Origin of the sequence: Microbacterium sp. NPDC087592 (genome assembly GCF_044743585.1) — a bacterium.
Lineage (GTDB): Bacteria > Actinomycetota > Actinomycetes > Actinomycetales > Microbacteriaceae > Microbacterium.
Map to the genome: position 1 here is coordinate 2586968 of NZ_JBIUWT010000001.1, position 54751 is coordinate 2641718.

General features: G+C 68.0%; 55 protein-coding genes and 2 tRNA genes (1 of these 57 only partly in view). 27 read left to right on the forward strand and 30 right to left on the reverse strand.

Features of this window, described 5'->3' with window-relative positions; genetic code table 11:
- Window positions 1-40: 40 nt before the first annotated feature.
- A complete protein-coding gene (locus ACIOTO_RS12530; RefSeq protein WP_372469224.1) occupies window positions 41-925 on the forward strand; it encodes an aminodeoxychorismate lyase in 885 nt (294 codons plus the stop codon).
- Between the two features lie 73 nt (window positions 926-998).
- Here the strand turns inward: ACIOTO_RS12530 and pstB are convergent, their stop codons facing one another.
- From pstB to ACIOTO_RS12565, 7 genes are all read right to left on the reverse strand, one after another.
- The gene (gene pstB, locus ACIOTO_RS12535) at window positions 999-1778 is read right to left on the reverse strand and encodes a phosphate ABC transporter ATP-binding protein PstB (RefSeq protein ID WP_029262782.1); all 780 of its coding nucleotides are present in this window, start codon (window positions 1776-1778) and stop codon (window positions 999-1001) included.
- Between the two features lie 29 nt (window positions 1779-1807).
- On the reverse strand, window positions 1808-2908 hold the full coding sequence (pstA, locus tag ACIOTO_RS12540) for a phosphate ABC transporter permease PstA (protein ID WP_400858029.1): 1101 nt from the start codon (window positions 2906-2908) through the stop codon (window positions 1808-1810).
- Between the two features lies 1 nt (window position 2909).
- Complete coding sequence (pstC, locus tag ACIOTO_RS12545; protein WP_051662330.1) at window positions 2910-3887, reverse strand: phosphate ABC transporter permease subunit PstC; 978 nt, start codon at window positions 3885-3887, stop codon at window positions 2910-2912.
- Between the two features lie 105 nt (window positions 3888-3992).
- A complete protein-coding gene (locus ACIOTO_RS12550) occupies window positions 3993-5093 on the reverse strand; it encodes a phosphate ABC transporter substrate-binding protein PstS (protein ID WP_262001249.1) in 1101 nt (366 codons plus the stop codon).
- Window positions 5094-5244: 151 nt separating this feature from the next.
- Window positions 5245-6234 (reverse strand): NUDIX domain-containing protein, encoded by a 990-nt coding sequence (locus ACIOTO_RS12555; RefSeq protein ID WP_372469226.1) that lies wholly within the window; start codon window positions 6232-6234, stop codon window positions 5245-5247.
- Window positions 6231-8396, reverse strand: coding sequence for an RNA degradosome polyphosphate kinase (locus ACIOTO_RS12560; RefSeq protein WP_029262777.1), 2166 nt, complete (start codon window positions 8394-8396; stop codon window positions 6231-6233). The genes ACIOTO_RS12555 and ACIOTO_RS12560 overlap by 4 nt, the downstream gene beginning before the upstream one ends.
- 51 nt (window positions 8397-8447) lie before the next feature.
- Entirely contained in the window at window positions 8448-9131 is a 684-nt protein-coding gene (locus ACIOTO_RS12565) for a response regulator transcription factor (RefSeq protein ID WP_029262776.1), read from the reverse strand.
- Between the two features lie 73 nt (window positions 9132-9204).
- Here ACIOTO_RS12565 and ACIOTO_RS12570 point away from each other — a divergent pair, with 73 nt between their 5' ends.
- The 3 genes from ACIOTO_RS12570 to ACIOTO_RS12580 all read left to right on the forward strand — a co-directional run bounded on the left by ACIOTO_RS12570 (window position 9205) and on the right by ACIOTO_RS12580 (window position 11380).
- Window positions 9205-9495, forward strand: coding sequence for a hypothetical protein (locus ACIOTO_RS12570; protein WP_400858030.1), 291 nt, complete (start codon window positions 9205-9207; stop codon window positions 9493-9495).
- Window positions 9496-9645: 150 nt separating this feature from the next.
- Window positions 9646-10248, forward strand: coding sequence for an FABP family protein (locus ACIOTO_RS12575; protein WP_029262774.1), 603 nt, complete (start codon window positions 9646-9648; stop codon window positions 10246-10248).
- 1 nt (window position 10249) lies between these two features.
- A complete protein-coding gene (locus ACIOTO_RS12580) occupies window positions 10250-11380 on the forward strand; it encodes a YgfZ/GcvT domain-containing protein (RefSeq protein ID WP_400858031.1) in 1131 nt (376 codons plus the stop codon).
- Window positions 11381-11398: 18 nt separating this feature from the next.
- Here ACIOTO_RS12580 and ACIOTO_RS12585 read toward each other — a convergent pair whose 3' ends face one another.
- Together ACIOTO_RS12585 and ACIOTO_RS12590 are read right to left on the reverse strand one after the other, a co-directional pair.
- Entirely contained in the window at window positions 11399-12916 is a 1518-nt protein-coding gene (locus ACIOTO_RS12585; RefSeq protein WP_400858032.1) for an amino acid permease, read from the reverse strand.
- Between the two features lie 143 nt (window positions 12917-13059).
- Window positions 13060-13878 (reverse strand): class I SAM-dependent methyltransferase, encoded by an 819-nt coding sequence (locus tag ACIOTO_RS12590; RefSeq protein WP_400858033.1) that lies wholly within the window; start codon window positions 13876-13878, stop codon window positions 13060-13062.
- A gap of 60 nt (window positions 13879-13938) precedes the next feature.
- Between ACIOTO_RS12590 and ACIOTO_RS12595 the strand changes: the two genes are divergently transcribed.
- Window positions 13939-14688, forward strand: coding sequence for a phosphoglyceromutase (locus tag ACIOTO_RS12595; RefSeq protein WP_021199094.1), 750 nt, complete (start codon window positions 13939-13941; stop codon window positions 14686-14688).
- Window positions 14689-14754: 66 nt separating this feature from the next.
- On the opposite strand, the gene phoU is transcribed toward ACIOTO_RS12595, so the two are convergent.
- The gene (gene phoU / locus ACIOTO_RS12600) at window positions 14755-15465 is read right to left on the reverse strand and encodes a phosphate signaling complex protein PhoU (RefSeq protein WP_029262770.1); all 711 of its coding nucleotides are present in this window, start codon (window positions 15463-15465) and stop codon (window positions 14755-14757) included.
- Window positions 15466-15681: 216 nt separating this feature from the next.
- On the opposite strand from phoU, the gene ACIOTO_RS12605 reads away from it, so the two are divergent.
- Window positions 15682-16905 (forward strand): cell wall metabolism sensor histidine kinase WalK, encoded by a 1224-nt coding sequence (locus ACIOTO_RS12605; RefSeq protein ID WP_029262769.1) that lies wholly within the window; start codon window positions 15682-15684, stop codon window positions 16903-16905.
- Window positions 16902-17585: a response regulator transcription factor gene (locus ACIOTO_RS12610; RefSeq protein WP_029262768.1), complete on the forward strand. Its 684-nt coding sequence runs from the start codon at window positions 16902-16904 to the stop codon at window positions 17583-17585. The genes ACIOTO_RS12605 and ACIOTO_RS12610 overlap by 4 nt, the downstream gene beginning before the upstream one ends.
- Before the next feature lie 59 nt (window positions 17586-17644).
- Here ACIOTO_RS12610 and ACIOTO_RS12615 read toward each other — a convergent pair whose 3' ends face one another.
- Window positions 17645-18172: a DNA modification methylase gene (locus ACIOTO_RS12615; RefSeq protein ID WP_400858034.1), complete on the reverse strand. Its 528-nt coding sequence runs from the start codon at window positions 18170-18172 to the stop codon at window positions 17645-17647.
- A gap of 135 nt (window positions 18173-18307) precedes the next feature.
- Here ACIOTO_RS12615 and ACIOTO_RS12620 point away from each other — a divergent pair, with 135 nt between their 5' ends.
- The 5 genes from ACIOTO_RS12620 (at window position 18308) to ACIOTO_RS12640 (ending at window position 23255) form a co-directional block, all read left to right on the forward strand.
- Window positions 18308-18790: a CarD family transcriptional regulator gene (locus ACIOTO_RS12620; RefSeq protein ID WP_017201416.1), complete on the forward strand. Its 483-nt coding sequence runs from the start codon at window positions 18308-18310 to the stop codon at window positions 18788-18790.
- A gap of 71 nt (window positions 18791-18861) precedes the next feature.
- The gene (gene ispD, locus ACIOTO_RS12625; RefSeq protein ID WP_400858035.1) at window positions 18862-20085 is read left to right on the forward strand and encodes a 2-C-methyl-D-erythritol 4-phosphate cytidylyltransferase; all 1224 of its coding nucleotides are present in this window, start codon (window positions 18862-18864) and stop codon (window positions 20083-20085) included.
- A gap of 102 nt (window positions 20086-20187) precedes the next feature.
- The gene (gene cysS / locus ACIOTO_RS12630) at window positions 20188-21591 is read left to right on the forward strand and encodes a cysteine--tRNA ligase (RefSeq protein ID WP_262001242.1); all 1404 of its coding nucleotides are present in this window, start codon (window positions 20188-20190) and stop codon (window positions 21589-21591) included.
- Window positions 21584-22591, forward strand: coding sequence for a 23S rRNA (guanosine(2251)-2'-O)-methyltransferase RlmB (gene rlmB / locus ACIOTO_RS12635; protein WP_029262764.1), 1008 nt, complete (start codon window positions 21584-21586; stop codon window positions 22589-22591). The genes cysS and rlmB overlap by 8 nt, the downstream gene beginning before the upstream one ends.
- Before the next feature lie 22 nt (window positions 22592-22613).
- On the forward strand, window positions 22614-23255 hold the full coding sequence (locus ACIOTO_RS12640) for an NAD(P)-dependent oxidoreductase (RefSeq protein WP_262001241.1): 642 nt from the start codon (window positions 22614-22616) through the stop codon (window positions 23253-23255).
- A gap of 109 nt (window positions 23256-23364) precedes the next feature.
- Here the strand turns inward: ACIOTO_RS12640 and ACIOTO_RS12645 are convergent, their stop codons facing one another.
- Both ACIOTO_RS12645 and ACIOTO_RS12650 read right to left on the reverse strand, forming a co-directional pair.
- Window positions 23365-24669, reverse strand: a complete 1305-nt coding sequence (locus ACIOTO_RS12645) for a DUF4032 domain-containing protein (RefSeq protein WP_262001240.1) — start codon at window positions 24667-24669, stop codon at window positions 23365-23367.
- A gap of 81 nt (window positions 24670-24750) precedes the next feature.
- Window positions 24751-25854, reverse strand: coding sequence for an ABC transporter ATP-binding protein (locus ACIOTO_RS12650; RefSeq protein ID WP_029262761.1), 1104 nt, complete (start codon window positions 25852-25854; stop codon window positions 24751-24753).
- Window positions 25855-26085: 231 nt separating this feature from the next.
- Here ACIOTO_RS12650 and ACIOTO_RS12655 point away from each other — a divergent pair, with 231 nt between their 5' ends.
- Both ACIOTO_RS12655 and ACIOTO_RS12660 read left to right on the forward strand, forming a co-directional pair.
- On the forward strand, window positions 26086-27018 hold the full coding sequence (locus ACIOTO_RS12655) for a thioredoxin domain-containing protein (protein WP_105711334.1): 933 nt from the start codon (window positions 26086-26088) through the stop codon (window positions 27016-27018).
- A 41-nt stretch (window positions 27019-27059) separates the two neighbouring features.
- Window positions 27060-27132 (forward strand) — tRNA-Thr (locus ACIOTO_RS12660).
- 34 nt (window positions 27133-27166) lie between these two features.
- Here ACIOTO_RS12660 and ACIOTO_RS12665 read toward each other — a convergent pair.
- Window positions 27167-27490 (reverse strand): hypothetical protein, encoded by a 324-nt coding sequence (locus tag ACIOTO_RS12665; protein ID WP_105711333.1) that lies wholly within the window; start codon window positions 27488-27490, stop codon window positions 27167-27169.
- Window positions 27491-27696: 206 nt separating this feature from the next.
- On the opposite strand from ACIOTO_RS12665, the gene ppk2 reads away from it, so the two are divergent.
- Both ppk2 and ACIOTO_RS12675 read left to right on the forward strand, forming a co-directional pair.
- Window positions 27697-28599 carry a polyphosphate kinase 2 gene (ppk2, locus tag ACIOTO_RS12670; protein WP_400858091.1) on the forward strand — a complete coding sequence of 301 codons (903 nt, stop codon included), beginning with the start codon at window positions 27697-27699 and terminating at the stop codon, window positions 28597-28599.
- 45 nt (window positions 28600-28644) lie between these two features.
- Complete coding sequence (locus ACIOTO_RS12675) at window positions 28645-29598, forward strand: aldo/keto reductase (RefSeq protein ID WP_400858093.1); 954 nt, start codon at window positions 28645-28647, stop codon at window positions 29596-29598.
- A gap of 4 nt (window positions 29599-29602) precedes the next feature.
- Here ACIOTO_RS12675 and ACIOTO_RS12680 read toward each other — a convergent pair whose 3' ends face one another.
- The 5 genes from ACIOTO_RS12680 to ACIOTO_RS12700 form a co-directional block, all read right to left on the reverse strand.
- Window positions 29603-30286 carry a response regulator gene (locus ACIOTO_RS12680; protein WP_400858037.1) on the reverse strand — a complete coding sequence of 228 codons (684 nt, stop codon included), beginning with the start codon at window positions 30284-30286 and terminating at the stop codon, window positions 29603-29605.
- On the reverse strand, window positions 30283-31557 hold the full coding sequence (locus ACIOTO_RS12685; protein WP_400858038.1) for a sensor histidine kinase: 1275 nt from the start codon (window positions 31555-31557) through the stop codon (window positions 30283-30285). The genes ACIOTO_RS12680 and ACIOTO_RS12685 overlap by 4 nt, the downstream gene beginning before the upstream one ends.
- 10 nt (window positions 31558-31567) lie before the next feature.
- Window positions 31568-32383 carry an ABC transporter permease gene (locus ACIOTO_RS12690; RefSeq protein WP_400858039.1) on the reverse strand — a complete coding sequence of 272 codons (816 nt, stop codon included), beginning with the start codon at window positions 32381-32383 and terminating at the stop codon, window positions 31568-31570.
- Entirely contained in the window at window positions 32380-33291 is a 912-nt protein-coding gene (locus tag ACIOTO_RS12695; RefSeq protein ID WP_029262753.1) for an ABC transporter ATP-binding protein, read from the reverse strand. Before ACIOTO_RS12695 ends, ACIOTO_RS12690 begins: the two co-directional genes overlap by 4 nt.
- A gap of 93 nt (window positions 33292-33384) precedes the next feature.
- On the reverse strand, window positions 33385-34011 hold the full coding sequence (locus ACIOTO_RS12700; protein ID WP_105711329.1) for an SOS response-associated peptidase family protein: 627 nt from the start codon (window positions 34009-34011) through the stop codon (window positions 33385-33387).
- 101 nt (window positions 34012-34112) lie between these two features.
- On the opposite strand from ACIOTO_RS12700, the gene ACIOTO_RS12705 reads away from it, so the two are divergent.
- Window positions 34113-35024 carry a DMT family transporter gene (locus ACIOTO_RS12705; RefSeq protein ID WP_029262751.1) on the forward strand — a complete coding sequence of 304 codons (912 nt, stop codon included), beginning with the start codon at window positions 34113-34115 and terminating at the stop codon, window positions 35022-35024.
- Window positions 35025-35028: 4 nt separating this feature from the next.
- On the opposite strand, the gene ACIOTO_RS12710 is transcribed toward ACIOTO_RS12705, so the two are convergent.
- Window positions 35029-35592: a nitroreductase family protein gene (locus ACIOTO_RS12710; protein ID WP_400858040.1), complete on the reverse strand. Its 564-nt coding sequence runs from the start codon at window positions 35590-35592 to the stop codon at window positions 35029-35031.
- Entirely contained in the window at window positions 35589-35993 is a 405-nt protein-coding gene (gene msrB / locus ACIOTO_RS12715) for a peptide-methionine (R)-S-oxide reductase MsrB (protein WP_029262749.1), read from the reverse strand. Before msrB ends, ACIOTO_RS12710 begins: the two co-directional genes overlap by 4 nt.
- A 71-nt stretch (window positions 35994-36064) precedes the next feature.
- Here msrB and ACIOTO_RS12720 point away from each other — a divergent pair, with 71 nt between their 5' ends.
- The 4 genes from ACIOTO_RS12720 to groL all read left to right on the forward strand — a co-directional run bounded on the left by ACIOTO_RS12720 (window position 36065) and on the right by groL (window position 39735).
- Window positions 36065-37057 carry a DUF2332 family protein gene (locus ACIOTO_RS12720; protein WP_400858041.1) on the forward strand — a complete coding sequence of 331 codons (993 nt, stop codon included), beginning with the start codon at window positions 36065-36067 and terminating at the stop codon, window positions 37055-37057.
- Between the two features lie 9 nt (window positions 37058-37066).
- Window positions 37067-37324 (forward strand): DUF3263 domain-containing protein, encoded by a 258-nt coding sequence (locus ACIOTO_RS12725; protein ID WP_091029088.1) that lies wholly within the window; start codon window positions 37067-37069, stop codon window positions 37322-37324.
- 88 nt (window positions 37325-37412) lie between these two features.
- A complete protein-coding gene (locus tag ACIOTO_RS12730) occupies window positions 37413-37991 on the forward strand; it encodes a LytR C-terminal domain-containing protein (protein WP_400858043.1) in 579 nt (192 codons plus the stop codon).
- Between the two features lie 124 nt (window positions 37992-38115).
- The gene (gene groL / locus ACIOTO_RS12735) at window positions 38116-39735 is read left to right on the forward strand and encodes a chaperonin GroEL (protein ID WP_029262745.1); all 1620 of its coding nucleotides are present in this window, start codon (window positions 38116-38118) and stop codon (window positions 39733-39735) included.
- A gap of 68 nt (window positions 39736-39803) precedes the next feature.
- Here groL and ACIOTO_RS12740 read toward each other — a convergent pair whose 3' ends face one another.
- The 3 genes from ACIOTO_RS12740 to ACIOTO_RS12750 all read right to left on the reverse strand — a co-directional run bounded on the left by ACIOTO_RS12740 (window position 39804) and on the right by ACIOTO_RS12750 (window position 42664).
- A complete protein-coding gene (locus ACIOTO_RS12740) occupies window positions 39804-40091 on the reverse strand; it encodes a WXG100 family type VII secretion target (protein WP_105711327.1) in 288 nt (95 codons plus the stop codon).
- 120 nt (window positions 40092-40211) lie between these two features.
- On the reverse strand, window positions 40212-41912 hold the full coding sequence (locus ACIOTO_RS12745) for a sensor histidine kinase (RefSeq protein WP_400858045.1): 1701 nt from the start codon (window positions 41910-41912) through the stop codon (window positions 40212-40214).
- A 59-nt stretch (window positions 41913-41971) separates the two neighbouring features.
- Window positions 41972-42664, reverse strand: coding sequence for a response regulator transcription factor (locus tag ACIOTO_RS12750; RefSeq protein ID WP_029262742.1), 693 nt, complete (start codon window positions 42662-42664; stop codon window positions 41972-41974).
- Window positions 42665-42758: 94 nt separating this feature from the next.
- Between ACIOTO_RS12750 and ACIOTO_RS12755 the strand changes: the two genes are divergently transcribed.
- On the forward strand, window positions 42759-43775 hold the full coding sequence (locus ACIOTO_RS12755; RefSeq protein ID WP_400858047.1) for a lysostaphin resistance A-like protein: 1017 nt from the start codon (window positions 42759-42761) through the stop codon (window positions 43773-43775).
- Between the two features lie 24 nt (window positions 43776-43799).
- On the opposite strand, the gene ACIOTO_RS12760 is transcribed toward ACIOTO_RS12755, so the two are convergent.
- The 3 genes from ACIOTO_RS12760 to ACIOTO_RS12770 are packed head-to-tail and all read right to left on the reverse strand — an operon-like array spanning window position 43800 to window position 47475.
- Complete coding sequence (locus tag ACIOTO_RS12760) at window positions 43800-45440, reverse strand: DNA repair helicase XPB (protein WP_029262740.1); 1641 nt, start codon at window positions 45438-45440, stop codon at window positions 43800-43802.
- 36 nt (window positions 45441-45476) lie between these two features.
- Window positions 45477-47189, reverse strand: a complete 1713-nt coding sequence (locus tag ACIOTO_RS12765) for a helicase-associated domain-containing protein (protein WP_400858048.1) — start codon at window positions 47187-47189, stop codon at window positions 45477-45479.
- Between the two features lie 10 nt (window positions 47190-47199).
- A complete protein-coding gene (locus ACIOTO_RS12770; RefSeq protein WP_105711324.1) occupies window positions 47200-47475 on the reverse strand; it encodes a multidrug ABC transporter ATPase in 276 nt (91 codons plus the stop codon).
- 118 nt (window positions 47476-47593) lie between these two features.
- Between ACIOTO_RS12770 and ACIOTO_RS12775 the strand changes: the two genes are divergently transcribed.
- Entirely contained in the window at window positions 47594-47974 is a 381-nt protein-coding gene (locus ACIOTO_RS12775) for a cold-shock protein (protein WP_029262737.1), read from the forward strand.
- Window positions 47958-48530 carry a DUF3027 domain-containing protein gene (locus ACIOTO_RS12780; RefSeq protein WP_400858049.1) on the forward strand — a complete coding sequence of 191 codons (573 nt, stop codon included), beginning with the start codon at window positions 47958-47960 and terminating at the stop codon, window positions 48528-48530. Before ACIOTO_RS12775 ends, ACIOTO_RS12780 begins: the two co-directional genes overlap by 17 nt.
- 10 nt (window positions 48531-48540) lie before the next feature.
- Here the strand turns inward: ACIOTO_RS12780 and serC are convergent, their stop codons facing one another.
- On the reverse strand, window positions 48541-49653 hold the full coding sequence (gene serC / locus ACIOTO_RS12785) for a phosphoserine transaminase (protein WP_400858051.1): 1113 nt from the start codon (window positions 49651-49653) through the stop codon (window positions 48541-48543).
- A gap of 101 nt (window positions 49654-49754) precedes the next feature.
- Between serC and ACIOTO_RS12790 the strand changes: the two genes are divergently transcribed.
- The 3 genes from ACIOTO_RS12790 (at window position 49755) to ACIOTO_RS12800 (ending at window position 52373) form a co-directional block, all read left to right on the forward strand.
- Window positions 49755-50456, forward strand: a complete 702-nt coding sequence (locus tag ACIOTO_RS12790) for a metal-dependent transcriptional regulator (protein WP_029262734.1) — start codon at window positions 49755-49757, stop codon at window positions 50454-50456.
- Between the two features lie 360 nt (window positions 50457-50816).
- A complete protein-coding gene (locus tag ACIOTO_RS12795) occupies window positions 50817-51566 on the forward strand; it encodes a M23 family metallopeptidase (protein WP_036303711.1) in 750 nt (249 codons plus the stop codon).
- A 309-nt stretch (window positions 51567-51875) separates the two neighbouring features.
- Window positions 51876-52373, forward strand: coding sequence for an HNH endonuclease (locus tag ACIOTO_RS12800; RefSeq protein WP_029262732.1), 498 nt, complete (start codon window positions 51876-51878; stop codon window positions 52371-52373).
- A 175-nt stretch (window positions 52374-52548) separates the two neighbouring features.
- Here ACIOTO_RS12800 and ACIOTO_RS12805 read toward each other — a convergent pair.
- Window positions 52549-52621, reverse strand: a tRNA-Arg gene (locus ACIOTO_RS12805).
- A gap of 42 nt (window positions 52622-52663) precedes the next feature.
- Window positions 52664-54751 carry the 3' portion of an MMPL family transporter gene (locus ACIOTO_RS12810; protein ID WP_400858053.1) on the reverse strand. The gene runs 99 nt beyond the window's last position, so only the last 2088 of its 2187 coding nucleotides appear in the window; the start codon falls outside the window, past its right edge; the stop codon is at window positions 52664-52666.

Below are 54751 nucleotides of genomic sequence, written 5' to 3' on the forward strand. Positions count from 1 at the left end.
CGATGCGGCGGTGGCTATTCCCGCCCTCTAGGCTCGGATCATGACCGGGCGTTTCGCACTCATGATCGATCCCGTGCCCGCCGAGGAGCAGCGCTCCGACTACGCCGACACGTTCACGCAGGTGGATGCCGCGGCCCCCGCGCTCAGCGTGGGAGAGCTGAGCACGCAGCGCGGTGACGGCGTGTTCGAGTCGATCGGCGTGGTCGACGGGCATGCGCAAGAGGTCGTCCCGCACCTCGAGCGGCTCGCGCACTCGGCACGCCTGTGCGACCTTCCGGTGCCGAACCTCGCGCAGTGGCGCCAGGCCATCGACCGGGCCGCGGCACAGCTCGGTGCGGGCGAATCCGTGATCAAGCTCATCCTCAGCCGCGGCGTCGAGCACGGGCCCACGCCGACGGCATGGGTGACGGCGGCGCCGGCAGCCGACTTCTCCGCCGTGCGGGAGACGGGCGTGCGCGTCGTCACCCTCGACCGCGGATACGACCTGGGCGCGGCCGAGCGGGCGCCGTGGCTGCTGCTGGGCGCCAAGACCCTCTCGTACGCCGTGAACATGGCTGCTCTTCGTGAGGCGCACCGGCGCGGGGCGGACGACGCGATCTTCCTCTCGAGCGACGGCTTCGTGTTGGAGGCGCCGACGGCTTCGCTGATCCTCCGGTTCGGCGACCGCTTCGTCACCCCCGCCCCGAACGGCGGCATCCTGCACGGCACGACCCAGCTCAGCGTGTACGACCATCTCGCGGCACAGGGTTTCGACGTCGGCTACGACCGCATCCCGGCGACGGATCTCCCGCAGGCGGATGCTGCATGGCTCGTGTCGAGCGTCCGCCTCGCTGCGGCCATCACCGCCGTCGACGATGTCTCGCTCCCGGTCGACGCGGCCCTCACGGCCGACCTGAACCGCTACCTGCTCTCCCCGCGCGACTGAGCGTCGAGGCGTCGCCGACACGCGAGAGGGTCCGAGAACCGAAGTTCCCGAACCCTCTTCCGTCAGCCTCGACTCACCCGAAGCGGCCGGAGACGTAGTCCTCGGTGGCCTGCACGGACGGGGTGGTGAAGATGCTCGTCGTGTCGTCGTACTCGATGAGCTTGCCCGGCTTGCCGGTGCCGGCGATGTTGAAGAAGGCCGTCTTGTCGGACACGCGGGACGCCTGCTGCATGTTGTGCGTGACGATGACGATCGTGAACTCGTTCTTGAGCTCGCCGATCAGCTCCTCGATCGCGTAGGTCGAGATCGGGTCGAGAGCCGAGCACGGCTCGTCCATCAACAGCACCTCGGGCGAAACGGCGATCGCGCGGGCGATGCACAGACGCTGCTGCTGCCCGCCGGACAGGCCGGATCCCGGGCGGTCGAGCCGGTCCTTGACCTCATTCCACAGGTTCGCACCGGTGAGTGACTTCTCGACCAGGGCGTCCTGGTCGCTCTTCGACATCCGGGTGTTGTTGAGCTTCACGCCCGCGAGGACGTTCTCCTTGATCGACATCGTGGGGAACGGGTTCGGCCGCTGGAACACCATGCCGACCTGACGGCGCACGAGCACAGGGTCGACGCCGGGACCGTAGAGGTCCTTGCCGTCGAGCAGCACCTCACCTTCGACGCGGGCGCCGGGGATAACCTCGTGCATGCGGTTCAGGGTGCGCAGGAACGTGGACTTGCCGCACCCCGAGGGGCCGATGAAGGCGGTCACGCTGCGCGGCTGGATGTCGAGGGAGACGCCCTCCACGGCGAGGAAGTTGCTGTAGTAGACGTTGAGGTCGTTGACTTCGATGCTCTTGGACACGTGGATTCCTGTTCTGAGTTGTCGGGCGCTCAGCGGCCGGAGACCTTCGGGGCGAACCACTTCGCGATGAGACGCGCGAGCAGGTTCAGGACCATGACGATGAGGATGAGGGTGAGGGCGGCGGCCCACGCGCGCGCGACGGCGGCGTCGGGGCTCGTGCCCTGGTTCATGTACTGGTTGTAGGCGAACACCGGCAGGGTCATCATCTGACCGTTGAAGATGTTCAGGTTCATGCTCTGGGTGAAGCCGGCGGTGAGCAGCAGCGGCGCGGTCTCGCCGATGACGCGGGAGATCGCGAGCATGACCGAGGTCATGATGCCGGCGATCGAGGTCGGCAGTACGACCTTCAGGATGGTCAGCCACTTCGGAACGCCCAGGGCGTAGGAAGCCTCGCGGAGCTCGTTCGGGACGATCCGCAGCAGTTCCTCGCTGCCGCGCACGACCACCGGTGTCATCAGCACGGCGAGGGCGAGGGCGCCCATGAAGCCCATCGAGATGCCGGGCTTGAAGATCAGGGCGAACGCGGCGTAGATGAACAGACCGGCGACGATCGACGGGATGCCGGTCATCACGTCGACGAAGAACGTGATGGCCTTGGCGATCTTGCCGCGGCCGTATTCGACGAGGTAGATGGAGGTCATCAGACCGATCGGCACCGAGATGACGGTGGCGGTCAGGGTGATGAGCACCGTGCCCCAGATGGCGTGCACGATGCCGCCACCCTCACCGACGACGTTGCGCATCGAGTAGCTGAAGAACTCGGCATCGAACCGTTCGACGCCGTTGGCCACGACCGTCCACAGCAGCGACACGAGGGGAAGCAGGGCGATCAGGAAGGCGGTGGCGACGAGCGCCGTCATCAGTCGGTCGATCGCTTTGCGACGGCTCTCCGCGATCGACGAGATCACCGTGATGATGACCATGTAGAGCAGGATGCCGACGATCGCGGTGCCGACGATGTTGAAGTCGGCGAGGCTGGACCCGGCGGCTGCGGCGGCGATCCCGAAGATCGCGGCGGAGATGGCGAAGGATGCCGCGAGCAGGGCCCACGGCGCCCACGTCGGCAGCTTGCCGGAGGTGAGCGAGGCAGCGTTGGCCGAGGCGGGGGGAGCGGAGGTGAGGGTGGTCATGTCAGTTCGCTCCCGAGAACTCGGCGCGGCGCGCGACGATCCAGCGCGCCAGCGCATTGACCGCGAAGGTCACGACGAAGAGGATGAGGCCGGTGGCGATGAGCGTGTTGACACCGGTGCCGTGCGCCTCCGGGAAGGCCAGGGCGATGTTGGCGGGGATCGGCGTCGGGTTGGTGGCGGTGAGCACCAGGAAGCTGACGACGGCCGAGGGGGAGAGCACCATGGTCACGGCCATGGTCTCGCCGAGTGCTCGTCCCAGGGCCAGCATCGCGGCGGACACCATGCCACCGCGGGCGAAGGGGAGAACCGCCATACGGACCATCTCCCAGCGAGTGGAGCCGAGGGCGAGTGCCGCTTCTTCGTGGAGCTTCGGTGTCTGCAGGAAGACTTCGCGGCAGATGGCCGTCATGATCGGGATGCACATCACCGCGAGCACGAGGGCCGCGGTGAGGATCGTCTTGCCCGTCGACGAGACCTGGCCGCCGAAGAACGGGACCCAGGAGGCGTTCGTGTTCAGCCAGGCGTAGATGGGCTGCAGCAGGGGAGCGAGCACCAGCCCGCCCCAGAGGCCGAACACCACGGACGGCACGGCGGCGAGCAGATCGATGACGTATCCGAGGAAGGCCGCGAGCCTCCGGTGCGCGTAGTGCGAGATGAACAGGGCGATGCCGATGGCGATCGGAGCGGCGATGAGCAGGGCGATGAACGAGGCCCAGAGCGTGCCGAAGACCAGCGGCCACACGTACACCCAGAAGGATTCGCCCTTGAGGATGTGGTTGTCGCTGGTGTCGAGCTGGAACGCCGGGAGGCTCTGGATGAAGAGGAAGGCGGCGACGAGCGCGAGGACGATGAGGATGATGATCCCCGCCCCGAGCGCGGTGCCGGAGAAGACCCGGTCTCCGAGTCGCTGCTTCGCCTTGATCGGTGCGGGCGGCGCTTTGGCCGGTGCCGGTGTGGGCGCCTGCGCGGTCGTGCTCATGATCTCCCTGTTTCGGGCCGGGTAGATGTGGATCGGATACTGACCGGGAGGTGCCCCCGCGCCCCGTCGGGACGCGGGGGCACCGCTGTCAGTGGATCGGCTGGATCAGCCGACCTGGATCAGGTCGATCGCGGCCAGCACCTGCTCGCGCAGGCCGTCCGAGATCGGGGCGCTGCCGGCGTTCTCCGCGGCGGCATCCTGGCCCTCGGCACTCGCGATGTAGGAGAAGTACTCCTTCACGAGCCCCGCGACGTTGCTGTCCTCGTACTGCTCGCAGCCGATGAGGTAGCTGACCAGGGCGATCGGGTAGGCGCCGTCCGCGGCGGCGGACGGGTCGACGTCGAAGACGAGGTCGGCCTCGCCGCGGCCCTCGGCCAGCGGCGAGCCCTCGACGAGCTTCGAAGCGGCCTCCGCCGAGTACGGGACGAATTCCTCGCCGACGCCCACGGCGACCTGGCCGAGGCCATCGGCCTGCGATGCGTCGAGGAACCCGATGGCTCCGTTGCCGGCCGTGATGGCCTGCTTGACGCCGGAGGTGCCCTGTGCGGCCTCGCCGCCCTGGATCGGCCACTCGTCGGAGACCTCGTAGGTCCAGACATCGGGTGCCGTCGCGCTCATGTACTTCGCGAAGGTCTCCTGCGTTCCCGAGGGGTCGGAGCGGTGCACCGGCGAGATCGCCAGGTCGGGGAGCTCGACGCCGTCGTTCAGCGCGGCGATCTCCGGCGCGTTCCAGTTGGTGATCGTGCCCGCGAAGATGCCCGCGATGGTGGCGGCATCCAGGTTCAGGGCGTCGACGCCTTCGAGGTTGAAGGCGACGGCGACGGGCGAGATGTAGAGGGGGACCTCGACGATGTCGTCCGTGGTGCAGGCGCCGAAGCCGCCGGCGGCGATCTCCTCATCGTTGAATGCGCGGTCGGAGCCGATGAAGTTGCTGCCGCCCTCGAGGAAGTTCTCACGACCGGTGCCGGAGCCCGTGGGCTCGTAGTTGACGGTCACGTCGGGGTTGGCGGTCTGGAACGCGGCGACCCAGGCCTCCTGGGCGGCGGCCTGCGAGGAGGCGCCGGTGGCGTCGATGGTGCCGGAGAGCGTGGACTCGGCAGGAGCCTCGCTCGAGCCGGTGCCGCCTTCGTTCGCGGCGCAGCCGGCGAGGGCGAGAGCGGCGACGGCGCCGATGGCGCCGATTCGTGCGATTCGGGAGATCTTCACTGTGGATCCTTCGATCTTTGATGGGTGGGGCCCGGTGCAGGGCACACAGTGACGCTAGGGGCGACGGTTAACGAGACTCTCCCGAGCAGGTGAACGGCAGGTGAACGACGGGCGACTCTCTGGGGCGCTCCCGCGAGAAATCAAGGAAGCGTCAGACCTTCGGGACGTGGGTCTCGATCGCGATGATCCCCGATCCGGGATTCGTGGCGGAGAGGTGGACGACGGAGAACGCGGCCGGCTCGAGGTCTGCGGCGCTGCTGAGATACGACCCGTGGATGGTGCCGGTGGCCAGCGCGATCTCCGAGAGCAGGCCGGGCAGCACCGGGCCGTGGCTGCACAGCACGGCCGGCTTGCCGGCGCGGATGCGGCGTCCGACGACCGAGCGCAGATCGGACTCGCCGTCCTCCCAGGCGTCCTGGCTCATCTTGTCGGTCTTCACCGGCTTGCGATCGAGTGCACGGGCGAGCGGGGTGATCGTCTCGACGCAGCGCACCGCGTCACTCGTCACGATCCGGCGCACTCCGAAGGCACGCAGCGGTCCCACGATCGACTTCGCCTGCTTTCGACCGCGCTCGGTGAGCGGCCGGGAGGCATCCGATCCGTCCCACTCCGAACGGGGCGTGGCCTTCGCATGCCGCAGCGCGATCACGGGGAAGGTGCGCAGCACTCCGTCGTCGACGAGGTTGGCGAAGAAGTCGAGGATCTCGAGGTCGACGGGGTAGCTCAGCCGCGCGCGCGCCTTCTTCACGCTGACCCACTCCAGCGCGGCGATCTCGCGGTTGGGCACGAACGTCGACTCCCGGATGGCGGAGTCCGTCGCTTCCGCTGCCCAGTAGTGCACGACCTTCTGCTTCTGGGACGCCAGGTGATACCGGCTCACACCGACCGACACCCCGAGCGAGACGCGGATGCCGGTCTCTTCGTGCACCTCCCGGACGGCGGTCTCGGCGAGCATCTCTCCGGGGTCGACCTTGCCCTTGGGCAGCGTGACGTCGCGGTACTTCGTGCGGTGGATCAGGAGGATGCGCAGCTTGCCGTCGACGAGTCGCCAGACGACGGCTCCCGCCGCGTACACGGCCTTGTCCGCCCACTTCGACCCGTTCGCGGTGTCGGGTGGGAGCTGCAGCTGCCGCCCGGTCATCGCACCGCCCGTGCGCGGCGACGCCGCTGGATCAACCCCATGGTCTTATCCTGCAGGTCGATCAGGGGCTTGCCGTCCGCGTCCTCGGCGTGGCGCTCCCAGACTCCACCGGCACCCAGGTGCCACGAGGTCGTCCCGGCATCCATCGCCAGGTCGAAGAACGTCTGCAGCTCCTTCAGATGGGCGGGGTCGGTGACCCGCACCAGCGCTTCGACGCGACGGTCGAGGTTGCGGTGCATCATGTCTGCACTGCCGATGTACACCTGCGGGTCGCCGCCGTTCTCGAACGCGAAGATCCGCGAATGCTCCAGGTAGCGGCCGAGGATGCTGCGCACGGTGATGTTGTCGCTGATGCCGTCGAGATCCGTACGCAGGCTGCAGATGCCGCGCACCCAGACGTCGACCTTCACTCCCGCAGCACTCGCGCGGTACAGCGCGTCGATGATCTCCTCATCGACCATCGAGTTGACCTTGATGCGGATGTGCGCGGGCACGCCCGCTTCGGCGTTCTTGCGTTCGGCGTCGATCTGGCGGACGAGGCCCTTCCGGAGGTGCAGAGGGGCGACCAGGAGCCTCTTGAACTTCTTCTCGATGGCATAGCCGCTGAGCTCATTGAAGAGTCGGGTCAGATCTTTGCCGACCTGCGCGTCTGCGGTGAACAGGCCGAAGTCCTCGTAGATACGGCTGGTCTTCGGGTTGTAGTTGCCGGTGCCGACGTGGGAGTAGTGCTGGAGCTTGCCGTCTTCCTCGCGGATGACGAGCGCGAGCTTGCAGTGCGTCTTCAGCCCGACGAGTCCGTAGACCACGTGCACGCCGGCCTTCTCGAGCTTGCGCGCCCAGACGATGTTGTTGGCCTCGTCGAATCGGGCTTTCACCTCGACGAGTGCCAGCACCTGCTTGCCGGCCTCCGCGGCGTCGATCAGCGCCTGCACGACCGGGCTGTCGCCCGATGTGCGGTACAGCGTCTGCTTGATGGCGAGCACGTGCGGGTCACGGGCGGCCTGTTCGAGGAACGCCTGGACGCTGGTCGTGAACGACTCGTACGGGTGGTGCACGAGCACGTCCGACTTGCGGATCGCCTTGAAGATGTCGGCGCGGTTGCTCGATCCCGCGGGCTGGAAGGCCACGGCCGTGGTGGGCAGGTGCGGCGGATACCGCAGGTCGGGTCGGTCGATGCGGGACAGGTCGAAGAGGCCGCGCAGATCGAGCGGGCCGGGGAGGCGGTAGACCTCCAGGTCGGTGATGTCGAGTTCGCGGACCAGCAGGTCCATCGTGACGTCATCCATGTCGTCGGTGATCTCCAGGCGGATCGGCGGACCGAACCGGCGACGGAGCAGCTCGGCCTCGAGCGCCTGGATCAGGTTCTCGCTCTCGTCTTCCTCGATTTCCACGTCTTCGTTGCGCGTGAGTCGGAACGCGTGGTGATCGAGCACCTCCATGCCCGGGAACAGGTCGCCCAGGTGGTTCGCGATGAGCTCCTCCAGACGCAGGAAGCGCTTGATCTCGCCGCCGCCGGGTACCTCCACGAAGCGGGGGAGCATGGGTGGCACCTTGAGGCGCGCGAACTCCTGCCGACCGGTCCGCGCGTTGCGGATGCGGATCGCGAGGTTCAGCGAGAGCCCGGAGATGTACGGGAACGGGTGCGCCGGGTCGACCGCCAGCGGCATCAGCACGGGGAAGACCTGGGCCTGGAAGTACTCGGACAGCGCGGAGCGCTCGCCGTCGGTGAGCTCCGACCAGTCGGTGATCTCCACGCCGGACTCGGCGAGGGCGGGGCGCACCAGCGAGATCCATGCGTCCGCGTGGCGCAGCTGCAGGGCGTGCGCCTCGCGGGAGATGTCCGCGAGCGCGTCGACGGGGGAGCGGCCGATGTTGGTCGGCACCGCGAGCCCGGTCATGATGCGCCGCTTGAGACCCGCCACGCGCACCATGAAGAACTCGTCGAGGTTGCTGGCGAAGATCGCCAGGAAGTTGGCCCGTTCGAGTTCGGGCAGCGACGGATCCTCGGCGAGCTCCAGCACGCGCTGGTTGAAAGCGAGCCAGCTCAGCTCGCGATCCAGGTAGCGGTGGTCCGGGAGCTGGGAGTCGGGGGACTCGATGGCGTCGAAGTCATCGTCTTCGGCGTCTCCGAGGCCGGCGTCGGCGAGTGCGGGATCGATCATGGGGTACATCTAAGCACCGCCGGGTGACGCTCGTGTGAACAGCGTCCGTCCTCACCCGGCCGCGGCGATGCTCTCGTCCTCGTTGACGTTGAAGCGATAGCCGACGTTGCGCACCGTGCCGATGATCTGCTCCTGGTCGCCGAGCTTCGCCCTGAGTCGTCGCACATGCACGTCGACGGTGCGGGTCCCGCCGAAGTAGTCGTAGCCCCACACCTCGCTGAGCAGCTGCTCCCGGGTGAAGACGCGCGAAGGATGCGTCGCGAGGAAGTGCAGCAGCTGGAACTCCTTGTAGGTGAGGTCCAGCGGTCTGCCGCGCAGCTTCGCCGAGTACGACTGCTCATCGATCGTGACTCCGGAAGCCTGTACGCGTGCGGGCTCGGCGACGTCATCTCGCCGCGCGAGTGCGAGACGCAGTCGTGCGTCGATCTCGGCAGGGCCGGCGGTGACGAGCAGGACGTCATCGATGCCCCAGTCGCCGGAGAGCGCACTCATCCCTCCCTCGGTGACCACGAGGAGCAGCGGCGCGTCCTGTCCGGTGGCGCGCAGCAGGCGGCACAACGACTTCGCCGCCACCAGGTCATGACGACCGTCGACGATCACGACGTCATACTCCGGGGCGTTGACCAGCTGCGCGGTTTCCGCCGGAATCTGGCGCGCTTTATGGCTCAGCAACTCGAGAGCGGGCAGGACCTGCTCCGAGAGCGGAGCGTTGGTCAGAACCAGGACCAGGGCCACGCGCACTCCTCACCGACGGGCGATCGACGCCGTGCCGCCATGATACCGGGAGCCGATGCGCAACAATGGTGTCATGACGGAACCAGCACTCGCACCGCGCAACGCTTTCGTCGGTGTGATCGTCGTGTGGGCGGTGGCGTTCGTCGCCACCGTCGCGATCGGCATCTTCGTGCCGGAGGAATGGCGCGTGCCCTGGATGCTGGTCGGCTTCGGCGGAGTCGTTCTGCTCTCGTTCGCCGTGCAGCTCTGGTACGGGCGCACGCAGGGTTTCATCTTCCGGGTGGCGAGCAGCGTCACGGGCGCCCTGCTGTTGATGGGCCTCATCTCGATCGGTTTCGGGTTGGCCGCACTGATCCCGTCCTGACGTCGGCCCGGCGCGGTAAGGTGGAGCACATGGACCTCATGGCGCTCGAAATCTTCTTCATCGGCCTGCTGGGCCTCGCGAGCCTCGCTATCGTCTTCGTCTCGGCAGTGGTGCTGCGCAACCTCTTCCGCGGCCAGCGCTGACGCGATCGTGATCGAACTCCCCACCGACCTTCCCGCCGACCTCGCCCCGCTCGCGTGGTTGATCGGCGTGTGGGAGGGCACGGGCGTCATCGACTATCCGGTGGGTGATGAGCGTCTGCAGGGCGAGTTCACGCACCGGGTCAGCTTCAGCCACGACGGCGGCCCGTTCCTCAACTACTCCGGCACCGCGACCTTCCTCGCGGAAGACGGCGCACCGTCGACTGCGCTTCTCGCCGAGACCGGTTTCTGGCGGCTCGCTCGCCCGGCCGCGCCGGCGGATCCGGGTCCCGCACTGCTCCCGCCCCTGGCTCCCCCCGTCGCACGCACGGTCGACGATGTCGAGGAGCTACGCGCACCCAGCGGCGGCTTCCCGATCGAGGTGTCGGTCGCTCACTCCGACGGCGCACTCGAGCTCTACATAGGCGAGATCAACGGACCGCGCGTCGACATCGGCACCGATGCCGTGGTCCGCAGTGCCGGTGCGAAGGTGCACACCGCCTCCTCCCGCATGTACGGCCTGGTCGACGGTCATCTGCTGTGGGCATGGGATGTCGCGGCCCTCGGCACCCCGCTCCGTTCGCACGCCTCGGCCCGGCTGGCCAAGGTCTGACGTGTCGGGCTTCGGCGAGCTCGACGGTGTCGTGTCCGACGGCGATCGGATCATGCACTTCGGTGATGCCTTCCGCGAGCAGCGGCGTCTCGCCGAGGGGGCGGCCCTCGCCCCACTCGGTGACCGGACGATCATCGAGGTCTCGGGCCCGGAACGGCTGACTTGGCTCGACTCGATCACTTCGCAGTCGGTGGGCCGTCTCGCTGCCGGCGAGAGCACGGAGCTGCTGGTGCTCGACCCGCAGGGGCGCGTGGAGCACGCGGCCGGCGTCCTCGACGACGGCACATCCACTTGGCTCCTTGCCGACGCCGGCGATGCCGATGCACTCGCGGGCTGGTTGACCCGCATGAAGTTCCGCACGCAAGCCACGGTCGACGTGCGATCCGACCTCGCGCTGATCGGCTACATCGACGGAGGTGCGGTGGCCCCGACGGCATCCGCCGCAGCGTTCGCGCCGAACGGCAGCCCGCTGATCTGGGCCGACCCCTGGCAGCGGATCAGCAGTGGGGGGCACCAGTACGCCGAGGTCGCCGAGCATCCGGCTGCGGATTACGCGTGGCGGGTCGCGATGCTGAGCGCGGACGCGGCGGATGCGCTCGCCGCATCGCTCGACCGCGATGCTCTCGCCGGGCTCCTCGCCGCCGAGGCGCTGCGCATCGCCGCCTGGCGTCCGCGGTGGAGCACCGAGGTCGACGAGCGCTCGCTGCCGCACGAGTCCGACTGGATCCGCAGTGCCGTGCACCTGAACAAGGGCTGCTACCGCGGACAGGAGACGGTCGCCAAGGTGCACAACCTCGGACATCCTCCGCGCCGATTGGCCGCGCTCCATCTCGACGGCAGCGACGCCGTGCTTCCTGAGCCCGGAGCAACGGTGTTCGCGGGGGATGACGAGGTCGGCCACATCACGTCGGTGGCGCGGCACCACGAAGACGGGCCGATCGCGCTCGCCATCCTCTCGCGCCGCGCACCGATCGGAGACCTCGTGGTGCGCGCGGACGGCATCGACATCGCGGCGTCCCAGCAGGTGATCGTGCCGGCGGATGCCGGTGCCACGGCCGACGTCCCGCGCCTCACTCGACTGTCTCGTCGTCCGTCTGCGCCCGATCCGCGCGACGCCCCTGCTGCGTCCTGATGCGATGGGCGTCGCGCGCTACTCGGCGTGATGTCCTTCCGTGGCGCGGAGCGCCGCGAGCTGCTGAATCCTCGGTCGGGCCACGAGCCACCCGGCGATGAGTGCGGGGATAATGACGACCAGACTGGCGACGGTCCAGGTCCCGGTCGGGTAGTCGAACGCCATGAGGACGATGACCGCCGCGAGGAAGGCGAGCGTGAGGTAGGACGTGAAGGGCGCGCCGAACAGTCGGAACGCCGGGCGCTCGAGCCGACCCTGCTTCGCGAGTCGATGCAGCTGGAGCTGGCAGAGGATGATCGTCGCCCACGCGGCGATGATCCCGAGCGCCGACATGTTCAGCACGATCTCGAAGGCATCCTCGGGTACGACCGCGTTCAGAAGCACACCCCCGAGAGCGAACAGCCCGGTGAAGACGATGCCGGCGACGGGAACGCCACGCTTGCTCATCCGGCCGGCCACCGCCGGGGCGGCCCCGGAGGCGGCGAGCGAATGGAAGACCCGGCCCGTGGAGTACAGGCCGGCGTTGAGGCCCGAGACGGCGGCGGTGATGACGACGAAGTTCATGATGCTGCCGGCCACGGCGCCGACCTCGGGCCCGCCGACGTGTGAGAAGAACGTCACGAAGGGGCTCTCGCCGGCCTGGTAGACGGTGTACGGCAGCAGGAGCGCGAGCAGCAGCACGGAGCCGACGTAGAAGACTCCGATGCGGAGGATGACCGAGTTCACGGCGCGGGGCATGAGCTTCTCGGGGTTCTCTGTCTCGCCGGCAGCGGTGCCCACAAGTTCGATCGACGCATACGCGAACACGACTCCCTGCATCACGATGACCGCGGGGAGCACTCCTTCCGGCACGAAGCCGTTGTGTTCGGCGAGCATCGTCAGCCCCGTCGCGCCTTGATCCGTCTTCCAGCCGGCAGCGAGGAACACGATCCCCAGGACGAGGAACAGCGTGAGCGCTGCGACCTTCACGATCGAGAACCAGAACTCCATCTCGCCGAACAGTCGCACGGAGACGAGGTTGAGTCCGACCACGACGATGAGCGCGATCAGAGCGAGAAGCCATTGCGGAAGCACGTCGAAGACCGACCAGTAGTGCACGTACAAGGCGACGGCCGTGGAGTCGACGATCGCCACCATGCCCCAATTGAGCAGGTAGAGCCAGCCTGCCGCGAACGCCAGTTTCTCCCCGTAGAACTCCCGCGCATACGAGATAAAGGACCCCGACGATGGCCTATGGATCACGAGCTCACCGAGAGCTCGGAGGATGAAGAATGCGAAGACACCGCACACCAGGTACGACACCGCGAGCAGGGGCCCCGCGGAGTGCAATCGTCCCCCTGCGCCCATGAAGAGCCCGGTGCCGATCGCGCCCCCGAGCGCGATCATCTGCAGGTGTCGCGGTTTCAGGGCGGTGCGATATCCCCTCTGCTCATGCGAGAAGTCCTGAACTGCGGTTGCGACGTCTCCGAGGCGCTCACGCCTGTTCTCCTGTGCCGCCGCGGGATCGTGCTCCCGTGGGGGATCGGTGATCGCCATTCACATCTCCTGTCCTCGGAGTTCCGCAGCCACTGTGCTGCCGACCTCGGCGCATGCGAACGCCAGCTAACACGTTACATGTTGCTGTGGGGCCACAGTGTGCTCACCGGAATGCCGCATGACCACATCCGGCAGCGGTTTGCTCAGGGAGCGACGGCCGCCCACGGCAGCGTGAGCTCGCCCAGCCGCCAGCGCGTCCGTCCGCCGAGCACCGGCCACCCCTGCGCGCGAAGAGCCCCCACCGCGGCGAGGAAGCGCTGTGTGGCACCGAACGTCGACAGGGGGGCGGCCCGCTCCCACTCGCGGTCGAGCTCGACCAGCAGTGCGTGGATGCGTTCCCCCGGGATGTTGCGGTGGATGAGCGCCTTCGGCAGCCGTTCCGCGACGATGCTCGGCCTCTCGAGGTCGGCGAGCCGCAGCGAGATCGTGAAGCGCAGTGGCACGGCGTGCGCATCGACATCGATCCAGCTCGAGACGCGGCCGATCTCATCGCAGGTTCCCTCGAACAGCAGGCCGCCGGGGGCTAGCCGTGACGCCATCCGGCCCCACGCGTCGGGGACATCCCCTTCGTCGTACTGGCGCAGCACGTTCATGGCGCGGATCACCGCGGCTCGTCGTCCGCCGGGGAGGGGGACCTCGAAGCCGCCTCGCGCGAACGAGACCGGCAGGTCGGCCGCGAAGGGTGTGTGCCCCGCTCGGACCTCGGCGAGCTGGGCATCGGCCGTGGCCACGCGCACCGGATCGATCTCGAGGCCGCGCACCTCGACGTCGTCGCGCACCCGGACCAGACGCGTCGCGAGTTCGAATGCCGTGACGCCGCTGGCGCCGTAGCCCAGATCGACGACCAGTGGATCGGATGCTCGGCGCAGGGCATCGCTCGCGGCGATCCAGCGGTCGTTCCGCCGCAGACGGTTCGTCCCCGTGGTGCCGCGGGTCGGCCGGCCGAGGGGAGATGACGCCATGTCTCCATCCTCCCAGCATCCGAATCGAGCGTCGGCGCCGGCCACGGATAAACTGGCGACATGACTGCGACGCGCACCCTCATCCTGCTCCGCCACGGCCGGAGCGAATGGAACGAACTGAACCTGTTCACCGGTTGGGTGGACGTCCGCCTCAACGCGCAGGGCGAGAAGGAGGCACGCCGCGGCGGCGAGCTGCTCGCCGAGTCCGGCATCCTCCCCGATGTGCTGCACACCTCGCTGCTGAGCCGTGCGATCCAGACGGCGAACATCGCGCTCGACGCCGCCGATCGTCTGTGGATCCCGGTGACCCGGTCCTGGCGGCTCAACGAGCGCCACTACGGTGCTCTGCAGGGCAAGGACAAGGCGCAGACGCTCGAGGAGTTCGGTCCCGAGCAGTTCCAGCTCTGGCGCCGCTCGTTCGACGTGCCGCCGCCCGTGCTCGACGACGAGAGCGAGTTCAGCCAGGTGAACGACGTCCGCTACGCGGGCATCGACGGCGAGGTGCCGCGCACCGAGTCGCTCAAACTCGTCATCGACCGTCTGCTTCCGTACTGGGAGAGCGCCATCGTGCCCGACCTCGAGGCCGGCAAGACCGTGCTCGTCACGGCGCACGGCAACTCGCTCCGGGGTCTCGTGAAGCACCTCGAGGGCATCAGCGACGACGACATCGCCGAGCTGAACATCCCGACCGGCATCCCGCTGGTCTACGAGCTGGACGAGAACAACGTGCCCACCGGCCCCGGTCGCTACCTCGACCCGGAGGCTGCTGCTGCCGGTGCCGCCGCCGTCGCGGCCCAGGGCAAGAAGTAAGAGCCTCCGGAAGGACGAAGCCCCCGATGCGACCGCATCGGGGGCTTCGTCCTTCCGGGGCGCGGGTCAGGCGTGCCCGAACTCTTGCTGCTCGAGTTCCTGCTGTTCGACGGCGAGGGGAATGTCCTCCTCCTCGACCGCCCAGTCGCCGGTGGCGAGGTAGACGACCTTCTTCGCGACGGCCACCGCGTGGTCGGCGAAGCGCTCGTGGTAGCGGCTGGCGAGCGTCGCGTCGACGGTGGCCGTGGCCTCACCCTTCCAGTTGTCGCTGAGCACCTTCTCGAAGACCGTGGCGTGCAGCTCGTCGACGTCGTCGTCCGCGTTGCGGATCGCGTCGGCGAAACGCAGGTCCTGGGTGCGCAGCAGCTCCGAGAGCGTACGCGCGACCTCGACATCGAGCTCGCCCATCTTCACGAAGGTGCCCTTGAGCCCCTTCGGGATGGCCCGCTCGGGGAAGCGGAGTCGGGCGAGCTGGGCGATGTGCTCGGACATGTCGCCCATGCGCTCGAGTGAGGCGCTCACGCGGAGTGCTGTGACGACGATGCGCAGGTCGCGGGCGACCGGCTGCTGGCGGGCGAGGATCTCGATGGCCTGCTCGTCGAGGGCCACGGCCAGCTCGTCGATCTTCGCGTCGTCCGCGATGACCTCTTCGGCGAGGGCCACGTCGCTGGTGGCGAAAGCCCTGGTGGCCTTGTCGATGGAGACCGTGACGAGGTCGGCGATCTCGACGAGGCGATTCTGGAGGTCCTCGAGGGACTGGTGGAAGACTTCGCGCATGTTGGGGCGCAACCTTTCATTCGGATCTCGGCTGAGTCAGCGCGAGAAGGCGGGTCGTCCGCACAGGAGCAGGTCTGTGCTCCCGCACAAGCCCGAAGCGATTGTCTGCTTCGAAGGTTAACGAACGGTGCCCAGCACGTGAATAGTACTTCTCCTGTTCCCCCCAGGGCGCGGAAACCCGCCGGACGGACGGTGAACGCACTCTACGCTTATGACATGACCTTGCCGCAGCTCGCGCTGTCTTCGCTCGCCATCGGGCTGGTGATCGGCGTCGGCCTCTCCCTGCTCGTGGTGTGGGCCTATCGGGCGCGGGCCCGGGTTCAGGAAGAGACGTCGCTGGCGATCCCTCCCGGCATCACCGATGTGCTGCACAGCATGGACGACGCGGCGGGAGTGGTCGACACGTCGGGGCTGGTGCTCGCGGCGTCGGACGCTGCGAGCAGGTTCGGGATCGAGGTCGGCTCGACGCTCGACAATCCGGAGCTGCGTCAGCTGGTACGCGGGGTCAGGACGGCCGGCGGCACGGCCACCGAATCGATGCGCATCACGCGAGGCGGACTGAGCCTCGATCCGCGACTCGTCTCGGCTCGTGCGAGCGCGATCGGCACCCGCCTGGTCCTGTTGATCATCCGCGACGTCACGGAGCAGGAGCGGCTCGATCAGATGCGTCGGGACTTCGTCGCGAACACGAGCCACGAACTGAAGACACCGGTGGGTGCGGTGAGCCTCCTCGCCGAAGCGATCGAGTCCGCGGCCGATGACCCGGCGCAGGTGCGCATCTTCGCCGCCCGGATCTCGGCGGAGGCGGGTCGGCTCGGACAGCTCACCGGACGCATCATGAGCCTCTCCCGGCTCCAGGCCGAAGACGGTCTGACCAAGGTGGGACCGGTCGCGATCGACGAGGTCATCGCCGCCTCCATCGAAGCCCATGTCGTGCAGGCCGACTCCGCGGGCGTGGAGCTCGCCAGGGGAGGCGACCGCGGCGTCTGGGTGCGCGGTGACGCACAGATCCTGATCGAGGCCGTCGGTAATCTGATCGCGAACGCCATCGTCTACTCGCCCCGCGGTTCGCGCGTGGGAGTCGGCGTCCGGGCGGAGGACGGCGTGGTCGAGATCGCCGTCTCCGACCAGGGCATCGGGATCGCCGAGGCCGATCGGGAGCGCATCTTCGAGCGTTTCTACCGGGCCGATGAGGCCCGTTCCCGGCGTACGGGAGGCACCGGACTCGGGCTCTCCATCGTCAAGCACGCCACGCAGCGCCACGGCGGGGAGGTGCGGCTGTGGTCGCGCCCCGGCCGAGGATCCACCTTCACGATCCGACTTCCTCGGATCGATGCCCCCGATCACGCCGACACGGGCAAGAAGAGCAAGAAGAAGCGTGCGCGCAAAGCGGCCAAGGCTGCGGCATCCGCGCGCGTTCGAAACGGAGAGAGAGCATGACCCGAATCCTTCTCGTCGAAGACGAGCCCGACCTCGCCGACCCGCTCGCGTACCTGCTGCGACGTGAGGGGTACGAGGTGGAGATCGCGGAGGACGGCCCCGGCGCGCTCGCGGCTTTCCGGGAGCGGGGCGCCGACATCGTGCTGCTCGACCTGATGCTGCCCGGGATGCCCGGCACCGAGGTGTGCCGGCAGATTCGCTCGACCTCGGCGGTGCCGATCATCATGCTCACGGCCAAGGACTCCGAGGTCGACATCGTGGTGGGACTCGAGCTCGGGGCGGACGACTACATCACGAAGCCCTACTCGTCCCGCGAGCTGCTCGCCCGCATGCGCGCCGTGCTGCGGCGGGTGGTGCAGGCCGACAGCGAACTCGACGAGCGTGTGCTCGACGGCGGCAGGGTCTCGCTCGACATCGACCGGCACACCGTCTCGGTCGCCGGTGAACAGATCAACATGCCCCTGAAGGAGTTCGAGCTCCTCGAGGTCCTCATGCGCAACTCGGGTCGAGTGCTCACGCGCGGCCAGCTGATCGATCGGGTCTGGGGGAGCGACTACTTCGGTGACACGAAGACGCTCGACGTGCACATCAAGCGCATCCGCTCCCGCATCGAGGAGAACCCGAGCGAACCCGTGATGCTCGTCACCGTGCGGGGTCTCGGATACCGCTTCGAGGGCTGAACACCGAAGAGGCCGGCGCCCCGTGGGGTGCCGGCCTCTTGCGTGTTCCGTGCGGAGGGTCAGTCCGCAGGCGCCGGAGCTGCCGTGTCGGTCGGCATCGGGGTCGGAGTGGGTACCGACTCCGAGGGGACCAGGTCTGCGTAGTAGGGGAGCGAGCCGTCGAGCACGGGCACCTCGGCCTTGACGCCCGTGGAGTCGCCCGACTGGAAGTGCATTTCGACGGTCGCGCCGGGCATGGTGTCGAGGCCGACGATGCGCAGCGGCTCCTCGTCGGCGCCGAGGCTCACCGTGCCACCCGCCGGAACGGTGACGGTGAACGTCTCGCTGTCCGCGAGGGCGATGGTGAGCGTGGCGCTCTCATCGGTCGGGTTGACGATGCCGGCGATGAAGTTGCCGACCGAGCCGTCGTCGGTGGCGATGACGAGGGCGTTGCGCACATCGATCGGGCCGTCGGCGTCGGAGATGTTCACTCCGTCGGAGGCCGCGTACTCGGTCTTCGTGGACTGAGGAGTGATGAATGTGCACCCGGTGGCGCCGAGCAGAACGAGAGCGCTGAGCGCAGCAGACGCAACAAGGCGCGATTTCACGGGTCCTCCTGAGGTCCGGCGGGATGTCCGCATCCATTCTATGGGTAAGTCGTGACGGGCCCGGGGCCCAGGGGGCGCGAACCTTAGCGCATCTCCCCTGTGGTATCCTTGAGGTTGCCGAAAGGACACGTTTTTATGCTTTTTGAGGTTGGCGAAACCGTCGTCTATCCCCACCATGGCGCTGCGACCATCATCGAGGTCAAGGAGCGCATCATCAAGGGTGAGGCGAAGAAATATCTGAAGCTCAACGTCACCCAGGGCGATCTCATCATCGAGGTTCCTGCTGAGAATGTCGACCTGGTCGGCGTTCGCGACGTGATCGGAAAAGAAGGTCTCGATCATGTCTTCGAGGTGCTGCGTGCACCCTTCACCGAAGAGCCCACCAACTGGTCTCGTCGGTACAAGGCGAACCTCGAGAAGCTCGCCTCCGGAGACGTCATCAAGGTGAGCGAGGTCGTCCGCGACCTGTGGCGCCGCGACCAGGACCGCGGCCTGTCCGCGGGGGAGAAGCGGATGCTGGCGAAGGCTCGTCAGATCCTCATCTCCGAGCTCGCGCTCGCGGAGAAGACCGACGAGGACAAGGCGGGCGCACTGCTCGACGAGGTCCTCGCCTCCTGAGTTCTCTGCGAAGGGGCGGATGCTTCGGCATCCGCCCCTTCGTCGTTCCCGCCACGCGGTAGCGTGAGACGGTGACTCTGCTTCCCGTTCCCGACATCGCGATCATCGTCGTCGCCGCCGGTTCCGGCACCCGGCTGGATGCGGGGGCGCCGAAGGCCCTCGTCGGAATCGACGCGCACTCGATCCTTCGCCACGCGCTCGATGGCGTCTTCACCGCGGAACCCGCTCAGGTCATCGTCGTCGCACCGGCCGGATACGAAGGTGACGCACTGGCGGAGCTGGATGCGGCGGCAGGCGATCGACGCGACCTCGGCCGTGTCGTGGTCGGTGGCACGACCAGGCAGCAGTCCGTCGCTGCAGGTCTCGCCGCGCTGTGGGGCGATGTGATGACGGTTCTCGTGCACGATGCGGCTCGCGCCCTGACTCCTCCGGCGCAGATCGATGCGGTCGCTCGGGCCGTCGTCCCGGGGGAGGGCGTCATCCCCGTACTGCCCGTTGTCGACACGCTCAAGAAGGTGGCGGGGGGCGCGGTGGTCTCGGCCGTGGACCGTTCCGAGCTGGCTGCCGCGCAGACACCGCAGGGGTTCCCCCGTGCAGAGCTCGAAGCAGCCTATGACACAGCGCTGACCGCCGGCATCGAGTACACCGACGATGCGGCTCTGTTCGCCGCCGCAGGACACCGGGTCCGGCATATCGAGGGTTCCAGCCGCGCGTTCAAGATCACTACTCCCGGTGACCTGGAACGTGCGCGGCACCTGCTGGAGGCATCGGCGCCGATGGCACGCCCGACCTCGTCGGTGGACATCCCGGGTATCCCCCGCGTCGGCATCGGCACCGACGTCCACGCCTTCGGCGGCGACGGGAACCTCTGGCTCGCCGGCCTCGAGTGGCCGGGGGAGCAGCCGCTCTCCGGGCACTCCGACGGCGATGCGGTCGCTCACGCGGTGGTCGACGCGCTCCTGGGGGCGGCGGGCCTCGGCGACATCGGCGAGCACTTCGGCACGTCCCACCCCGAGTACGCCGGCGCCCATGCCGACGTCTTCCTCGCTCGCACGCGTGAGCTGCTCGCCGAATCCGGATTCGTGATCGGCAACGTGTCCGTGCAGTTGCAGGGGAATCGGCCGCGCTTCAGCCCCCGACGTCACGAGGCGGAGGCGTTCCTGTCCGCGGTCCTGGATGCTCCGGTGTCGGTCACGGCCACGACGACCGACGGTCTCGGCTTCTCCGGACGCGGCGAGGGCATCGCGGTGACCGCGATCGCCCTGGTCGTGCCCGACGTTGCGCGCAGCACGTGACGATCGCCTGAGAAACCCCCCGATCCATCGGCAGAACGTCACAACCTCCGTGAATCGTCCACGCGGGGCGGGCGCTCAGCAGTCCCCGAGTAGGCTTGACCGGTGACCCTCCGCCTCTACGACACCCGCGCACAGCTGCTGCGCGACTTCGTGCCTCTCGACCCCGAGAACATCACGATGTACGTGTGCGGACCCACCGTGCAGTCCGGGCCCCACATCGGGCACGTCAGAGCGGCGCTGAGCTTCGATCTCCTGCGTCGCTGGCTCGAGCACCGGTACGGGCGGGTCACCTTCGTGCGCAACGTCACCGACATCGACGACAAGGTGCTCGCCAACGCGACGGACGGCGAGCCGTGGTGGGCGCTTGCGTACCGAATGGAGAGAGAGTTCACCGCCGCATATGCCGGTGTCGGAATCCTGCCTCCGACGTACGAGCCGCGAGCCACGGCATCCGTTCCTCAGATGCAGGAGCTGATCGCGCTGCTGATCGAGCGCGGACATGCCTATCCGGCTCCCGACGGCTCCGGAGATGTGTACTTCGACGTGCGCTCGTGGTCCGAGTACGGCTCGCTGACGCATCAGTCCCTCGACGCCATGGAGGCGGCCGAGGATGCTGACCCCCGCGGCAAGCGGAACCCGCAGGACTTCGCCCTCTGGAAGGGCACGAAGCCGGAGGAACCGGCGGATGCGACATGGGTGTCGCCGTGGGGCGCGGGGCGGCCGGGATGGCACATCGAGTGCTCGGCGATGTCGAAGCGGTACCTCGGTGCCGAGTTCGACATCCACGGCGGCGGGCTGGACCTCCGCTTCCCGCATCATGAGAACGAGCTCGCGCAGTCGACGGCCGCCGGCGACGGCTTCGCCCGGTACTGGGTGCACAACGGGCTCGTGACCGTCGCCGGACAGAAGATGTCCAAGTCGCTCGGCAACTTCACGCTGGCGGCCGATGTTCTCGCCGCGCATGACTCACTGGTGGTGCGCTACGCACTCGCTGCAGCGCACTACCGTTCGAGCCTCGACCTCGGCGAGTCGTCGTGGACCGAGGCCGAAGCGGCGCTGGGCCGTATCGGCACCTTCATCTCGCGGGTCCGCCGCACCCTCCCCGGGGAGCCGGACGAGGCAGGGATCGGCGAGGTCCCCGAAGCTTTCGCCCTCGCGATGGACGACGACCTCGGCGTGCCTCAGGCGATCGCCGTGCTGCACGAGACCGTACGACGCGGGAACACCGCGATCGACGAGGGTGCGCACGACGACGCCTGGGCAGCATTCGTCGGAGTGGATGCGATGGTCCGCGTCCTCGGATTCGATGAACTCATGTCGGCCGGGGGAGACCTCGCGGAACACCGGACTCTGGACGCTCTCGTCCAGACGATGATCACCCAGCGCGCGCAGGCACGCGCTGACAAGGACTGGGCGGCGGCGGATCGCATCCGAGACGCGATCGCCGCCGCAGGAATCACGCTGGAGGACACTCCGGCCGGAACTCATTGGAGTATCGATGGTTAAGCCACAGCGCCCCGGCGCGAGCAACGGCAAGAAGAAGGGCCCCACCAAGGGCACCGGCGGACTCGGGCGCAAGGCGCTCGAGGGCCGCGGGCCGACCCCGAAGGCGGAGGACCGCGCGTGGCACCCCGCTGGCAAGCGCAAGGCCGCGGCCGAGCGCTATGCCGCGTCGGGCGGCAAGGGACGCCCCGGCGGCAGTCGTCCGGGGTCCGGCGGCGGTGCGAACCGTGCGCCGAAGGCCAAGGCGGGGGACGACACCGAGAATGTCACCGGGCGCAACTCCGTCCTCGAGGCTTTGCGGGCGAAGATCCCGGCGACGGCGTTCTACATCGCGCAGCGCGTCGAGATGGACGACCGTGTGAAGGAGATGCTGGCGATCGCCACGAATCGCGGGATCCCCGTGATGGAGGTCACCCGCCCGGAGCTCGACCGCATGGCCGGCTTCGACGGTGTGCACCAGGGCGTCGCGATCAAGGTGCCGCCGTACGAGTACGCCCACCCACAGGATCTGCTCGAGCAGGTCATCGACAAGGGCGAGGTCCCGCTGTTCGTGGCGCTCGACGGCATCACGGACCCCCGCAACCTGGGCGCGATCATCCGCTCCACCGCGGCGTTCGGTGGGCACGGCATCATCCTTCCGCAGCGCCGCTCGGCCGGTGTCAACTCCGCCGCCTGGAAGACGAGTGCCGGAGCCGTCGCACGGACCCCCGTGGCGTTGGCGACCAACCTCACCGCGCAGCTCAAGGAGTTCAAGAAGCAGGGCGTGTTCGTGCTCGGCCTCGACGGCGACGGCGACGTGTCGCTCCCCGAGCTCCAGCTGGCTGATCGTCCTGTCGTGATCGTGGTCGGCTCTGAGGGCAAGGGGCTGTCCCGTCTGGTCTCCGAGACGTGCGATCAGATCGTCTCGATCCCGATCTCTGCGGCCGCTGAATCCCTGAACGCCGGCATCGCGACCTCGGTCGCGCTCTACCAGGTCGCGTCTCTCCGCGCCGCGAAGAACTAGACCGTCCGAGGAAAGGCAGATCATGGCCCGTATCATCGTGCTCGGAGGGACCGGCTACGCCGGTCGTCACATCGTCCGGGAGGCGGTGAGTCGCGGCCATGCGGTGATCGCGATCTCCCGATCGGAGCCCACCGAACCGGTGGCGGGAGCCGCATATCTGCAGGGTTCCGCCCTCGACCTCGATCCGATCGCGGAAGCGTTCGTCGGGGCGGATGCCGTCGTGTCGGCGCTCTCCCCTCGCGGCGACATGGAAGATCGTGCGCTCGAGGCGCTGTCGAACGTCGTCGACCGGGTCGCGGGCACCGAGACGCGTCTCGGTGTCGTCGGCGGTGCAGGTGGCAGCCTGGTGGCCCCCGGCGGGCCGCGTCTGTTCGACCAGGATTTCCCTGAGGAGTACAAGCACGAGGCGCAGGTCGGCATCGACTCCCTCGCGCTCCTCGAGGAGACGGAGGCCGACCTCGACTGGTTCTTCATCCACCCCGCTGAGGTGTTCGGTCCCTGGGCCGAAGGCGAGCGCACCGGGCACTATCGCGACGGCGGCGACGTGATCGTCCGCGATGCCGACGGCAAGTCGTTCATCTCCGGCGCGGATTTCGCGGTCGCCGTGGTGGACGAGATCGAGCAGGGCAACCACCACCGAGAGCGGTTCACCGTCGGCTACTGATGCCACGACTTTCGGCGACCGCACGGGCTATCGCTGAATGCACGGCTCGCTGACGCACGCATGCGGTGTGCTCGGCAGTAACCCGTGCACTCGGTGCCCGGCCAGGGTGTCAGACCAGGTCGCGCCAGTCGATGTCCTCGTCGTCATCCGCCACCGGAGTCGCACCGGTGACGACCGGCAGGCTCATCGTCTCGGTCGGCGGGCCCATGATGGTCGCCTCGTCACGCCGGTGTCGCAGCACTTCGTTGATGTAGCTGGTCAGCACCTCGGCGAGCGGCACCGAGCGCCCCTGCGCCTGCGAGAGGTACCAGCGGTGCTCGAGCACCTGGTGGAAGACCTCGGCGGGCTCCAGCTTGGCTCGTAGCTCGTACGGGATCGCGCGTACCACCGGCTCGAAGACACGGGTGAGCCACTCGTGCGCGTACATCTCCTCGTCCGCCCACTGCTTCGTCGAGCGGGCGCGGAACTCGTCGAGGTCGTTCAGCAAGCGCCGCGCCTGGTTCTCCTCGACGTCCAGCCCCGTCAGGCGGATCAGGCGGCGCTGGTGGTGACCGGCATCCACCACCTTCGGCTGGATCTCGACGACGGTGCCGTCCGCGGTCGTCGACATGGACATCTCGTCGATGTCGAACCCCAGGGCGTTGAGGCGCTCGACCCGCTCCGTGATGCGCCAGGTCTCCGCCGCCGAGAAGGACTCCTGGGCGGTGAGCTCGGCCCACAGCGATCGATACGACGAGACGATGCCGTCGGCGATCGCCACCGCGTCCACACCGTGTTCGAGGCGACCGCCCGCGGCGAGGTCCATGATCTCGCCGGCGATGTTCGTGCGGGCCAGGTCGAGATCGTAGGCGCGCTGACCGTCGGTCAGCCCTTCCTCGTGCAGCTCACCCGTCTCCGCATCGACCAGATACGCGGCGAACGCGCCCGCGTCGCGGCGGAACAGCGTGTTCGACAGGGAGACGTCGCCCCAATAGAAGCCGACGTTGTGCAGCCGCACCAACAGCAGGGCCAGGGCATCGACGAGGCGGGTCGCGGTGTCGGGGCGCAGTACCCGCGTGAAGAGCGCGCGATAGGGCATCGAGAAACGCAGGTGAGAGGTGACCAGCGCGGCCGGAAGAGCCTCGCCGTCGGCATCCGTACGCCCGGCGATCACCGCGACCCGGTCGACGCAGGGCACGTCGAGGCGGGCGAGATTGCCGAGCATGTCGTATTCGCGCTGGGCCATCTCCGCCGTGGTCTCCTTCACGGCGATGACCCGGCCGGAGAGGTCGGCGAAGCGCACGAGGTGGCGGGAGAGCCCCTTCGGGAGCGACACGATGTGCTCCGACGGCCACTTCGCCAGCGTCGTGGACCAGGGGAGGGACAACAGCCCCGGATCGATCTTGCTGGCGGTGATCCGCAGCGAATCCTGCATGATGCTCCCTGGTCGAGGTGGGACAGAAAGAGACGCGGCGCAGGTGACCGAAGTCAGCCTGCGCCGCGTCTGTGGATCCGATCAGGCGGAGACGACCGGCTTGTCGTTCAGGCGCTCGCCGGACTCGATGTCGAACGCGTGCACGTGGCCCGGGTTCGCAGCGAGCGTGACCGTCTCGCCGGCGTTCGGGTGGCTGCGACCGTCGACGCGGGCGACGATGTCGCTGCGCTTGCCGTTGATCTCGGTGTGGCCGTAGAGGTAGCCGTCGGCGCCGAGCTCCTCGACGAGGTCGACGACGACGGGGAGGCCCTTGCCGTCGGCCGGTCCGACCGTGATGTCCTCAGGGCGCACGCCGACCGTGACCTGGCTGCCGTTCGCGCGGCCGACGGTGTCGCGGTCGAGCGGGACGACCTCGGACCCGAAGCGGATGCCGCCGTCGGCGAGGTCGGCTGCGAAGAGGTTCATCGCGGGCGAGCCGATGAATCCGGCGACGAAGACGTTGTTCGGCTTCTCGTACAGGTCGCGCGGGGAGCCGACCTGCTGGAGCAGACCGTCCTTGAGGACCGCGATGCGGTCGCCCATGGTCAGAGCCTCGGTCTGGTCGTGCGTGACGTAGACCGTGGTGACGCCGAGGCGACGCTGCAGCGAAGCGATCTGCGTACGGGTCTGCACGCGGAGCTTGGCGTCGAGGTTCGACAGCGGCTCATCCATGAGGAACACCTGAGGCTGACGCACGATGGCGCGACCCATGGCGACGCGCTGACGCTGACCACCCGAGAGGGCCTTCGGCTTGCGAGTCAGGTAGGGCTCGAGGTCGAGGAGCTTGGCGGCTTCGAGAACTCGGGATGCGCGCTCTTCCTTGCCGACGCCGGCGATCTTGAGCGCGAAGCCCATGTTCTCGGCGACGGTCATGTGCGGGTACAGCGCGTAGTTCTGGAAGACCATCGCGATGTCGCGGTCCTTCGGCGGGACGTCGGTCACGTCGCGGTCGCCGATGAGGATGCGGCCGGCGTTGACCTCTTCGAGGCCGGCCAGCATGCGGAGGGACGTGGACTTACCGCAACCGGAGGGACCGACGAGGACGAGGAACTCGCCGTCACCGACCTCGAGGTTCAGCTTGTCGACGGCCGGACGGGTTCCGCCGGGGTACAGGCGGGTGGCCTCGTCGAAAGTCACAGATGCCATTGTCTTTTCTCCTTCACCGGCAGGTACGTGCCGGACGATCCGTAGTGATGAAGCGGCGGGTGACCCCGCCGTGACCCCTCATTGGGTCGGGATCAGTATGACATGAACGGCGGTACCTGGGTATTTCTCAGCCTCACTGACTACCATCGAACTCGGCCGCGCGCAGCGGCGATCGTCGCTCGGCGGCGGTCGGGGCCAACCCGGACCCCCGTTGAGACTCACAGAGGAACGATGTCGAGCGACGAAACGCCGAACGTCCCGACGCCTCGCAATTCCCGCGAGGCCGTACGGGAGAAGGCTCAGAGAGTGCACGCCCAGCAGTCCAGGGCGCGTCTCATGCGACGGATCATCATCGGCGCGGTGGCACTCGTCGCGGTGGGTGCGATCGGCACGGCGGTGACCCTCGCGGTGTCCTCCCAGGTCACCAAGCCGCGGCTCACGCCGACCGGCATGGAGTCGGACGGCGTAGTCGTCACCGACCTCGAGTCGTTCGCGGGAACCGGCGCGGTGCCGGAGACCCCGTCTCCTGAGGCGACCGACGCCGGCGAATCGGCCAGCCCGACGCCGGAGCCGACGGCGTCCGGAAAGGTCGACATCCACGTGTACGTCGACTACCTGTCGCCCGACGCCGGGGAGTTCGAGCGTGCAAACGCCCGACAGCTCGCCGGTTGGATCGGCGAGGACGCGGTCACGGTCAGCTATCACCCGGTCGCCCTGCTCACCGCCAGTTCCAACGGAACCAAGTACTCGCTCCGCTCGGCTGCCGCTGCGGCCTGCGTCGCCACGCACTCGCCTGCCCAGTTCTACGCGTTCAACCATGACCTGCTCGACGACCAGCCCGAGGTCGGCAGCGACGGCCTCTCCGACGAGGACCTCGCGAACCTCGCCGGTGCTGTCGGCGTCGACAACGCCAAGGCCGTGCGGTCGTGCATCGAAGACGGCGACTTCGTCGGCTGGGCGAAGGAGGCGACGACCCGCGCTCTGGACGGACCGCTCGCCGGCTCTGACGATCTGGTGCTGACGGCAGCGCCGATGATCGTCGCGAACGGCGAGGCCTACGTGGGCGCGCTGGACGACCCGGCCGAGTTCTCGCAGTTCGTGCTCAGCGTCGCGAGCGATGCCTCGCGTGCGACGTCGACGCCTTCGCCCACCACGACCCCGTAGGTCGAAGCCGGGTCGATGCCATCGCTAAGCTGGTGGCACCCGCCGACTTGGCGCAATTGGTAGCGCACCGTACTTGTAATACGGGGGTTACGGGTTCGAGTCCCGTAGTCGGCTCTTCAATCCCTCACGAGAGTGGGGATCCGCGGATTCAGTTCTCAGCGGCGATCTCGGGTGCGTCCAGCACCTCGTCGATGAGGCTGATGCCGCCCGTGGAACTCGCGGACTGCATCAGGTCCTGGATCCATTTCGGATTCAGCTGCGGCGCCTCCGGCTCGTCGAAGGTGAAGCGGAGCGGTATCGACGGGTGCAGCCAGATCGTCGACCGTCCCATGGGCTGCCCTTCAGGGTGCCGCCACGAAAGAGTGAAACTCTCGTTGCGTCGGAGCTTCGTCGCGATGACGACCTTCAGATGCGCGAGTGCGCGGTCCTCGATGTGGATCTCGTCACCGCTGCCGTACTGGATCGTGCCCATGACAGAACGATAGTCGCCCCATGCGGATGGGCCGAATCCCTGTGCCCGCGCCGATGCCGAGGGTGCGAACCTGAAAACGCATTCCGATGTATCGCCTCAGTCGATGATATGTTACACATCAGGCAGGTTTCCTGGTGGGCCTCTAGATCGTGCCAGGTAGAAGACGCGCAGGTGGCCGCCTCCCCGCTCCGGCCACCTGCGCTTGCCTGCTTGGTTTCGGGGACCCAGACAGCAAGGGAGAGGGCGAGATCTTGAGCAGTGCACCCGATACGGCGACGGTCACTCCGGAGTGGCAACACGACTACCCGTACGCGAAGAAGCTCTCCACGGCGGAGTACGAACGAGAGAAGCGGTTGCTGCAGATCGAGCTCCTGAAGCTCCAGTCGCACATCAAGCACTCCTCCGAGCGCTTGCTCATCCTGTTCGAAGGACGCGACGCGGCGGGGAAGGGCGGGGCGATCAAGCGCTTCATGGAGCATTTGAACCCTCGAGGAGCCCGGGTCGTCGCGCTCGACAAGCCGACGGATGCCGAGCGTACGCAGTGGTATTTCCAGCGCTACATCGCGCACCTGCCTTCCGGCGGCGAGATCGTGATGATGGACCGCTCCTGGTACAACCGCGCCGGCGTCGAACGGGTCATGGGGTACTGCTCATCGGCCGAGTACGAAGAATTCATGCAGACCGCTCCGCAGTTCGAGCGGATGATCGTAGGGTCGGGCATCCGCCTCATCAAGCTGTGGTTCTCGGTGGGAGAGGCCGAACAGCGACGCCGGTTCAGGCGCCGTAGCGAGGATCCCGTCAAGCAGTGGAAGCTGAGCCCCACGGACCTTGCCAGCATCGACCGCTGGGCGGACTACACGGCGGCGAAGGAAGCGATGTTCTTTCACACGGACACGCCGACCGAGCCCTGGATCGTCATCAAGTCGAACGACAAGAAACGAGCTCGGCTCGAGGCGATGAGGTGCGTCCTCGCCCGATTCGACTACCCCGGCAAAGATCCACTGGTCGCTCACGCCCCGGACACGCGGCTCGTCGGGCGGCCCTCCCAGATCTACGACGAGGGCGAGACGCCCAGAATCGATTCCTCCCCTGCCGACCACGAAAAGTGACGTCATCCGGGAATGCGCGAAGACCGATCCGCGGTTGTCTTCGTCATGACTCGTATCGGCACCAGTGATCTTGACGTCCTCTCGCTCGCGCTCGGCGGCAACGTGTTCGGTTGGACAGCCGATCGCGATGCGTCGTTCGCGGTGCTCGATGCATTTGTGGACGGGGGCGGGGACTTCGTCGACACGGCCGATTCGTACAGCTCCTGGGTGCCGGGCAACGACGGTGGCGAGAGCGAGACGATCATCGGTGAGTGGCTCGCATCCCGCAAGCCATCCGGTGTCGTCGTCGCGACGAAGGTGAGCCAGCACCCGCAGTTCCGTGGCCTCTCCGGGGCGAATGTGCGAAAGGCGGCCGAGGCCTCGCTCCGGCGTCTCGGCGCCGATGAGATCGACCTGTACTACGCGCACTTCGATGATGAGAGCGTTCCGCTGGAAGAGACCGTCGCCGCGTTCGGACAGCTCGTCGAGGACGGGCTGGTGCGTCACGTGGCGGTGTCGAACTACTCCGCCGAACGCATCAGAGAGTGGATCGAGATCGCGCGTCGCACGGGCGTCGCTGCGCCGGTCGCCGTTCAGCCCCACTACAACCTCGTTCATCGCAATGAGGTCGAGGACACCATCATCCCGGTCGCCGAGGAGTTCGAGCTCGGGCTTGTTCCCTACTACGCGCTGGCGAGCGGATTCCTGACCGGCAAGTACCGCTCGACCGATGTCGCGGGGCAGGACTCCCCGCGTGCGCAGGGCGCCGCGAAGTACGCGACCGAGGCGGGCCTGCGCGTCATCGATGCGCTCGAGCAGATCGCCGAGGCCCACGGCGTGTCGATCGCCGCGACGTCCCTCGCCTGGTTGCGGGCGCAGCCGACCGTGGTCGCGCCGATCGCGAGTGCTCGCACGGTCGCGCAGGTGCCCGACCTTCTGGCGGGTGCTCGCCTCGAACTCTCCACCGACGAGGTGGGGCTGCTCGATCGGGTCTCTGAATGGACCCCCGCCGGCGCCTGATGCCTCAGGTCTCGTTTCCGACGAGGCCGAGTCTGTGCGCCAGGATCACGGCGTGGATGCGGTCGCGCGCGTGGAGCTTCGCCAGCACCCGGCCGACGTGCGTCTTCACGGTGGATTCGCCGACGTAGAGGGTGTGGGCGATCTCGGCGTTGGTCAGCCCGCGTCCGATCGCGAGGAATACGTCTCTCTCGCGTTCGGTGAGCGAGTCCAGTGCCGCGCTCTCCGCGGCATCCGGTGTCGGGGAGGACGAGGCGCTGAGCTGCGGGGTCACGTGCTCGAGGAGCATCCGCGTGATCCGGGGAGAGAGCGCGGCATCGCCACGGTGTACGGCGCGGACGGCGGAGATCATCTCGTGACGCTGAGCGTCCTTGAGGAGGAAGCCGCTGGCACCGGCACGGATGGCGCCGAAGGCGTATTCGTCGAGGTCGAACGTGGTCAGCACGAGCACTTTCGTCTGAGGGCGATCCCGCACGATGCTCTCGGTGGCAGCGATGCCGTCCAGCTCCGGCATGCGGATGTCCATGAGCACCAGGTCGGGTGCGAGTGCGGCGCTCTGCGCGATCGCCGCCCGCCCGTCGCCGGCCTCACCGACCACGACGATGTCGCTCTCCGCTTCGAGGACCATCCGGAACCCGACGCGAATCAACTCCTGGTCGTCCACCAGAAGCACCCTGATCGCATCCGTCATCCGTCGTCCTCCGTCGATTCGTCTTGTGGGGCGGGGGCAGCCGCCTTCGTCGGCAGCACAGCGCGCAGAACCCATCGTCCCCCGTCGGCCGGCGCGGACTCCACGCTTCCCTGCACGTGAGCGGCGCGCTCGGCGAGTCCGCGCAACCCGAAACCTTCGGTCCCGATGCCACCGGTCGCGCCGTCGTTGACGATGTCGATCGTCACGGAGTCCGGTGTGTACTCCAGCCGCACAGTGATGGCCGACGCGGTCGGGGCATGTCGCATCGCGTTCGTCACGCCCTCCTGCACGATCCGCCCGATCGCGTGGGCGACGGCGGGGGAGACTTCGGCCTGCCCCGCGACCGTGAGCGTCGCGGGGTATCCGGCGCGCTGCGCCGCCTCGACCGTGTCGCGCGGCGGCGCGGGCTTCATGGGCGCCAGGGGCAGCGGAGAGTCGTCATCCCGCAGCACACCGAGCATGGATCGCATCTCGGTCAGGGCCGCACGAGCGGTGTCGGCCGTGTGGATCGCCGCTCTGCGTGCCTGCTCGCGGTCGGGCGTCGCGGCGGCACCCTCGGAAAGCGCCACGATCACCGTCAGCGAGTGGGAGACGATGTCGTGCATCTCCCGAGCGATTCGGGCCCGTTCGGATGCGGCGGCGAGCTGCGCCTGCTGGTCACGCTCGACGAGCAGCTGCCGCGAGCGATCGATGACGGCCGACAGATAGCGCTTGCGGCCGCCGACGTTGACGCCGATGAGTGTGCCGATCAGACCGAGCACGATGTAGCTGAGCGCGGTGTCGAGTCCGTTCTGCATCACGATCACGCCGGTGAGCATCAGGAGCCCGCTGAGCAGGAGGAACCACACCGCGCCGATTCCGTAACAGGTCCAGGCGGTGCGTGACGACCGGTAGACCGCGAGACCGTAACAGGCGACGAGTAGCAGGATGGTGCCACTGGACGGCCCGGTGAACAGACTGGCCGTCCCCAGGATCATGGCCGCGAAGAAGGGAACGAGCGGCGCCCGCCGTCGCCACAGCAGTGTGCTGCACGCCATGACGACCATGGCCACGGTTGCGATGTTGAGCGCGATGTAGGCGGATTCAGGGACGGACTCATCGACGAACCGACCCGCCGGGGCGAGCGAGAGGAACAGGCAGAACAACGTCAGCAGGACGTCGGCGAACACCGGATGACGGGCCCAGTATCGGCGGAAGAGGCCCGGCGCACGCGGAAGCCGCAGCTCCTCGTCCTCTCGGATCGAGTCGCTGCGGCTTCGCGTTCTGCTCACAGGGGCGACTTTACGCGTCGCGGGTGCGCAGCACGCCCCACGCGACGAGGGCACCGCCGGCGACCCAGCAAGCCAGAGTCAGGAACGCGACCGGGGCATCGAGTGTCGCGCCGTCGCTCGGCAGGATCGCGCTCTGCGCAGCTGCTACGGGCAGGTATGCGGATGCGTCGATGACCCATGCCCACGCCTCGCCGGCGAACGAGAAGAAGTTCGCCACGATCGGCAGGACGAACAGGACGCCGACGGTCGCTGCGATGGCTCCGGCCCCCGAACGCAGGATGAACCCGAAGGCGACTCCGATCAGAGCGAACACCGCCATGGCGAGGGAGGAGACGACGATGGGCAGGAACGACGCGGCCGGGTCCGACCACTCGATGCTCTGGTCCCGCGGCGCCACGATGAGCGAGACCGCGACGGCTGCGAGACCGAAGATCACCAGGGACGACAGGAACATGAAGACCGCGAGCACGGTCGACTTGGCCGCCAGCACCGATCCGCGGATCGGGTTCGCCGTGAGCGTCGAACGGATCATTCCGGTCGAGTACTCGCCCGTCACGGAGATCGCGCCGATGATGCCGGCGAGCAGCATCGTGAACTGGATTGGCATGACGACGGCCTGGATCGGCTCGAACCCCGGCATGTCGACCGCCTGTGCGATCAGCACGGAGATCCCGATGGTGAGGGCCGCGGCGATCCCGATGGACCACCACGTCGAGCGGAGGGTGGCGAGCTTGATCCACTCGCCACGCAGGGCGCGGACGAAGGTCAGCCGGCGACCGGTGTCGACGCGCGGCCGCGCGGGCGCGGGTGCCTGTGTCGTGGTCATGAGATCTCCTTGGTGCGGTACTCGACGGAGTCGCCGGTGAGGGCGAGGTAGGCGTCTTCGAGTGATCCGGTGGTGGGGGTGAGTTCGTGCAGCGGGATGCCGCGGTCCGCGGCGAGATCGCCGATGCGGGCGGCGGGGAGACCCACGATGTCGAGGAGGTCGGGAGCCGAGCTCACGATCTCCACACCCGGGCCGCCGACGACCGCGGCGAGATCGGTGGGTCGCGGGGTGCGCACACGCACGGTGTTCTGCGTCCAGGAGCGCACGAGTTCGGCCAGCGGAGCATCCGCCAGCACCCGGCCGCGACCCATCACGATGACATGGTCGGCGGTCTGCGCCATCTCGCTCATCAGGTGGCTCGACAGGAGCACCGTGCGTCCCTCGGACGCCGCGTGCCGGACGAACTGACGCACCCAGCGGACGCCCTCGGGGTCGAGGCCGTTGACGGGCTCGTCGAGGATGAGCGTGTGGGGGTCGCCGAGCAGTGCGGAGGCGATGCCGAGGCGCTGTCCCATTCCGAGCGAGAACTTCCCGGCTCGCTTGCGGGCCACCGACCCGATGCCCGCGAGGTCGATGACCTCGTCGACGCGGGAGGAGGGGATCCCGTGGGTCGCTGCCATCGCCCGAAGGTGATTGCGTGCCGTCCGCCCGGTGTGCACGGCCTTCGCGTCGAGGAGGACGCCGACCTCGGTGAGCGGCGCGCGAAGCTTGCGGTACTCGCGACCGGCGATCTCGGCGCGTCCGGACGTCGGCCGGTCGAGGCCCACGATCATGCGCATCGTGGTTGACTTGCCGGCACCGTTCGGACCGAGGAAGCCGGTGACGCTGCCCGGCTTGACGGTGAACGACACGTCATCGACGGCCGTCTTGTCTCCAAACCTCTTCGTGAGGCCTTCTGCTGTGATCATGAGGACAACGCTACGGAGCGTCGGGCCGCCGCGCGTCCTCCCCCGGTACCGTCCTCCGGAGCAGGATGTCCTCCCCGCGGCGGATGGATCGGCTCAGGAACGGGGACGGGCGTGGACCCGTGCGGCCACCTCGTCGGAGGCGAGGATCGCCTCGTCGATGATCTCCCTCGACGGTGGCGCCGTCAGCCAATCGTGACTCAGCGAGGCCGGGACGAGCAGCGGCATGCGATCGTGCAGATCGACGAGGTGGTCGGGAGCGGGGCGCATCACGATCGAATAGCACGTGTACCACTCGCCGTCGGCGGTGCGACCGCGCTGCGTGACCGCGGCCATGCCGAAGAGCGTGCCCTCGTCGATGAGGAACTCGTTCCACTGCCGCGACGGCTTCTGCATCTCGTACCAGCTGGTCGCCGGGACGATGGCCCGCGACTTCGCTCCGCCCGGGCGCTCCTGCAGGCGCTCGGATCGCGTGTTGATCGAGGGGAACTTCGCCGGCTCACCGTTCACGAGAAAGCCCCACCACGCGGGTTCCAATGTGGGAGCGGCATCGGGCTGCACGATCACCGGGTTGAGGTTGCGGAGGTTCTTCCCCGTCGGACGGATGGTCTCACCCGCGTTCCCCTCCGCCCAGACACGCAGGCCCTCGAGCACCGCATCGTCGGCGGCGGCGAGGACTTCCGCATCGGTGAACCGGGGATCGAGACCGTAGCTCGCGCACATGCCGTCAGCGTAGCCCCGGCCGCCGACATCCGTCACGTCACGGCGGGCTGGGGCTCCGATAAGGTCGACGGGTGCCAGAAACCCGTCGACTCCCCGCGCCCCTGGCACTCGGCGGGGCCGTCGCGATCGGAGTCATGACGGCGATCCAGGCCCGGATCAACGGCGTTCTCGGGGTGCGCGTCGATGACGGCATCGTGGCGGGCCTCCTCTCGTTCTCGGTAGGCCTGCTCGCACTGGTCGCCGTGATCTGCTGCATCCCCTCAGCCCGGCGCGGAGTAGGACGCCTCTGGAGCGGCATCCGACATCACACGATCCCGTTCTGGATGCTGCTGGGCGGGGCGTGCGGAGCCCTCACCGTCTCCACCCAGGGGCTGACCGCCGGGGTCCTCGGCGTCTCGCTGTTCAGCGTCGGCGTCGTCGCGGGCCAGACCCTGCACGGACTCGTGCTCGATCGGATCGGGTTCGGCCCTGCGGGCGTGGTCGCGGTCACCCCCGGCCGGGTCGCCGGCGGCGTTCTCGCGCTCGCCGCGGTCGGCATCTCGTTGTCGGGCGACGTGCTCGCCACCGCACCGCTGTGGATGCTGCTGCTGCCGTTCGCCGCCGGAGTCGGAATCGCGTGGCAGGCGGCCACGAACGGTCGCCTTTCGCAGCGTGTGCAGTCGCCGCTCGCCGCGACTCTGATGAGCTTCATCACCGGCACCGTCATCCTGCTGCTCGCGGCCGGGACGAGCATCGCCTTCCGCGGGATGCCCGATGCGCTCCCCGTCGAGCCGTGGCTGTACCTGGGCGGGTTCCTCGGCGCGGCCTACATCCTGCTCGGCGCGTTCATCGTCGCGCACACCGGTGTGCTCCTGATGGGGCTGGGCTCCGTGCTCGGGCAGCTTGTGACGTCGGTCGTGATCGACCTGATCTGGCCTCCGGCAGCAGGACCGGCCCTCTGGCAGGTCATCGCCATGGTCGTCGTCGCGGTGGCGTCCGTGATCGTCGCCGTTCCGCGAAGACGCCGCCGCTGACGCGCTACTTCTTCTTCGCCTTCTTCGCCCCGGCCTTCGGCATCCGCGTGATCAGCTTGCGTGCATCCACGGCCTTGCGGCGGCCGGGCTTCTTGCCCGCGGGCTTGCCTCCCACGTACAGCCAGCCGAGGAGTTCCTCGTTCTTGTCGAGGCCGTGTGCCTTGGCGACGGCCTTCGCGCGCGTGTAGTGCCCCGTGCGCCAGATCACACCCCAGCCGGCTTCATCGAGGAGCAGGCTCAGGGTGTGGGCGACTCCGGAGGCGACGGCCTCCTGCTCCCACCGCGGGACCTTCTCGCTCTTGCGATAGCTGGCGACGACCGCGATCAGCAGCGGTGCGCGCAGCGGCTTCGACGACGGGGTCACGTCTCCCTGAGCCTTGGCGATGGCAGCGCCGAGCATCTCGCGATCGGCTCCGCGCAGTTCGATGAGCCGCCACGGACGGAGCGAGGAGTGATCCGCGACGCGACCCGCTGCGGCGACGAACGTCAGCAGCTCTTCACGGCTCGGCGCCGTCTCGTCGACCTTCGACCAGGACTGACGCGCGCGGACCGCGTCGAGAGCACTCACGAGGCGTCGGGGGTGAAGTTCATCGCGATCGAGTTCATGCAGTAACGATCTCCGGTCGGCGTGCCGAACCCGTCGGGGAAAACATGACCGAGGTGCGAGCCGCAGTTGGCACAGCGCACCTCCGTTCGCACCATGCCCAGGCTGTCGTCCTCGATGAGTTCGACCGCGTCGGGGCGGATCGACTCGTAGAAGCTCGGCCAGCCGCATCCGGAGTCGAATTTGGTTCCGCTCTTGAAGAGCTCCGCGTTGCACGCCCCGCAGGTGTAGAGGCCTGCGCGCTCCTCATCGAGCAGCTCACCCGTCCAGGCCCGCTCGGTCGCGGCCTGACGCAGCACGGCGTACTGCTCATCGCCGAGCTCGCGGCGCCATTCGTCTTCGGTCTTGTCCACGCTGTACGACATGTGTCCTCCTCAGTCGATTCCATTCTCTCTCGTCGGACGAGGCCCCGGGCGCTGCGCGTCAGAATGGACGGATGACGGATGCCGTGCAGGAGCGCTACGCGCGATTCGCCCGTGACGAGGCTCCGGGGCGGAGCGCGCTCTATGCCGAGTGGGCGGCGGGGGTCGCCGGGGATGAGGAGGTGCGGCGCGTCCTGCTCCGGATCCCGGAGACGAGGCGCCAGCCGCCGCTGGTGTTCGCCGTCACCCGGCTGCTCGGCGTCCCGCTCGAGCCGTATGCGCGGTGGCGTGCTTTCGTGCTCCGGAATGCGGACGAGATCGTCGTCGAGTGCGCGCGCAGGTCTTTGCAGACGAACGAGCCCCTCCGTCTCGCGGCACTTCTGCCGGTGCTCTCCGAGATCGAGGGGCCGATCGCGCTTCTCGAGATCGGGGCGTCGGCGGGACTCTGTCTCTACCCCGATCGGTACTCGTATCGCTTCGTGGACGAGGACGGTGTGCTGCGCGCCGGCCTCGACCCGGCGGACGGCGTCTCGACGGTCGTGCTCGAGAGCCGGGTGACCGGTCCGCTTCCCGCGCTCCGGATGCCGGAGGTGGTGTGGCGTGCCGGGATCGACCTGGCGCCGCTCGATGCCGCCGACGAACGCGATCGGCGTTGGCTGCGCGGTCTCGTGTGGCCGGGGGAGCCGGGGCGCGAGGAGCGCATCGAGGCCGCCCTCTACATCGCAGCCGGTGATCCTCCTCTTCTGGTCGAAGGGGACGCCGGCACGCACCTCGCCGCGCTGGCGTCGGCGGCACCCCCGCAGGCGACCCTCGTCATCACCACTCCTGGCGTGCTGGTGCACATCCCTCGGGTGGAGCGGACGGCGCTGATCGCGAGGATCTCGCGCATGGACGCCCGCTGGATCACGATCGATCCGCCCGCGGTGACCGACGCCTGGGAGCCGCCCGTCGATGCGGATCGGTGGCGGGGGTTCGTGGTGGCGCTCGACGGACGGGTCCGCGCGGCCGCAGATCCGCTCGGGCGATGGTGGGAGTGGCGACCCGGCCTGCCGGCGGATGCGTCCTAACCTGGAGCCATGCTCGGAGATCTCACGGAGCGCGATCGCGCGATCCTCGCCCTGGAAGCGGCATGGCCGCGCCACAGCGGGGCGAAGGAAGAGATCATCCGCGCCCAGCTCGGGATGAGCGCCGCACGCTACTACCAGCTGCTCGGACGACTGATCGAGTCCGAAGCCGCTCTCGAATACGATCCGATGCTGGTACGCCGCCTTCGCCGCATCCGCGATTCGCGTGCGAACCGGCGCACGGCACGGCTGCCCGGCTTCGTCGGCTGAGGCTTCTCTGACCGAAGGGTCGGCCGCGCGTGCGGGGCCACATGTGCGGCGACACGGATTGACAGGAAGGTGCCGCTAGCATCGAGGGGTGTCAAAGCCCACCCGCGATCGCTTCGATGATGCTCCCCGTACGTCCGGACGGGTGGGAGCACACCGTGCCGAAGCGCCGGGGATGAACGGCTGGGTCGTGCTGCTCTGGTCGTTCGTGGCCGCACTCGTCCTCATCATCGCCGGCATCTTCGGCTCGCTGGTGGTCATGGGCCGTGTCTCGCTGTTCCCCGACGCGGCGCCGAGCGCTGTTCCGACGCCGGAGGAGACGGGGATCGTCGACCCCAGCATCTCGGTGATGATCCTGAACGGCACGCCCGACGAGGGCGCCGACACGCGCATGCGCGACACGCTCATCAACAACGGCTGGGCTGCTGACAACGTCTTCGCGGGCGACAGCTCCAGTCAGGATTTCGCCAACACGACCGTGTTCTACGTCGAAGACGCGGACGAACTGGCAGCCGTCGGTCTGGCTGATCTCCTCGACGGTGCAGCCGTGCAGCAGAGCGACTATTACTCCGGTCAGACGGAGGACGGACAGACGCAGTTCACCGTCGTGATCGGCCTCGATCGGTCGACCTCGGCACCTGAGACGCCGGAAGAGGCGCCTGCCTCCTGACGTCGGGATGCGCCCCGCCTCCGGCGGCTTGCACTCGAAGGTGTCGAGTGCCAGAATGGCGTTAGCACTCTCACACTCTGAGTGCTAAACCCAACGTCTACGTCCAGGAGGGACGAAAAAACTCATGGCAAAGATCATTGCTTTCGATGAGGAGGCCCGCCGCGGCCTCGAGCGCGGCCTCAACATCCTCGCCGACGCGGTCAAGGTGACCCTCGGCCCGCGCGGTCGCAACGTCGTCCTCGAGAAGAAGTGGGGCGCTCCCACGATCACGAACGACGGTGTCTCCATCGCCAAGGAGATCGAGCTGGACGACCCGTACGAGAAGATCGGCGCGGAGCTCGTCAAGGAGGTCGCGAAGAAGACCGACGACGTCGCGGGTGACGGCACCACCACCGCCACGGTCCTCGCACAGGCTCTGGTCCGCGAGGGCCTGCGCAACGTCGCAGCCGGCGCCGACCCCATCTCGCTCAAGCGCGGCATCGAGAAGGCCGTCGCCGCGATCACCGAGGAGCTCCTCTCGAGCGCCAAGGAGATCGACTCCAAGGAGCAGATCGCCGCCACGGCATCCATCTCCGCTGCAGACCCGGCGATCGGCGAGCTCATCGCCGAGGCGATCGACAAGGTCGGCAAGGAAGGCGTCGTCACCGTCGAGGAGTCGCAGACGTTCGGCACCGAGCTCGAGCTCACCGAGGGCATGCGCTTCGACAAGGGCTACCTGAACCCGTACTTCGTCACGGACCCGGAGCGTCAGGAAGCGGTCTTCGAAGACCCGTACATCCTCATCGCGAACCAGAAGGTCTCCAACATCAAGGACCTGCTGCCCATCGTCGACAAGGTGATCCAGGACGGCAAGGAGCTCGTCATCATCGCCGAGGACGTCGAGGGCGAGGCTCTCGCGACGCTCGTGCTGAACAAGCTCAAGGGCATCTTCAAGTCGGTCGCCGTCAAGGCTCCCGGCTTCGGCGACCGCCGCAAGGCGCAGCTGCAGGACATCGCGATCCTCACCGGTGGTCAGGTCATCACCGAAGAGGTCGGCCTCAAGCTGGAGAACGCCACGCTCGACCTGCTGGGCCGTGCGCGCAAGGTCATCGTCACCAAGGACGAGACCACGATCGTCGAGGGCGCCGGTGAGGCAGACCAGATCGAGGGTCGCGTCACGCAGATCCGTCGCGAGATCGAGAACACCGACAGCGACTACGACCGTGAGAAGCTGCAGGAGCGTCTGGCGAAGCTCGCCGGTGGCGTCGCCGTCATCAAGGCGGGCGCGGCCACCGAGGTCGAGCTCAAGGAGCGCAAGCACCGCATCGAAGACGCCGTCCGCAACGCGAAGGCAGCCGTCGAAGAGGGCATCGTCCCCGGCGGTGGCGTCGCGCTGATCCAGTCGGGCACGAAGGCTCTCGACGGCCTGACGCTCTCGGGCGACGAGGCGACCGGTGCGAACATCGTTCGCGTCGCGATCGAGGCTCCGCTCAAGCAGATCGCGCTGAACGCCGGTCTCGAGCCGGGTGTCGTCGCGAACAAGGTCTCCGAGCTCCCCTCGGGTCAGGGCCTCAACGCGGCCACCGGTGAGTACGTCGACATGTTCGCTGCGGGAATCATCGACCCGGCGAAGGTGACCCGCTCGGCGCTGCAGAATGCAGCCTCGATCGCGGCTCTCTTCCTCACCACCGAGGTCGTCGTGGCTGACAAGCCCGAGAAGGCTGCTGCTCCGATGGGTGACCCGTCGGGCGGCATGGACTTCTGATCCAGCCCTCATGACAGAACGCCCCCGGCTCCGGCCGGGGGCGTTCTGCGTTTTGTATCAGGCGAGGTTCAGCGGAACAGGCTGGCCGAGTACTGGTCGGCGTCCGCGTACTGAGAGGCTGCCGACCCGAGCGAGGTGCCGATCGAGTCGAGCACCTGCTCGACATGGAGCTGCGCGCCCTGCCACTGCTCCGCACATCCCTGGAAGGCGGTGGATGCACTGCCGACCCAGGAGGACTGCAGCTGCCGCAACTGGGCCATGAGCGTGGCCGACTCGGTCTGCAGTCGTTCGATGGTGGCTCTGGTCGCTCCGTGCGCGGCGTGGACGGCTTCGGTGTCGACGGTGAAGACGGACATGAGAACTCCTTCTGTTGGAGTTCCGACGCTAGGCGGGCTGGCCCCGCCCGCTCCGTCCCCAGGCCACTCGCGCACAGCGGGTGTGCAGAACCACGAGCCACGGCGGGTCGTGCAGAGTCGTCAGGGCAGGTCGAGCCGTTCCAGGGGCTGGGTGTCCTCGAGAAGGTGCTCGGGTGTGGCGCGGGCAGGCGCGAGAGGAAGCGTGACCGTGAACGTCGCTCCACCTCCCGGAGTCTCCGAGACGTCGACGCCGCCGTGCAGCGCCTTCATGATCGACGCGACGATCGCGAGCCCGAGGCCGGAACCGCCGGTCTCGCGTGCGCGGGACGTGTCGGCGCGCCAGAAGCGCTCGAAGATCTGCTCCCGGATCTGCGGGGGGATACCCTCGCCGTGGTCCACGATCGAGATGCTGCCGGTGCCGAGCACCCGGTCAGAATCGACGACGATCTCGATCGGGCCGTCCTCGGGGGAGAAGCGGCGGGCGTTCCCCAGCAGGTTCGTCACGACCTGCCGCACCTTGTTCTCTTCGCCCAGAACGATCGGCGGGGTGCGCACGGGGATGTCGGGGATCTCGGTGAAGTCGATCGCCGGTGCCCGATCCGGCTGCCGCGGACGACGCCGCAGGCGCGAAAGCGCGGTGCGGGAGAGCCCTCGTGCGGGCGGTGTCGCCCGCTGATCCGGTTGAGGAGCAGCCGTGTCCTGTAGCTGGATGGGCGACATCGCCTCGACCGTGCGATCGATCACCGTCACTGTCCGCCCCGGTGCTGCGGCGCGCAGATCGAGAGCGGCGTCCCGGGCGATCGGTCGCAGGTCGAGCGCGACGATCTCGGGCTCGCGCTCTTCGTCCAGACGTGCGAGCGCGAGGAGGTCCTCCACCAGGACACCCATGCGGATGGCCTCCTTCTCGATGCGCTCCATGGCTCTGGCGGTGTCCTCCTCGCCCTTGATCGCCCCCATGCGATACAGCTCCGCATAGCCGCGCACGCTCACGAGCGGCGTGCGCAGCTCGTGGCTCGCGTCCCCGATGAATCGTCGCATGTGCTGAACGCTGCGGTCGCGCTGCGCGAGTGAGCCGTCCACGCGATCCAGCATCGTGTTGATCGCGGTGTTCAGCCGCCCGACCTCGGTGGTCGGCTCGAGGTCGGTCAACCGCTGCCGGAAGTCGCCTGCCGCGATGGACATGGCCGTCGCCTCGACCTGACCGAGCCTGCGGAAGGTGAGTGTGACGAGCCCCCGGGTGAGGAGTGCCGCGATGAGGATCGTGATCAGCGCGATCGTGATGTAGATGCCGAAGTACTGGCTGATGATGCGGTCGGCGGGTGCGAGCGGCAAGGCGACCAGTTGGATGCGCAGAGCACCGCCCTCCGACCCCACCACCGCGACGGCGCCATGGAAGACGCTGCCGTCTGCGCCGGGGATCTCGAGCGGAATCTGATCGGTGTCTTCGGTCGCCTTGGCGAGTGAGTATTCCGAGGGGAAGAGAGGGGCCTGACCCGACGTGCCTCGCGCAGTGGCACGGAGCACCCCTGTCGCGTCGTAGATCGCGAAAGAGAAGTCCCGCGGCTTCTCTTCACGCGGCGTATAGGTCGTGACGCCGTCGACCGTCGTGGCATCGAAGTACCGTTCGACCAGATCGCTGGAGACCAGTGCGGGCAGCTGCGCATCGATGTTGGCGACGAGCGCGTTGCGGAGGATCGGTACGGTTCCGAGACCCGCGACGAGAAGACCGAGAGCGAGCACCGCCACAGTGACCCCGGTGACCTTCGCGCGCAGGCTGATGCGGCGCCACCAGGCGGTGACCGCATCGGGCTTGCTCGCCATGCGGTCCTCCTCGGGCGTTCTGTACGCCGTGGGACGGCGCCGGTGGTCGGGGTCGGTCGTCAGACCGACTTGCCGACCTTGAGCATGTATCCGAACCCGCGCTTGGTCTGGATGAGCGACTCTTCGGTGTGCGGGTCGATCTTGCGACGCAGGTACGAGATGTAGCTCTCGACGATCCCGGCATCGCCGTTGAAGTCGTACTCCCACACGTGATCGAGGATCTGTGCCTTCGACAGAACGCGATTCGGGTTGAGCATCAGGTAGCGCAGCAGCTTGAACTCGGTCGGGCTGAGTTCGATCGGCTCCTTGCCCACATGGACATCGTGCGTGTCCTGATCCATCGACAGCTCGCCCGCTCGGATGATCGACTCCTCGTCGGCCTGCATCGTGCGCCGCAGGATCGCCTGCGCCCTCGCGACGATCTCGTCGAGGCTGAAGGGTTTGGTGACGTAGTCGTCGCCGCCCGCGTTGAGGCCCTCGATCTTGTCCTCGGTCCCGTCCTTCGCCGTGAGGAACAGGATCGGTGCGGTGAACCCGGCGCCGCGGAGACGCTTGGTGACGCTGAACCCGTTCATGTCCGGGAGCATGACGTCGAGGATGATCAGGTCCGGCTCCTCTTCGAGGACGGCCGAGATCGTGGCGGCGCCGTTGGCCACCGTCTTCACCTGGAATCCGGCGAAGCTGAGACCCGTCGAGAGCAGGTCACGGATGTTGGGTTCGTCGTCGACGACCAGGATGCGCGGAGCAGTCATGTCCCCATTATGGTGACTTCGGCCATGCAGTTGCTGACTATTGTCCGGAACGGCGCGGAGTCGCGCACCTCTGCATCGTTGAGAGGATGGGAGCATGAGCTCGAACGAGGACGCCCCCGCCGCCCCCGCATCCGCCATCGCTCCGGCCGTGCCCTCGCCCGCCGAGCAGATCCCCTACCACCGTCTGGCACGCCTGCGACCGAGGTACCGCTGGTGGCGGATGCTCGTGACCGGAGTCGTCGGAGTGGCGCTCTACGTGGCGATCCTGCTCCTCCTGATCGTGCCGCTCGTCGTCGCCTCGCTGCTCGTGCCGGGTTGGGGAGCCGAGATGCAGGTTCTCCTCACGACGGTGCAGTACTTCGACCTCGATCGCCCCTGGCTCTTCCTCGCACTGGTGCTGCCCTTGATCCTGATGATCCCCGCGCTCCTGCTCGCGTCGCGCATCGTCGAGGGGCGCGGCGTCGGCCTGTTGTCCTCTGTCACCGGACGGTTGCGCATGGGGTGGCTCGTCCGGAGCCTGCTGCTGGCACTCGCGGTGTTCGTCGTCTACTTCGCGGTCGTGCTCGGCGGGCCGGCCGCCACGGGCGAGGTGATCGTCGTCGACTTCTCCCACCCGGCGCTATGGGTCATGGTGCTGCTCGTGCTGCTGCTCATCCCGCTGCAGGCCGCCGCCGAGGAGTATGTGTTCCGCGGCTATCTGATGCAGCTCGTCGGTGGCTGGTTGCGGCATCCGGCCTTCGCCATCCTGCTTCCGGTGCCGCTGTTCGTGCTCGGGCACGGCTACGACATCTGGGGGGCGGCGAGCGTGGGCATGTTCGCGATCGTCGCCGCGTGGCTGACCTGGCGCACGGGCGGTCTGGAAGCGGCGATCTCCCTGCACATCGTGAACAACGCGCTCATCTTCCTGCTTGGCACCGTCAGCCTCGTCGATGCCAACGCCACCACGGGAACGCCCGTCGATCTGCTCGCGTCGACGGTCGCGATGGTCGTCTATGCGCTGCTCGCCGACCGGTGGGCGGGCAGGCTCGGCATCGTCCGCACAGCGAGCAGGGTGACGGGCGCCGACGTCGGAAGCGGAACCCATCGCCTGGACCCGATGCTGCACGGCTGAGCGGTACAGCCGCCGGAGGGAGGCTCAGGCTGCGATCGCGTCCGAATCCATGATCGTGTAGCTGTACCCCTGCTCGGCCAGGAAGCGCTGGCGGTTCTGCGCATAGTCCTGGTCGATCGTGTCGCGCGCGACGAGGGTGTAGAAGCTTGCGGTGTGTCCGGACTGCTTGGGGCGCAGCAGTCGACCGAGTCGCTGCGCCTCCTCCTGGCGGGAACCGAACGAGCCGGACACCTGGATGGCGACCGAGGCCTCCGGCAGGTCGATGGAGAAGTTCGCGACCTTCGACACGACGAGGAGCGAGATCTCGCCCTCGCGGAAGGCGCGATAGAGCTCCTCGCGCTCGTCGATCGGGGTCGCACCCGTGATCTGGGGAGCATCCAAGGCGGCCGACAGCGACTCGAGCTGATCGAGGTACTGTCCGATCACGAGGATGCGCTCGCCCTGATGCTTCGCGATCAGCTCGCGCACCGCCTTGACCTTGGCCGGAGCGGATGCCGCGAGTCGGTACCGTTCGTCGTCGGTGGCAGCGGCGTACTCGAGGCGGTCGCTCGGCGGGAGGTCTACGCGCACCTCGTAGCAGGCGGCGGGGGAGATGAAGCCCTGCGCCTCGATCTGCTTCCACGGGGCGTCGAAGCGCTTGGGGCCGATGAGGCTGAACACGTCGCCCTCGCGGCCATCCTCGCGCACGAGGGTCGCGGTGAGTCCGATACGGCGGCGGGCCTGGAGATCGGCGGTGAGCTTGAACACCGGCGCCGGCAGCAGGTGGACCTCGTCGTACACGATGAGGCCCCAGTCGAGGGCGTCCAGCAGCGCGAGATGAGCGTACTCGCCCTTCCGCTTGGCGGTGAGGATCTGATAGGTCGCGATCGTGACGGGCTTGACCTCTTTGGCCTGGCCCGAGTACTCGCCGATCTCTTCGGGAGTGAGGCTCGTGCGTTTCAACAGTTCGTCGCGCCACTGTCGCGCGGAGACGGTGTTGGTGACCAGGATCAGCGTGGTGGTCTTGGTCGCCGCCATCGCGCCGGCGCCGACGATCGTCTTGCCCGCGCCGCAGGGCAGGACCACGACGCCCGATCCGTCCTTCGAGAAGGCGTCGACGGCGTCCTGCTGATAGGGGCGGATGTGCCAGCCGTCCTCGGCGAGGTCGATCTCGTGCGGAGTGCCCGGTGTGTAACCGGCGAGATCCTCGGCAGGCCAGCCGATCTTCAGCAGTTCCTGCTTGATCTGCCCGCGCGCCCAGGCGTCCACCACGAAGACCTCGGGAGTCGGATGCCCGATCAGGAGGGGCTGAATGCGCTTGTTGTTCGCGACCTGGGCGAGCACGGCGGGGTCGGAGGAGCGCAGGATGAGGGTTCCCTCGTCGTCGCGCTCGATGACCAGCCGGCCGTAGCGGTTCACGGTCTCGCGCAGATCGACGGAGACCGACGGCGGAACGGGGAAGCGCGACCAGCGATCGAGCGTCTCCAGCATGTCTTCCGCGGTGTGCCCGGCGGCGCGTGCGTTCCACAGTCCGAGGCGGGTGATCCGGTAGGTGTGGATGTGCTCGGGGGCTCGTTCCAACTCGGCGAAGATCGCGAGTTCGTGGCGGGCGCTCTCGGCGTCGGCGTGGGCGACTTCGAGCAGCACGGTGCGATCGCTCTGGACGATCAGGGGGCCATCAGACATAGCTGTCCAGTTTACCGGTCGCGAGAGGCCCTGGGCCTACGGCGCGACGATCGTCGCTGCGAGGATGCTCGACACCGGGAGCGTGCGCTCGACGTCGGCCGCACGGTCCCGGCCGCGAAGACGACCACCACCCATCCCCGTGGCTTCAAGGAGGAGTTCTCGGGTGGAGCCGTCCGGCATCCCGACCGTGACCTGGAGGACGGATTTCGCGCGCACCGCCGCCTCGAGCTCCCGGTCGAGCCAGGCGGCGTCGGCATCCGGGCCCTGGTGCGAACGCAGGCGTGTGATGAGGGGGGTGAGATCCAGGGTGTCCAGGTCGGGCAGCGTCGCCGGGGCGGCGGGGTGCCGTTCGCGCACCAGGAGAGCACCGTCCGCGCCGACCAGAGTCGCCGGATACCTCGCGTCGGTGAGCGCCCAGTACACCGTCTCGCGGCTGACGCGGGTGGTGAGCGACCCGACGTGCACCGCGAGCGCGAGCGGACGCAGCGACTGGTCGACGGCCATCGCCTGGATGAGGTGCGAATCCGTGCTCTCGATCCGCGTGCGACCGGTCTCCTCATCCGTGAACACGCGGACGAGGCCGTGCCGTTGAGCGGTCTGTGCGATCAGGTAGCCGAGCGGCTGCGGTATGCCTGTGAGGGAGAGGGAGCCGAGGAACTCGAGGATCGACTGCTCGGTCTCGCCGGCGACGAACGCGTGCGCCACCGATTCCGTGGTGAACCGGTACGACGATGCCTGGGCCGCTGACTCGCGGGCGGCGATCGTGCGAAGACGCACATCGAGTGCGGGTTCCAGCGGACCGGGGGCGATCGCCGTGAGGTCGTTCTGCAGGAAGATCCGGTCCACTTCCGCCGGCAGCAGCCGCACGAGGGCCCGAGCGTCGGCATCGCCTCCGGTGCGCAGCCCGACGGCCCATTCCGGTTCGCTGCCGTCTTCGGCGATCAACCCGAGCAGCCGCGCTGCCTCGTGCAGGACACGGGCGCGGTCGGGCCACGTCGGATCCCACGGATGCGCGTCGCTCCACGACTGTGGAGGCGTCCACCCGCCGTCGGGAGAACGGACGCCGCGCGGCAGGGCGTCGCGGAACGACGTCGCCAGCATGCTCCAGCGTTCGACCGCCGAGGAGCGCAGCCAGGCTTCTGCGGATTGGCTCGATCGCAGTCGGCGGTCCGCCGCGACCGCGAGCCCGGACTCGAGCGCGATCGACACGAGCGTGTCCACGATCTCCACGGGCACGCCGGCTTCGCCGAGCTGACGCTTCTCGCCGGCGTTCACGCCTCCGCCGGTGAGCAGCGAGAACGGATTCTCCCTCGCGACGAGAAGCAGGTCCGCGAGCACGGCGACCGTCGTGAACGCACGTTCTGCGGCGTGGGCCGATGCCGTCTCGGAGGAGGGGACGGCGGTCGGCTGATCGGCCGGGAGGTCCGGAACCGAGCGCCCCGCGAGCGCTGCGGTCACGGGGGGATACGGGGCGCCGTCCGCCCGGAGCAGGGCCAGTGCCGTCAAGCTCTCCTGCTGCACTCCGGCGCCCACGCCCGAGGCCGCGTCGATCAGCGCCTTCGCCTCCGCGGCGGTCAGCGAGGGAAGAACTTTCGACAGGGAGGTGGGGTCGAGGAGGGACTCGGCGGCGTCGAAGAAATCCTGCCAGCCGACGTCCGGTCGCACCCGGCGCGCTGTGAACAGTCGTCGGAGGTCATCGTCGCTCGCTTCCGACAGCCAATCCGCCAGCGGTCGCGCGTGAGTGCTCATGGCCGATGCCTCACGAACGCGAAGACGCGCGGCCCTTTCGGATGAAGCTCATCGTGAGGAGGGTGATGATCATCACGAAGGCGAGAGGAAGTCCCCAATAGGGGATCGCGGCGATGAGAGGCCACACGCCATGGCCGAAAGCCTCTTGATCCATGCCGACCCAGGTGCCGATGATGATGGCGAAGAAACACACCACAGCGGCAGCGGCGATTCCGAGCGCGCCGAAGGTCAGGAAGCGGTCCACCCGACGGATGGGGACCTCCGGCTCGGAATTCTGCGTGCTCATCCGTCCCAGCCTACTCGTACTGCGCCCATCGGTTCCGCGGGCCGTGCGACCGGTAGGCTGGGGGGACGCGCACGAGCGCGCCCACTGTTCTGCATATCGATCTCAGCGAGGTTTTCCCATGCCCACCGGCAAGGTCAGGTTCTACGACGAAGACAAGGGTTTCGGCTTCATCGCCAGCGATGACGGCCAGGACGTCTTCCTGCACGCCTCCGCGATGCCTACCGGCACCGCTGTGAAGGCCGGTGCGCGCGTGGAGTTCGGCGTCGCCGATGGCAAGCGCGGTCTCCAGGCTCTGTCGGTGCGTGTGCTCGAAGCGCCGCCCAGCCTGTCGAAGGCCAAGCGGAAGCCGGCCGATGACATGGCGATCATCGTCGAAGACCTCGTCAAGCTGCTCGACGGCATCGGCGGAGACCTGCGCCGCGGGCGCTACCCCGCCTCCGGACACGGCCGCAAGATCGCTGCCGTCCTGCGCAAGGTCGCTGATGACCTCGAAGCCTGACGCCGACGCGCGTCTCGTCGGCGCCCACGATCTCGCCCTGGCAGCGCTGGGCGAGATCACTCCCGCGTCCACGGTCGGTCCCGCAGCCGGGTACCTCATCGAAGAGGACGGCTCTGTGTCGTTGCGGTTCGAGAACCGTCTGGCCGGCTACCCCGGCTGGTACTGGACCGTGACCGTCGCGCAGGTCGATGAGGAGGATCCGACGGTCCTCGAGCTCGAGCTTCTGCCCGGCGACGGAGCCCTTCTGGCGCCGGAATGGGTGCCCTGGGCCGAACGTCTGGCCGAGTACCGCGCGCATCAGGTGGAACTCGCGGAGGCAGCGGCCGCCGCGGGCGGAGAGAACGCCGAGGACGCCGACGATCTCGATGACGAGGATGCTCTCGACGACGACATCCTCGACGATGACGACGATGAGCTCGACGATGACGATGACCGTGCTGCGGACATCCTCCACGCTGGCGATCTCGACGGGGTCGACATCGATGAGCTCGACGAATCCGACGACGACGCCGACGCCCTGGATGCGGACGCCGGCGAGGTCGACGAAGAGGAGTGAGTCCGGGCGCTCAGGCGCCCAGGTTCTCCAGCACGAAGTCGATCGAACGGGTGAGCTGACGCACGTCGTCCGGGTCGATCGATACGAAGGTCGCGACGCGTAGCTGGTTGCGTCCGAGCTTGCGATACGGCTCGGTGTCGACGATGCCGTTCGCCCGGAGGGTCTTCGCGATCGCCGCCGCGTCGATGCTGTCGTCGAAGTCGATCGTGGCGACCACCGGAGAGCGGTGTGCGGCGTCCGTCACGAAGGGTGTGGCGACCGACGACGCCTCGGCCCAGTCGTACAGCACCGAGGACGACTCGGACGTGCGGGCCGCCGCCCAGGCGAGCCCACCGTTGTCGAGGATCCAGCGCAGCTGGCTGTCGAGCAGGTGCAGCGTGGTCAGTGCCGGGGTGTTGAGCGTCTGGTTGAGCCGGGAGTTGTCCACGGCGTTCTTCAGGCTCAGGAACTCGGGGATGTACCGACCGGATGCCGCGATGCGCTCGATGCGCTCGATCGCAGCCGGTGAAACCGCCGCGAACCACAGGCCGCCGTCCGAACCCAGGTTCTTCTGCGGGGCGAAGTAGTAGACGTCGGCCTGAGCCGCGTCGAAGTCGATGCCGCCGGCGGCGCTCGTCGCATCGATGACGGTCAGCGCGCCGTCGGCGTCGATGCGGCGGACGGGAGCGGCGACGCCGGTCGAGGTCTCGTTGTGGGGCCAGGCATAGACGTCGACACCCGGCACGGGCTCGGCGACGGTCAGGGACCCGGGCTCGGCCTTGCGCACGTCGGGTGCCGCGAGCCAGGGGGCACCGGCTGCGGCGGCGAACTTGCCGCCGAACTCGCCGAAGACGAGGTTCTGGCTGCGACGTTCGATGAGGCCGAAGGCCGCGGCGTCCCAGAAGGCGGTCGAGCCGCCGTTGCCCACGAGGATCTCGTATCCCTCGGGGATGCGGAACAGGGCGGCGAGCTGCTCGCGCACGCTGCCGACGAGGTTCTTCACGGGCGCCTGGCGGTGCGAGGTGCCGAGGATCGACGCTCCCGATGCGACCAGCGCCTCGAGCTGCGCGGGGCGCACCTTCGAGGGGCCGCAGCCGAAGCGGCCGTCAGCGGGCAGGAGGTCACCGGGAATCTCGATCGCCATGGGTCGATTCTAGAGGGCACCCGGCGGGTCGCCGGACCGGCGACGGATCCGATGTCGGTCCGGGAATGTAGGCTTGCCTAAGAACCCCGGAGGGCCTGCACATGACCGATCTGATCGACACCACGGAGATGTATCTCCGCACCATCCTCGAACTCGAGGAGGAGAACATCGTGCCGCTGCGCGCGCGCATCTCCGAGCGCCTCGGTCACTCCGGCCCGACGGTCTCGCAGACCGTGGGGCGCATGGAGCGCGATGGCCTCGTCATCGTCTCGGAGGACCGCACGCTCGAGCTCACCGACGCCGGCCGCCGCAAGGCCGTCGACGTGATGCGCAAGCACCGTCTCGCCGAGCGTCTGCTGTCGGATGTCATCGGACTCGACTGGGCGTACGTGCACGAAGAGGCCTGCCGGTGGGAGCACGTGATGAGCGAGCAGGTCGAGCGTCGCCTGGTGGAGCTGCTCGGGCACCCGACCGAATCGCCCTACGGCAACCCGATCCCCGGCCTCGACCAGCTCGGCGACCTGCCGGCTCGCACCTTCGACGAGGGCGTCATCGGTCTCGTCCAACGACTCAACGCAGCGGGCGAGCCCGTCGAGGGGACCGTTCGTCGCCTCGCCGAGCCCGCGCAGGTCGACCCCGAGCTGCTGGAGCAGCTGCGCGATGCCGGTGTGGTTCCCGGAGCGCACGGAGACTTCCGCTTCAGCGAGGGGTACGTCCTCATCCAGATGGACGGCAAGGAAGACGGTCTCGAACTCCCCGTGGAGCTTGCATCGCACATCTTCCTCGTGGGCGAACCCGCCTGATCCGGCAAGGATTCCGTGCCTCGCAGCGGCATGTGGAGTGCTCCTGATGCGGCCTCTGCGACGATTGTCAGGTTCCCGGGGTGACACGATCGTTATCTTCCGGTAACCTCGGTCGAGTCGCCAGCGAAGAAGCCCGCTGGAGATGGACCGCGAAGATACGCCTTTCAGGCTCGTCGTCTTCACGGCAGGAACGCACAAAGTACCCGAGATACGTTCGTGCCACGAGAGCAGAGTGCCGACGAGCCAGCGCTACCCGAAAGCGCTAGGGCCCAGGAGGACCACGTTTTGGCCGCAGACATCGAACAGCCCGCGAAGAAGACATCTGGAGACCGAGTGAGCGCACGACGCGCAGGTGCGCGGGTGACCGCTCGCAAGGCCGTCAAGCCACTCCGATCCATCGCCATCTTCGGGGCCGTCGGTGCGCTCGTCGCCGGCATCGCTCTTCCTGCGTTCGCGCAGTCCAAGCCGAGCGAAGCCGCTCCGACGACCTTGCAGCAGCTGGCCGCGGTCGACGCGCAGTCCCTGGTGGTGGCCTCGCAGGCCACAGCTGCTCCCTTGAGTCGAGGCTCCTTCAGTGCGACGACTCCCGAGGAGATCGCGAAAAAGAAGGCAGAAGAGGCCGCTGCGGCTCGCGCGGCCGCTGCCGCAAAGGCATCGACGGCGTCCTCGTCTGCCCAATACAACACGGCCGGCTACGCGCTGACCTCCCCGGGCTCGGGTGAAGTCCGCTACCCGCTCCCGATGGGCTCCTGGAACGTCAGCCGCACGATCGGCGGCGGCCACAACGGTGCCGACATGCTCGCTCCCGCGGGCACCCCGATCTATGCCGCCGCTGCCGGAGTCGTCCGCGCTTCCGCCGAGAGCATCGGCGGCTACGGCGTCGCCGTCATGCTCGACAGCGTCGTGGGCGGTCAGCGAGTGCAGACGACCTACGGTCACATGATCTACGGTTCGCGCCAAGTGCAGGTCGGACAGTCGGTAGCGGCAGGACAGCTGATCGGCTATGTCGGCAGCACCGGACGCTCGACCGCCAACCATCTGCATTTCGAGGTCTGGATCAACGGCGGACTCGTCGAGCCCATGTCGTGGCTCTCGGTCAACGCCGGCTGATTCCCGGACACGCCTCGCTCCATTCACCCGCCGTTTCGCCCCGCATGCAGCCGGATGGGTTAGCCTGATCCCGTTGTCGTACAGGTGGGAGAGGCTGATGGAGCGAATACCGACCATCCGAACCATGGATGCCCTCGGTCGTCACGTCCTTCTGCATAGCCCGCGGGGAAGCCACGGCGTCGCCGTGCGCGAAAGGCGCTGTCTTTAGACGGCGCCTTTTTTCGTCCCCACGATCGCTCTGCCACCTGCGCGACCTCGTGTGAGTCGAGAGTGCCGGGAAGCCGTCCCGGCGGATCGAGAGGATGACGAATGCGCACACTGGTCCTGAATGCCGGATACGAGCCGCTCGCGATCGTGTCGTTCAAGCGAGCCCTGGTGCTCGTGATGAATGACAAGGCGACCGTGATCGAACGCGTGGAAGACGACCCCGTCTGGGGCACCCACGGCGTGTATGAACGTCCGGCGGTCATCATCCTCGCTCGGTACGTCCGGGTGCCGACGAGCAGACGCGTGCCGGTCACCCGCCGCGGTGTGCTGCGTCGTGACAATCATCGATGCGGCTACTGCGGGAAAGCTGCTTCGACCATCGACCACGTGCTGCCGCGTTCACGCGGGGGAGCGGACTCCTGGGAGAACCTGGTGGCTTGCTGCCTCCGCTGCAACAACGTCAAGAGCGATCGCACACCGCAGGAGATGCGCTGGCAACTGCGCTTCACCCCTCGTCCTCCGCACGGTACCGCCTGGACGGTGCGCGGAACCGAGCGCAGCGACCCGCGGTGGGAGCCGTACCTGGCGTTGGCGGCGTGACGGCCGCGTGCCCTCGAGTCCTCCACCGGCCCCTCCACGCGCCGCGGGATGGTGAGGCGCGGAACGGTGGGAGCAGGGGGCGGCGCGTGGAGCCTCCTGGCCGGCGGGGCCCGCTGACGAAGGGCCTGAGACGTCGAAGAGGGGCCACCCTTCGGGCGGCCCCTCTTCGACGTCGTGCCCTCGACAGGATTCGAACCTGCGACCTGCCCTTTAGGAGAGGGCTGCTCTATCCCCTGAGCTACGAGGGCGTGCGTCCAGTCTAGGCGACCGTCCGCACGCCCCCTCGCGCATCAGTCCTCGCCGCGGCGCCACAGCTTGGAAGGCCACCAGATCGCCTTGCCGATGTCGTACGTCAGTGCGGGGACGAGCAGCGAACGGACGACGAACGTGTCCAGCAGCACCCCGAACGCCACGATGAAGGCCAGCTGCACCAGGAACAGGATGGGGATCACCGACAGCGCGGCGAAGGTCGCCGCGAGCACGAGACCCGCTGACGTGATCACCCCGCCCGTGATCGACAGGCCCCGCAGGATCCCCTCTCGGGTGCCGTGCTGCTTCGACTCCTCGCGGACCCGCGTCATCAGGAAGATGTTGTAGTCGATGCCGAGTGCCACGAGGAACACGAACCCGAAGAGCGGAACGGCGGGGTCCGCACCGGGGAAGTCGAAGATTCCGTTGAACACGAGCGCGGAGACACCCATCGCGGTTCCGAACGACAGGACCGTCGTCAGGATCAACAGCACCGGCGCGAGGATCGAACGCAGCAGCAGCATGAGGATCAGCATGATCACGAGGAGGATCACGGGGATGATCAGGTTGCGGTCATGGATGGAGGCATCGTTCGTGTCGATCGAGGTCGCGGTGACGCCACCCACGAGTGCCTTCGTGTCGCCGAGGTCGGAACGCACCTCTCTCACGGTGGCGGCCGCGGCGGCCGAGTCGGCCGCGTCGGTCAGCGTGCCCTGAAGCAGCACCTGCCCGTCGACCGTCGTGGGGTCGGGGGCGGGGGTGCCCGGCGGGCCGACGGCCGTGATGCCGTCCTCGGTGACGGGGGCGGTGCCGCTGGGGGAGTCCGCGGCGGTGACGGAGACCGCATCGATCCCGTCGTTCGCGAGCAGGACGTCCGCGGCATCCTGCAGTCGGTTCTCGTCGACGACCACGTACACGGGGCTGCCGGATCCGCCGGGGAAGTGCTCGCCCAGAGCCACCTGACCGTCGCGGGCTTCCGAGGCGCCGAGCACCAGGTCCGATTGCGGCACCCCGTTCGCGTCGAGCTGTGTGATACCTGCCGCGCCGGCGACGAGGACCAGGGTCGTCACGATCCAGATGACCCGTGGGCGCCGCTTGATGAGTCCCGCCAGCCGCGCCCACAGTCCCGTCGTGCGCATGCCGTGCTCTGCGGCGACCACTTCCGGTTCGAAGCGCGGGCGTCGCGGCCAGAACACGGCGCGACCGAAGAGCAGAAGCAGGGAGGGAAGCAGGGTGAGGGCGGACAGCATGGCGAAGACGATGCCGATCGCGGCGACGGGGCCGAGCGTGCTGTTCGACTTCAGGTCGCTGAGCAGCAGACAGAGGAGTCCGGCGATCACGGTGCCGCCCGAGGCCGCGATCGGTTCGACCGAGCCCTTCCATGCCGCCAGGAGTGCGACGCCCTTGTCCTGCGCCACCCGGAGCTCCTCGCGGAAGCGTGCGACGAGGAGCAGGGCGTAGTCGGTGGCGGCGCCGATCACGAGGATGAAGAGGATTCCCTGTGTCTGGCCGCTGAGAAGCAGCACCTCGAACTTCGCCAGCCACCACACCACGAGGAGCGCCACGCAGAGCGCGAAGAGGCTCGTCGAGAGCACGACCAGCGGCAGCAGGAACGAGCGGTAGACGAGTACCAGGATGACCAGCACCGCCAGGAGAGCGACGCCGAGGAGCAACCCATCGATCCCGGCGAAGCCCGCGACCAGGTCGGCGCTGAACCCCGCTGGTCCCGTGATGTACACGCTGATGCCGTCCGGGACGCCGGCGCGCAGTTCTTCGCCCAGTGCCGTCGTCGTGTCGGCCAGCTCGGCGTCGCTGTCGATCGGGATGAACGCCTGTACTGCCTGCCCGTCATCGGAGGGGAGGGCGGGAGACACGTCCTCGCCGACGCCCTCCACGGTCGAGGCCTCGGCCACCGCATCCGAGATCGCATCGAGTTCGCTCTGCGTGAGCTCGTCCTCGGACGTGAAGACGGCGATCGCCGGGATCGAGTCGCTGTCGTTGAATTCACCGAGCAGCTGCTGCACCTCGGTGGCCTGCGCGGATTCGGGGAGGTACGTCGTCTGCTCGTTGGAGGAGACCTCATCGATCTTGCCGAACAGTGGACCGCCCAGAGAGGCGCCCACCAGCCA

Excerpts from the sequence above, each read along its gene's own strand:
- ACIOTO_RS12530 (WP_372469224.1), top strand. The coding sequence starts at position 41 with ATGACCGGGCGTTTCGCACTCATGATCGATCCCGTGCCCGCCGAGGAG.
- pstA (WP_400858029.1), bottom strand. The coding sequence starts at position 2,908 with ATGACCACCCTCACCTCCGCTCCCCCCGCCTCGGCCAACGCTGCCTCG.
- pstC (WP_051662330.1), bottom strand. The coding sequence starts at position 3,887 with ATGAGCACGACCGCGCAGGCGCCCACACCGGCACCGGCCAAAGCGCCG.
- ACIOTO_RS12555 (WP_372469226.1), bottom strand. The coding sequence starts at position 6,234 with ATGACCGGGCGGCAGCTGCAGCTCCCACCCGACACCGCGAACGGGTCG.
- ACIOTO_RS12560 (WP_029262777.1), bottom strand. The coding sequence starts at position 8,396 with ATGATCGATCCCGCACTCGCCGACGCCGGCCTCGGAGACGCCGAAGAC.
- ACIOTO_RS12570 (WP_400858030.1), top strand. The coding sequence starts at position 9,205 with ATGACGGAACCAGCACTCGCACCGCGCAACGCTTTCGTCGGTGTGATC.
- ACIOTO_RS12585 (WP_400858032.1), bottom strand. The coding sequence starts at position 12,916 with ATGGCGATCACCGATCCCCCACGGGAGCACGATCCCGCGGCGGCACAG.
- ACIOTO_RS12590 (WP_400858033.1), bottom strand. The coding sequence starts at position 13,878 with ATGGCGTCATCTCCCCTCGGCCGGCCGACCCGCGGCACCACGGGGACG.
- ACIOTO_RS12595 (WP_021199094.1), top strand. The coding sequence starts at position 13,939 with ATGACTGCGACGCGCACCCTCATCCTGCTCCGCCACGGCCGGAGCGAA.
- phoU (WP_029262770.1), bottom strand. The coding sequence starts at position 15,465 with ATGCGCGAAGTCTTCCACCAGTCCCTCGAGGACCTCCAGAATCGCCTC.
- ACIOTO_RS12605 (WP_029262769.1), top strand. The coding sequence starts at position 15,682 with ATGACCTTGCCGCAGCTCGCGCTGTCTTCGCTCGCCATCGGGCTGGTG.
- ACIOTO_RS12610 (WP_029262768.1), top strand. The coding sequence starts at position 16,902 with ATGACCCGAATCCTTCTCGTCGAAGACGAGCCCGACCTCGCCGACCCG.
- ACIOTO_RS12620 (WP_017201416.1), top strand. The coding sequence starts at position 18,308 with ATGCTTTTTGAGGTTGGCGAAACCGTCGTCTATCCCCACCATGGCGCT.
- rlmB (WP_029262764.1), top strand. The coding sequence starts at position 21,584 with ATGGTTAAGCCACAGCGCCCCGGCGCGAGCAACGGCAAGAAGAAGGGC.
- ACIOTO_RS12640 (WP_262001241.1), top strand. The coding sequence starts at position 22,614 with ATGGCCCGTATCATCGTGCTCGGAGGGACCGGCTACGCCGGTCGTCAC.
- ACIOTO_RS12645 (WP_262001240.1), bottom strand. The coding sequence starts at position 24,669 with ATGCAGGATTCGCTGCGGATCACCGCCAGCAAGATCGATCCGGGGCTG.
- ACIOTO_RS12650 (WP_029262761.1), bottom strand. The coding sequence starts at position 25,854 with ATGGCATCTGTGACTTTCGACGAGGCCACCCGCCTGTACCCCGGCGGA.
- ACIOTO_RS12655 (WP_105711334.1), top strand. The coding sequence starts at position 26,086 with ATGTCGAGCGACGAAACGCCGAACGTCCCGACGCCTCGCAATTCCCGC.
- ACIOTO_RS12665 (WP_105711333.1), bottom strand. The coding sequence starts at position 27,490 with ATGGGCACGATCCAGTACGGCAGCGGTGACGAGATCCACATCGAGGAC.
- ACIOTO_RS12675 (WP_400858093.1), top strand. The coding sequence starts at position 28,645 with ATGACTCGTATCGGCACCAGTGATCTTGACGTCCTCTCGCTCGCGCTC.
- ACIOTO_RS12680 (WP_400858037.1), bottom strand. The coding sequence starts at position 30,286 with ATGACGGATGCGATCAGGGTGCTTCTGGTGGACGACCAGGAGTTGATT.
- ACIOTO_RS12690 (WP_400858039.1), bottom strand. The coding sequence starts at position 32,383 with ATGACCACGACACAGGCACCCGCGCCCGCGCGGCCGCGCGTCGACACC.
- ACIOTO_RS12695 (WP_029262753.1), bottom strand. The coding sequence starts at position 33,291 with ATGATCACAGCAGAAGGCCTCACGAAGAGGTTTGGAGACAAGACGGCC.
- ACIOTO_RS12700 (WP_105711329.1), bottom strand. The coding sequence starts at position 34,011 with ATGTGCGCGAGCTACGGTCTCGATCCCCGGTTCACCGATGCGGAAGTC.
- msrB (WP_029262749.1), bottom strand. The coding sequence starts at position 35,993 with ATGTCGTACAGCGTGGACAAGACCGAAGACGAATGGCGCCGCGAGCTC.
- ACIOTO_RS12720 (WP_400858041.1), top strand. The coding sequence starts at position 36,065 with ATGACGGATGCCGTGCAGGAGCGCTACGCGCGATTCGCCCGTGACGAG.
- ACIOTO_RS12725 (WP_091029088.1), top strand. The coding sequence starts at position 37,067 with ATGCTCGGAGATCTCACGGAGCGCGATCGCGCGATCCTCGCCCTGGAA.
- groL (WP_029262745.1), top strand. The coding sequence starts at position 38,116 with ATGGCAAAGATCATTGCTTTCGATGAGGAGGCCCGCCGCGGCCTCGAG.
- ACIOTO_RS12740 (WP_105711327.1), bottom strand. The coding sequence starts at position 40,091 with ATGTCCGTCTTCACCGTCGACACCGAAGCCGTCCACGCCGCGCACGGA.
- ACIOTO_RS12745 (WP_400858045.1), bottom strand. The coding sequence starts at position 41,912 with ATGGCGAGCAAGCCCGATGCGGTCACCGCCTGGTGGCGCCGCATCAGC.
- ACIOTO_RS12750 (WP_029262742.1), bottom strand. The coding sequence starts at position 42,664 with ATGACTGCTCCGCGCATCCTGGTCGTCGACGACGAACCCAACATCCGT.
- ACIOTO_RS12755 (WP_400858047.1), top strand. The coding sequence starts at position 42,759 with ATGAGCTCGAACGAGGACGCCCCCGCCGCCCCCGCATCCGCCATCGCT.
- ACIOTO_RS12760 (WP_029262740.1), bottom strand. The coding sequence starts at position 45,440 with ATGTCTGATGGCCCCCTGATCGTCCAGAGCGATCGCACCGTGCTGCTC.
- ACIOTO_RS12765 (WP_400858048.1), bottom strand. The coding sequence starts at position 47,189 with ATGAGCACTCACGCGCGACCGCTGGCGGATTGGCTGTCGGAAGCGAGC.
- ACIOTO_RS12770 (WP_105711324.1), bottom strand. The coding sequence starts at position 47,475 with ATGAGCACGCAGAATTCCGAGCCGGAGGTCCCCATCCGTCGGGTGGAC.
- ACIOTO_RS12775 (WP_029262737.1), top strand. The coding sequence starts at position 47,594 with ATGCCCACCGGCAAGGTCAGGTTCTACGACGAAGACAAGGGTTTCGGC.
- ACIOTO_RS12780 (WP_400858049.1), top strand. The coding sequence starts at position 47,958 with ATGACCTCGAAGCCTGACGCCGACGCGCGTCTCGTCGGCGCCCACGAT.
- serC (WP_400858051.1), bottom strand. The coding sequence starts at position 49,653 with ATGGCGATCGAGATTCCCGGTGACCTCCTGCCCGCTGACGGCCGCTTC.
- ACIOTO_RS12790 (WP_029262734.1), top strand. The coding sequence starts at position 49,755 with ATGACCGATCTGATCGACACCACGGAGATGTATCTCCGCACCATCCTC.
- ACIOTO_RS12800 (WP_029262732.1), top strand. The coding sequence starts at position 51,876 with ATGCGCACACTGGTCCTGAATGCCGGATACGAGCCGCTCGCGATCGTG.